A 49,049-nucleotide genomic window follows, 5' to 3' on the forward strand; every position below is an offset into this window, starting at 1 on the left:
CTTTGTGCAGGATGTGACCGTCAGCAGTGCCGCCAGCGCCCTGACGCGCTCGGTGCTCAACATCGCCACCAGCCTGGGCATGACCGTGGTCGCCGAGGGCGTGGAAACGCAGGAACAGGCCGACTGGCTGGCGCGCCACGGCTGCCCCGTGCTGCAGGGCTACCGCTTCGCCAAGCCGATGCCGGCCACCGACATCGGCCCCTGGGTGCAGCAGCACGCCGAGCGCCACGCGGCAGCGTCACTGACCCACCCCAACGACTGAAGCCCGCGGATCGTGCGGCGGGCATGAAAAAAGCTTCCCAGCGGGAAGCTTTTTTTCGGGGGCACCGTACCGCGCCCAGTGCGGACACGCCAGGGCTCAGCGGCGCTGGTCCTGCGAATCGCTGGGCTCTTGCTGCGGCCAATCGCGGATGTAGGCCTTGAGCAGCTTGTTCTCGAAGTTCTGGCTGTCCACCACGGCCTTGGCCACGTCGTACAGGCTGACCACGCCCATCAGCATGCCCTTGTCCATCACCGGCATGTAGCGCGCGTGGCGGTCCAGGATCATGCGGCGCACTTCGTCCAGTTCGGTCTCCATGGTGCAGGTCAGCGGGGCATCGTCCATGGCCGAGCGCACGCGCGTCGTGCCCAGGCTGCCGCCGTTCTTGACCGTGGCCTGGATCACCTCGCGGAAGGTCAGCATGCCGGCCACGTCGCCATGCTCCATGACCACCAGCGAGCCAATGTCTTTCTCCGCCATCACCGCCACCGCATCGGCCAGGGCATCGTCGGCCTGTGCCACATACAGGGTGCTGCCTTTGAGGCGCAGGATGTCGCTCACTTTCATGTCTTGTCTCTCCAGGAATGGCTGCCGCAGCCTGCGGCGGCGCCTGTGGCGCAATATAGCCCACATCCAGGGCGGTGCGGGCCGGATCTGCCACACGGCGGACACCCACGCTACATAAAAAGTAGCTGCCCGCGCTTGCCCACCCTCTGGAATGGACACCCAAGCGCAGCAAACACCGCCAACTGGCGCGCCAGCAGCTATGGTTTTTCAACCACGCCGCGCCCCTGCGTGCGGGGTGGGGCCTCAGGGTTTTCCGCAGGTCGCCCGGTCGCCCAATTGGCTGCCCCGTGCGCGCATCTGTGCCAGCATGTTCGGCATTTCCCTGATTGATCTGGAGACGCTTCATGCCCGGTTATGCCGATCCCGGCTTCGACACCCTCAGCCTGCACGCGGGCGCCCAGCCCGACCCCGCCACCGGCGCGCGCGCCGTGCCCATCCATCTGACGACGTCCTTCGTCTTCGAATCCAGCGACCACGCAGCCAGCCTGTTCAACCTGGAACGCCCGGGCCATGTCTACAGCCGCATCTCCAACCCCACCAATGCGGTGCTGGAGCAGCGCGTCTCGGCGCTCGAAGGCGGTGTGGGCGCGATTGCCGTGGCCAGCGGCCAGGCGGCGCTGCACCTGTCGATTGCCACGCTTATGGGCGCGGGCAGCCACATCGTGGCCAGCACGGCCCTGTACGGCGGTTCGCAAAACCTGCTGCACTACACGCTGGCGCGCTTCGGCATAGCGACCACCTTCGTCAAGCCCGGCGACATCGACGGCTGGAAAGCCGCCGTGCGCCCCAACACCAAGCTGTTCTTCGGCGAAACCGTGGGCAACCCCGGCCTCGATGTGCTGGACATTCCCACCGTCAGCGCGATTGCCCACGAAGCCGGCGTGCCGCTGCTGGTCGACTCCACCCTGACCTCGCCCTGGCTGATCAAGCCCTTCGAGCATGGCGCGGACATCGTCTACCACTCGGCCACCAAGTTCCTGTCGGGCCACGGCACGGTGATCGGCGGCATCGTGGTCGATGGCGGCTGCTTTGACTGGGAAAAGTCGGGGCGCTTCCCTGAACTGACCCAGCCCTATGACGGCTTCCACAACATGGTGTTCAGCGAGGAGTCCACCGTCGGCGCCTTCCTGCTGCGCGCGCGCCGCGAAGGCCTGCGCGACTTTGGCGCCTGCATGAGCCCGCACAGCGCCTGGCTGATCCTGCAGGGCATCGAGACGCTGCCGCTGCGCATGGAAAAGCACATGAAGAACACCGAGAAGGTGGTGCAGTTCCTGGCCAGCCACCCGCTGGTCAGCCGCGTGGGCCACCCCATGCTGGAGACCCACCCCTCCCACGCCCTGGCGCGCAAGCTGCTGCCGCGCGGCGCGGGCTCGGTGTTCAGCTTTGACATTGCCGGCAACCGCAACCAGGGCAAGACGTTCATCGAAACGCTGAAGGTCTTCAGCCACCTGGCCAATGTGGGCGACTGCCGCTCGCTGGTGATCCACCCCGCCAGCACCACGCACTTCCGCATGAGCGACGAGGCACTGGCCCAGGCCGGCATCGGCCAGGGCACGATCCGCCTGTCGATCGGCCTGGAAGATGCCGACGACCTGATCGACGACCTCAAGCGCGCGCTGAAGGCTGCGGAGAAGGCGGCCTGATGGCGCTGCAGATCCGCGCGTTCGCGCCCGCCGATACCGAGGCCACGGTCCAGTTGTGGCAGGCCTGCGGCCTGACGCGGCCCTGGAACGATCCCTACCAGGACATCGACCGCAAGCTGCAGGTGCAACCCGAGCTGTTCCTGGTGGGCACGGACGCGGACGGCGCGGTCATGGCCTCGATCATGATTGGCTACGAAGGGCACCGCGGCTGGATCAACTACCTGGCCGTGCACCCATCGCTGCAGCGCCAGGGCCATGCCCGCCGCCTAGTGCAGCTGGCCGAGCAGATGCTGACCGCGCGTGGCTGCCCCAAGCTCAACCTGCAGGTGCGCGCCGGCAACGACGCCGTCCTCGCCTTCTACGCCAGCCTGGGCTATGTGCACGACCACAGCGTGTGCCTGGGCAAGCGGCTGATTGCCGACAACTGAGCCCCCCAACATTCTCATAAAAACAGCCTCTGGCGCTTATCCATATTGCGGAGACAGCTATGTTTTTCACAGTCAACAACGCCCCCCTCTACGCCTACACCGGCGGCAAGGCCTTCGATGCCACCAAGCCCACGGCCATCCTGATCCACGGGGTGCTGTGCGACCACAGCGTCTGGGCGCTGCAAAGCCGCTACCTGGCCAACCACGGCTGGAACGTGCTGGCCATCGACCTGCCCGGCCATTGCAGGAGCGGCGGCACGCCCCCGCTGTCGGTCGAAGCCGCCGCAGACAGCATCGCGCAGCTGATGGATGCCGCGGGGCTGCAGCATGCCGCCCTGGTCGGCCACAGCTGGGGCAGCCTGATCGCCATGGAGACCGCAGCGCGCCTGCAGCAGCGCATCAGCCACCTGGTCCTGGTGGGCACGGCCTTTCCGATGAAGGTCTCGCCCGCGCTGCTGGCGTCGGCCCTGAACACGCCCGAGCAGGCCATCCAGATGGTCAACACCTTCTCGCGCGCCACGCTGGCACCGCCGAATGGCGCGGGCAGCTGGGTGTTTGGCGCCGGCATGGCCCTGGGTCGCCGCGTGCTGGCCAGCAATGCCGACACCAACCTGCTGCATGCCGGCTTCACCGCCTGCGACAACTATGCCGGCGGCGAAGCGGCCATGGCGGCCATCACCTGCCCAGTGCTGTTCGTGCTGGGCGAACAGGACCAGATGACGCCGCCCAAGGCCGCCAAGAGCCTGATCGAGGCCGCCCGAGGCGCAGGCAAAGCCGTGCAAGTGCAGATGATCCCCCACGGCCACAACCAGATGACGGAGTCCCCGGACGCGACGCTGTTTGCGGTGCACGATTTTCTGGCGTCCTGAGTCTTCGCGCCCTGCGCTGCGTGCCATGCCTTGCGGCCGGCCAGGCCGACCGTTGGCGCGGCCTGGGGTGGCCAAGTGCCTGATGGTGCCCCCGTGTGCCACGGGCAGGCCGGCGCTTGCAGGATCCGGTTTTTTAGGGTGCCAGCGTCCTGAGCGCATGCCCAGAATCTCTGCGCCGCCACGTTGCACAAACGCTGGAGGCGTTTGAAGCGCTGGCGCACCGCGGTGCCCACACAAGACCGCGTGCAGAACTCGCCCGATGGCGCTCCCCCTCGGGACCGTGGCTTGGCAGGCACCCGGTCCGGGGCAGTGTGCGGCCTTGCTTTGCCGGCTGCGCGATTTCTCAGCCACGGCGTGAGGCAATCGTGGATACGCTCTTATGCTTGCGGCCATGCGCAATGCCTTTCTGCCCTCCGGCCAGCTGGCCGCGGCCTGCGCCGCCTGGGCCCAGATTCCACCCACTGCAACCTCGCCTTGGCGCCCTCTGAATCTGGCCGACACAAAAGCCGGCTGGGCACAAGCTTTGTCGGCCCTCACGCGCTTTGCCGGCAGTGCCGACTACCAGACACCACAGGCCTTCGCCGCCCAGGCCGCACGGGAAAATTATGGGCAGTGGCAGCAGGCCGGCAAGCAGGCGCACGGGCTGTTGGTCCACGGCATCGATCTGGGCCTGAGCGGCGATGTGCTGCGCCCGGTCTATCAGCAGATCGTCGTCCTGTGGCGCGATGCGGCCGGCGTGGCCGAGCATGCCCGCGCCAGCCTGCGGCAGGCCACCGGCGAGGACCATGGCGTGGCCGCGCCCATCAGCAGCCGCAGCGCCGAATACCCCATCGGCGTGACCCTGCTGTCGCTGGCCACGCTGCTCGACGTGCAGGAAGCAGTGCCCGCCCTCGTGGAGCAGGTGCTGGCCTTCGATACCGACCAACTGCTCGACGACCTGAGCACCGGAGCCCTGGAGCTAGAGGAGGTCAGCGAAACCCTGTACCACCCGCGCCCCTATGGCGCGCTGCGGCCGTTTTTTGAGCAGGTGACCGAAGCCCTGCCCGAGCCGCTGCTGCCCTGTCTGCACACCCAGTACCTGGAGTTCTTCCAACGCTCGCCCCAGCAGCAGCAAAAAAGCCGCCCGTGGCTGGGCACGGGCCACTGGGCGCTGGAAGTCGCAGCCCTGGCCGTGCTCTACGGCTGGGAGGACCGCGCGCTGCGCAGCAGCCCCCACTATCCGGCCGATCTGGTCGACTACGCCCGCGGGCGCCTGGCCCAGGGCGACTCAGGCGACGCCTGACAGAAAACCGGCGATGCGGTGGACGATGCGCGCGGGCTGCTCGCGGTGCGGCACATGGCCACCGCCGGCGATGATTTCCATTTCGCCAGGGCCTTGTGTCCAGGCACAGAGGTTCTCGGGATGCACCAGGGAACCGAATTCATCGCACTCGCCATGGATCGCCAGCACCGGGCAGCGCACCTGCTGGCAGGCCGTGTCCAGGCGGTAGTCGGCGAAGGCCGCGCTCAGCCAAGTCTCCACCCAGGCCGCCAGCACCCAGGCGGCCTTGTCGCCGTGGTGGCGCGCCAGGCGCTCCAGCTGGCCGGGCTGGGCAAAGTGGTCGCGGGCGGCACGGATGCCCGCCAGGGTCCGGTCTTCGACAAAGCTCTGCGCCGATTCGGTGATCAAGGCCCGGCACTGCGCGGCATACGCCGCTGCCACCTGCACGGCCATGCCGCCGCCCACGCTGTGGCCCAAGATGACGAAGTCGTCCAGCCCCAGCGCCTGGTGCACCGGCGTGAAACTGGCGGCCACCTCGGCTTGCACAAAACCGGGGGCCAGCCGGCCCGGGTGCGCATCGGACTGGCCAAAGCCCAGCCGGTCGTAGGCGATCACGGCGCGCCCGGTGGCGGCCGCCAACTGCGCCGGGAACGCGCGCCACAGGGCGACGCAACCCAGCGAGTCATGCAACAGCACAACCGGCGCCTTGTCCGCCATCACCGGCGGTTGCCAGCGCTGGACATGCAACTGGCCCTCGGGCGTCGGCACACGGAAGATCTGGGGCGTGATCACGGAAGACAGCATGGTGGCGCGGTACACAGTCAGTCAGGAAGGCGCCACCGGCCCTGCACCGGAGGCCCGGTGGATGCTAGGCCATCCCCCAGCCCCGGGCTGTCTGGCCGGCGACGGGGGCCGCCCTGCGCCAGCAGGCCACAAGCAGGTGGTGAAATCGGCCTCAAGTTGCCGCCCCGCCGGCCGAAAACACAGGCAGACGGCTTCGCACCAAGTCTAGGTGGTCGCCGACAGCCCCGGTTGCGCATGCACCGGGGCTTCGTTTTGTCTGCGGTCAGGCGGTGAAAAAAACTCCTGAAAACGCAGCAATCAGCGCATACCCCATCTGTGCTGCACCCCGATTTCATCACTATTCAGTGGACCGCTGCAGGGCTGGTGGCGCCGGCCTGGGCCACGGGGTCCTTGCAGGGACCGTGGCTGCCGGGTAGCGCATCGCGCAGCAGGCGGTGCTCCCAGCCGGCGGAGCGCCACAGCGCATCCGTGCCCTCGGTGTGGCGGATCAGCATGTGCTGCAGCAAGGGGGCCAGCAAGGTCTGGTCGGGGTCGGCCAGCAGCACGTAGCGCGGCTCGCCCTCTTCCAGGTAGGCGGTGCCGGATTCCGGCATGGCCCCCACCCAGCGGATGCTGGTCAGGGCGGACAGCGCCGGCTCCAGTTGCAGGCGGTCGACACGCAGCCGCTTGGCCAGGGCCATGGCGGGCAGGCCGCGCTGGTCCTGGCTGCGCAGCGGCTCCAGCACGGCGATGGCCTCCAGCGCCAGCTCCAGCTCCCAGCCGGGCTCGTGCAGGCTGCGGCTGCTGCCGGCCAGCAGGCTGGGCAGGTAGGCGGCCACCACGGCCCCCAGCAGAAAGATCACCCAGCAGGTGTAGATCCAGATCAGCAGGATGGGCAAGGTGGCGAAGGTGCCGTAGATCACCGAGTAGGTGGGCACGGTCGACAGGTACAGGCCCAGGACTTTCTTGGCCAGGGCCATGCCCGCGGCCACGAACAGCCCGCCGGCCCAGGCGTGGCGCCACTGCACCGGCGTGTTCGGCACAAAGTGGTAGAGCGCCGCCATGGCGGCGGACAGCAGCATGAACTCCAGCGAATTGAAGCCCAGTTGCACGCTTTCCGGCAGCACCGCCACCAGCCCGCGCGAGGCCGACAGCACGTACGAGGTGGTGGCAATGCTCAGGCCCATCAGCAACGGGCCGAAGGTGATCACGCCCCAGTAGATCAGCAGGCGCTGGCCCAGCGGCCGCATGCGCTGCACGCGCCAGATGTGGTTCAGCGTCTTGTCCATGGTCAGGATCAGGCTGACCACCGTGAGCAGCAAGAAGGCCAGGCCCACCACGCCCAGTTGGCTGGCCTTGCTGGAGAACTGCACCAGGTAGTTCATCACCTGCACGGCGATCTCGGCGGGAATCAGGCTGTCGACCAGCCAGCGCTGCAAGGTCTCCTGCAGGCGCCCGAAGCTGGGAAAGGCCGTGAACACCGACAGCAGCACCGTGAAGAAGGGCACCAGGGCCAGCAAGGTGGTGAAGGTGAGGCTGCTGGCCGTCAGACCCAGCTGGTCCTGGCTGAAGCGCGTTTTGAGGGTGCGCAGGGTGTTGCGCCACGGGAAAGACTGCAGGGTTTTGAACAATTGGCGCGTGCGCTGACGTGCTCGGTGTAAGGTGGTGACCATGCCCCGTATGATGCCACCCCGATGAATTCCGCAACCAACCCCCTTCCCGGCAGCGATGTGGCTGCCACCCGCTGGCTGGCCGTGGGCAGCCTGCTGGGCCTGATCGTGTTGAGCGTGGCCTGGGAGCTGTGGCTGGCGCCGCTGCGCCCCGGTGGCTCGTGGCTGGTGCTCAAGGCCCTGCCGCTGTGCATCCCGCTGGCGGGCCTGCTCAAGCGCCGCATGTACACCTACCGCTGGGTCAGCCTGGTGGTGTGGCTGTATTTCACCGAGGGCGTGGTCCGCGCCTGGAGCGACACGGCACCCGGCCGCTGGCTGGCTCTGGTGGAAATCGCCCTGTGCCTGCTGCTGTTCGTGGCCTGCGCCCTGCACGTGCGCCTGCGCCAGAAAGCCGCCAAGGCGGCCCTGGCCTAATCCGGCAGCATCCCGGCCTGGTGCGACAGGGTGTGCACCTGCGCCACCAAGGCCTCGCACAGCAATTGCGCCGCCGGAGACAGTGCCCGGCGCGGGCGCTGGATCAGCAAGGTGCGGCGCACCACCTGCGGCGTGTCCAGCACGCGAAAGCCCAGGGCCCCGCGCGCCGGGTGCTGCGCCGTCAGGGCCGGAATCAGGCTAACGCCCAACCCCTGGCGCACGGCGTCGAACAGCAGGGCCGGGTTGGACACGCGCAGCGGCGTGTGCAGCACATTCGCCGGCATGCCCGGGGCCGTGGCCAGCAACTGGCTGATGGCGGTGTCCGTGGTCAAGCCCACGAACGGCAGCTGCGCCAGGTCGGCCGCGTGCAATTGCGCGGCCTGCAACAAGGGCTCATCGGCCTGGGCCACCAACCCCATCTGGTCGCTGACCAGCGGCTGCGTCAGCAGCTCGCCCCCGGCCGGGTGGGCCGCGCCCACGCCAAAGTCGACCTGCCCGCTGTGCACACGCAGCGCTATGCCTTCGGCGCTGTCCTCGATCAGATCGACCTCGATGCCCGGGTGCTCGGCCCGCAGCCGGGGCAATGCCGGCATCAGCAGCACCGCCAGAACCGAGGGCGCGGCCGCAATCCGCACCTTGCCCCGGCGCAGGGCAGCCAGGTCGCTGAGGTGCTGCACGCCCTGCTCCAGCGTGTCGAAGGCGTGGCGCACATCCTGCAGGAAGGCCTGGCCCGCGCTGGTCAGGCCCACGGTGCGCGTGGTGCGGTCAAACAGGCGCATGCCCAGCGCCTCTTCGAGCTGGCGGATCGACTCGGACAACGCCGACTGGGTGATGCACAGCTCGCGCGCCGCCGGGGCAAACGCGCCCTGGCGCGCCACTTCATCAAAGGCGCGCAGCTGGCGCAGGCTGAAATTATTCGGAAAAACTGGCATAAACCTGAAATTTATTCCAATTGTTCCGCAGTCGGCAATCCCCTAGGCTTATGCTTTTCGTGCGCCCCTGCCGGCACCCGCCTGACGGGCTTAGGATGGGGCCTGTTTCCTTTGTGACTTCTTTCGTGCGCCCTCTGCGGGCCACCTGCTTGCCATGACTTCCACTGCTTTGCTCGATACCCTGCGCCACACCGTGGGGGCCGCCCATGTGCTGACCGAGGGGGACCTCAGCGCCTATGAACAGGACTGGCGCAAGCGTGTGCACGGCAAGTCCCTGGCCGTGGTGCGCCCGGGCACCACCCAGGAGGTGGCCGCCGTGGTCAAGGCCTGTGCGGCCGCCGGGGTCAGCATCGTGCCCCAGGGCGGCAACACCGGCCTGTCCGTGGGTTCCACCCCCGACCACTCGGGCCAGCAGGTGGTGCTGAGCCTGCAGCGCATGCAGGCCGTGCGCCAGCTGGATGCCGACAACCTGACCGTGACCGTCGAGGCGGGCGTGATCCTGCAGACCCTGCAGGAAACGGCAGACAAGGCGGGCTTTCTGTTCCCCCTGTCGCTGGCGGCCGAGGGCAGCTGCACCATCGGCGGCAACCTGGGCACGAACGCCGGCGGCACCCAGGTGCTGCGCTACGGCAATGCGCGCGAGCTGTGCCTGGGCCTGGAGGTCGTCACCCCCCAGGGCGAGATCTGGGATGGCCTGACCGGCCTGCGCAAGGACAACACCGGCTACGACCTGCGCGACCTGTTCATAGGCAGCGAAGGCACCCTGGGCATCATCACTGCGGCTACCATGAAACTGTTCCCCCAGCCCGCCGCGCAGCTCACGGCCTTTGCCGCCGTGCCCAGCATGGAAGCCGCCGTGCGCCTGCTGGGCCTGGCGCACCAGCACCTGGCCGCCGGGCTGACCGGTTTCGAGGTCATGGGCCGCTTCGCGCTGTCCCTGGTGGTCAAGCACATGCCGCAACTGCGCGTGCCATTTGCCGACATGGCCGAGGCGCCCTACTGCGTGCTGCTGGAAAACTCGGACAGCGAATCCGAAGCCCACGCCCGCGCCCGCTTCGAGCACCTGCTGGAGCTGGCCTTCGAAGAAGGCTGCGTGCTGGACGCCGTGGTGGCCGAGAGCATGGCCCAGGCCCACGACCTGTGGCACATCCGTGAAAGCATTCCGCTGGCCCAGGCCGAGGAAGGCCTGAACATCAAGCACGACATCTCCATCCAGGCGTCGCGCATCCCGGCCTTTGTGGAGCATGCCGATGCCGTGCTGCAGCGCGAGATTCCTGGCGTGCGCCTGGTCAACTTCGGCCACCTGGGCGACGGCAACCTGCACTACAACGTGCAGGTGCCCGAGGGCGAGGACGGCAAGACCTTCCTGCGCGACAAGGAAGACCTGGTCAACACCCTGGTCTACGACGCCGTGGCGCAGTTCGGCGGCTCGTTCTCGGCCGAGCACGGCGTGGGCGCGCTCAAGGCCGACAAGCTGGCGCACTACAAATCGCCCGTGGCGCTGGGCATGATGCGCGCCATCAAGCAGGCCCTGGATCCGCAAGGCCTGATGAACCCCGGCTGCGTGCTGCAGGTGCTGGACCGCGCTTAAGCGGTCGGATTACCTGCGGTGACCTGCGGGGCGCCCAGTAGACCAGACGGTACACGCACGGCCACCCAGCCCGGGGCGGTCTTGCAGACGCTGCAATCCCCAGCCCAGCGGGCCCGGTTTTGCCGATCTGCGAGGCCGGTGGCCCTGTCCAGCACAGGCCGCGCCACCGCGGTGCACCACGCCACGGTCACCGTGGCGTGGTTGCATGGGCCGGCGCCACCGCACCGCGCAGGGTTCAGCCCTTGGGCGCCGCGGCGTGGTTGCCCATCAAGGTCTGCACATCCTGCGGCCAGGGCACGCTGACGCCCTGGGGATCAAGGAATTCGCGGGTGGCACCTTCGTGCAGCATCCACACGCGCACCGCGTTCTGGGCCGCATCGACGACGATGGCGGCCGCCTCGGACCCGCCCTCATGCGGGCGGTTGCCGGTGATGAACCAGCGGCCCCGGTCTTCGGTCAGCGGGCCCACGGTGCGCATGTTGGCCAGCAGCGTGGGGTAGTCCTTGCCCAGCAGTTGCTTGAGGCGTTCGGCCAGCACGCCCTGCTCCAGAAAACTCACATTGCTGTCGCTGGGGTAGGTGCCCACGTAGCTGCGCAGCTCCGCCAGCGGCGATGCGGCGGCCTGCGTGGCCCCGTCGCCATGGGGGGCGTCGGCCTTGGCCACGCTGGCGGCCACCGTGGCGGCATCGGCCCCCAGGCCGTGCACCGCCTCTGTCCCGGGGCCCGCCGCAGGTGCGGGGGCTGGCGCCGGCCCGTCCAGCTTGGGCGAGGGGGCGGAAGGTTCACAGGCGGCCAGGGTGGTGGCCATGGCCAGCACCGCCAGGGTGTGCCACGGATTGAACATGCGCTTCATCAGTGTCCTCCAGGTCTGTGCGCCGAACAGCCCTCAAAAAAGAGAGCAGCCTGCGCTAGATAGATATTGGCTCACGGTCTTTTTAACCGATGCTTGTGACGATTGTCCCTGCACACTGGTGGAACGTCTGTCCGTCAAGACCGCATTTGCCCTGATGGCTGCAGCCACCCAGGCAGCGATGGCACAATGGCCCGTTGGCCGCCCGGTGCTGGTGCAAGCAAGCTTGTTGCGCACAGGGCGGTTTTGTTTTTGATTTGCAGATGCAGCCCATGACCACCACCACAGACCGCCCTGTCCGTTCGCAGTACGAAGACTTCATGCGCCATGTGTATGAACATGGCGTCAGCAAGGGGGACCGCACCGGCACGGGCACGCGCAGCGTGTTCGGCCACCAGATGCGCTTTGACCTGAGCGAAGGCTTCCCCCTGGTCACAACCAAGAAGGTGCACCTCAAGTCCATCATCCTGGAGCTGCTGTGGTTCCTGCGCGGCGACAGCAATGTGCAGTGGCTGCAGGAGCGTGGCTGCACCATCTGGGACGAATGGGCGCGTGCAGACGGCTCCTTGGGCCCGGTCTACGGCGTGCAGTGGCGCAGCTGGCCCAAGGCCGACGGCAGCCACATCGACCAGATCGCCGAAGTGGTCAAGCAGCTCACCACCAACCCCGACAGCCGCCGCATCATCGTCAGCGCCTGGAACGTGGCCGAGCTGGACCAGATGGCCCTGATGCCCTGCCACGCCTTCTTCCAGTTCTACGTGGCCGAAGGCAAGCTCAGCTGCCAGCTCTACCAGCGCAGCGCCGACATCTTCCTGGGCGTGCCCTTCAACATCGCCAGCTATGCACTGCTGACCCACATGCTGGCCCAGCAGTGCAACCTGGAGGTGGGCGACTTCATCTGGACCGGTGGCGACTGCCACATCTACAACAACCACTTCGAGCAGGTTGAGACCCAGCTGGCCCGCAAGCCCCACGCCTACCCCACGCTCAAAATCCTGCGCAAGCCCGATTCCATCTTCGACTACCAGTACGAGGACTTCGTGGTCGAAGGCTACGAACACCACCCCGCCATCAAGGCGCCCGTGGCGGTGTGACGCCCCTGTATTAAAACCAGAGCAGTCAGCGCGCGTATTTCAAGCACTTGCGATGCCAAAGCATCCAAAGTCTATGAATAACGCGCGCAGGCAGCTCACTTTTTTGCACAGCTCTCTGGAAGACCCCCGTCCATGGCCATCCACCTGATCTATGCCCGCGCCGCCAACGGCGTGATCGGCCTGAACAACCGCATGCCCTGGCACCTGCCCGAGGACCTGGCCCACTTCAAGCAGTTGACCAGCGGCCACCCCGTGGTCATGGGCCGCAAGACCTGGGATTCGCTGCCCGAGCGCTTTCGCCCCCTGCCCGGGCGCACCAACATCGTCGTCACCCGCAACAGCGACTGGCAGGCCGCGGGCGTTTTGCGCGCAAGCAGCCTGGAAGAAGCCCTGCACGCCGGCGCGCAACAGGGCGACACCGTCTGGGTCATGGGGGGCGCACAAATCTACGCCCAAGCCCTACCCCTGGCCGATGTGATCGAGGTCACCATCATTCACCAGGACTTCGACGGCGATGCCCATGCCCCCGTGCTGGGCGCCGAGTGGCAGGAAGCCACGCGCGAAGACCATGTCAGCGCCCAGGGCCTGCCCTTCAGTTTTGTGCGCTACACCCGCCAGCGTTGACAGCGAGTGCAGCCCACGCGACAAAGATGAGCCGACTCAGGGTGAAGACGGGTTGACGATTTTGCTGCATTGCAACAATATGGAACGCCCGTTCAATTGCCAACGGGCGTTTTTTTCGTTGAAAGCCTTGCCGCCATGAGCCTGATCCAGCCCCTGCCCCCCGGCCCGCTCGACATCGTGGGAGACATCCACGGTGAGCTGTCTGCGTTGCAGGACCTGTTGCACCACCTGGGCTACGACGACAGCGGCCGCCACCCCCAGGCCCGCACCCTGGTGTTTGTCGGCGACTTCGTGGACCGCGGGCCGGACAGCCCGGGCGTGGTCGACCTGGTGCAACGCCTGGTCGAAAGCGGCAACGCCTGCGCCATCGCCGGCAACCACGAGATCAACCTGCTGCGCCACGACCCCAAGGACGGCGCCGGCTGGTACTTCGAGGAACGCCTGGCCAGCGACACCACCAAATACAGCCAGTTCGCGCGCGCCACCAACACCTTGCAGCGCGCCCGCATCGAGACCTTTCTCAACAGCCTGCCCCTGGCGCTGGAGCGCGCCGACCTGCGCGTCATCCACGCCGCCTGGCATGCACCCGATGTGGACAAGGCCCGCGCCATGCCTCTGGGCACGGCCCGCGCCGAGTACGACCACTGGGAGGCCCAGGCCGCCGCCGTGGCCCAGCAGCGCAGCATTGCCGAACGCATGGCCGCGGAGAAAAGCATCTGGCCCTACAGCCTGGAAGACGGCGAGCACTGCCCGCCTTTCCTGCAGGCCCACTGCGACAACGAGCTCAACAAGGCCTTGTTCAACCCGCTCAAGGTGCTGACCTGCGGGCTGGAGCGCCAGACGCCCGAGCCGTTCTTCGCTGGCAACAAATGGCGCTTTGTGGAGCGCATGGCCTGGTGGAACAGCTATGCCGAAGACACGCCCGTCGTTGTCGGCCACTACTGGCGCTCCACCCTGCCGGCCCAGACCACGCACGAGGGGCTGTTCCGCGGCGCGGCGCCGTTTGCCTGGCTGGGCCGGCGCGGCAACGTGTTCTGCGTGGACTATTCCGTCGGTGCCCGGGCCCAGGCCCGCACCTTTGGCCGCCCGCACGCCCACATGAAGCTGGCCGCCTTGCGCTGGCCCGAGCGCAGCCTGGTGTTCGACGACGGCAGCACCCACGCCACCACCGGCTTCATGCGCCCGGCCCTGGCCGTGGCCGCCTGACGGCCGGCTGGCCCAGGCCGGCCGCCGCCCACGCAACTTCCGCGGCACCAGCGCCTCGGCGCAGCCACACCGCCATCAGGTTCGACGGGCAGTGCGTCGCAAAGCGGGCGTGGCCGCTACCTCAGCCCTGGCCGGCCATCATCGGCAAGACCGTGCGCACGATGCGGATCAGCGCCGGGCCCAGCACCACCATCACAATCGCCGGGAAGATGCAGGTCACCAAGGGCAAAAGCATCTTGGTGGGCACCTTGGCGGCCAGTTCCTCGGCGCGCATCTGCCGCTTGTGCCGCAGGTCGTCCGAGAACACGCGCAGCGATTCCCCGATGCTGGTGCCAAAGCGGTCGGCCTGCGTCAGCATGGTGGCAAAGGTGTAGATCTCGTCCACCCCGGTGCGCGCGGCCAAGTTGCGCAAGGATTTCTCCCGGGTGCTGCCGGCACGCATCTCCAGGTTGGTCCAGTGCAGCTCCTGCGCCAGGGCTTCGCTTTGCAGGCGAATTTCCTCCGTCACCTTGCCCAGTGCGGCATCCAGCCCCATGCCTGCTTCCACACAGACCAGCATCAGGTCGGCCGCATCGGGAAAGCTCTCGAAGATCTCGCGCTTGCGGCGGGCCGCCATCCAGCGCAGGCACAGGTTCGGCAGGTAGCAGGCCGCAAACGCGGCCAGCAAGGTGTAGAGCATCAGCTGGGTGCTGTCCGTCACGCCCGCCGTCACCATGGACGCGTACACCGCCAGGGCCACGCCTACGGGCAGCAGCGTCTTGGCGCCAAAGTACAGCAGGGGCGCGCTCTCATGGCGGATGCCGGCGTTCAGAAAGCGCAGCCGCAAGGGCGTGGCGTCCATGCCGGCCGTGGGCGAGGACAAGTGGGCAAACGGCCCCACCAGCTTGACCACGGTTTCCGTCCAGCCACGGTCCTCGGTCGCGGGCGCCAGCGCCTGCAGGCGCTGCTCCGTGACGGAGGGCGTCACCCACAGGAACAAGGCCCCCGCAGCCAGCATGACGGCGGTGAAAGTGAGCAGGGCAACGATGAACATGGCAGCCTCCTTGCGTTCAGGGCCGTTTCAGACCCGGATGCGAACAATCCGGTACAGCATCAGCACGCCAATCACCATCAAGAACGCGAGCCATTGCAGGATGGACGTGCCCATCGGGTCGGTCCACAGCGCGGACATGAACTCGGGATTGAGCAGATTGAGCAAGGCCGCCACGGCGAACGGCATAAGCCCCAGGATCCACGCCGACAGCCGCCCTTCGGCCGACAACACGCGGACCTTGGCGTGCAGCTTCAGGCGCTCGCGGATCAGGCGGCTCAGGTTGGTGAGCATCTCGGTCAGGTTGCCGCCCGATTCCCGCTGGATCAGCACGGCCACGATAAAGTAGCGCAGATCGGTGACCGGCACGCGCTCGCCCAGGTTGAGCAGGGCCTGCTGCAGCGAGGTGCCGTAGTTGATCTCGTCGTGCACCATGCGGAACTCGCCGGCAATCGGCTCGGCCAGTTCCTCGCCGGCCATCTGCAGCCCTGCGGAGAATGCATGGCCGGCGCGCAGCGCGCGCGAGATCAGATCCAGGGCTTCGGGCAGCTGGCGCTCCATCAACCCCAGGCGCTGGCGCCGCCGGTACTGCAGGTACAGCCAGGGCAAGGCCCCCAGCACCACGCCCACGATGGCGGCCAAGCCCATGGACTGGCGCAGCAAGGTGGCCCCAAAGACGCCCAGCATGAACAAGCTGGCGCAGCTGAGCAGCACGCCGGAGACGGTCCACTCCAGCCCGGCTTGCACGATGAAACGGTCCAGCTGGTGCGCACGCGGCATGCTCTGCAGCGCGCGCTGCACCGTGGGCATGCCGCTCAGCACCCGCTCCTTGACCAGCTTGGTGGACGTGCTGCGGTCGTCGGCGGCCGACAGCGCCCGCAGGCGGCGCTCCAGCTGCTTGGCCTCGGGGCTCTTGTACTGCTTCCACACCAGGTGCAGCGCCTCAAGCAGCAGCAGCACGGACACAAACACCAGACCGACGATGACCAGGATCGAATGGGAACCGAAAAAGGACAGCATGGCAGCTCCTTCTGGGCGCGCTCACTGGTAGTGGCGCTCCGGTGCAAAAACGTTGTCCGGCAGCGCGATCCCGAAGCCTTTGAGCCGGTCGGCAAACTTGGGCCGCACACCGGTGGCATGGAAATACCCCTGCACCTCGCCCCCTGGGCCGACACCGGTCTGGGTGTAGGCAAAAATCTCCTGCATGGTGACCACCTCGCCCTCCATGCCGGTGATCTCCTGGATGCTGGTGATCTTGCGCTTGCCATCCGTCAGCCGCAGCACCTGCACGATCACCGTGATGGCCGCGGCAATCTGCTGGCGCGCTGCCTGGTGCGGCAGGTTCAGGCCCGCCATGCCGACCATGTTCTCCAACCGCGCCAGCGAATCGCGCGGGCTGTTGGCGTGGATGGTGGTCAGCGAGCCCTCGTGCCCGGTGTTCATGGCCTGCAGCATGTCCACCGCCTCGGCACCGCGCACCTCGCCGATGATGATGCGGTCCGGCCGCATGCGCAGGGCGTTGCGCACCAGGGCGCGCTGCGTGATCTCGCCACGGCCTTCGATGTTGGGCGGACGGGTCTCCAGGCGCACCACATGCGGCTGCTGCAGTTGCAGCTCGGCGGCGTCCTCGATGGTGACCACCCGCTCCGCCGCCGGAATGTAGCCCGAGAGGATATTGAGCAGCGTCGTTTTGCCGGCCCCGGTGCCGCCCGAGATGATCATGTTCACCTTGGCCTTGGCCAAGGCTTCCAGCACCATGGCCATGCCGGGCGTCAGACTCTTGAGATCCTGGATCAGGTTGTCCATGCGCAGCGGTGTCCGTGCGAACCGCCGGATGGACATCATCGGGCCATCCAGCGCCACCGGCGGAATGACAGCATTCACCCGCGACCCATCGGGCAGGCGCGCATCGACCATCGGGCTGGATTCATCGATGCGCCGGCCGATGCGCGACACGATCTTGTCGATGATGCGCAACAGGTGCTTTTCATCGGTGAAGACCACGGGGGTCAGTTCCAGCCGGCCCTGGCGCTCCACATAGATCTGGTCGTAGCGATTGACCAGGATGTCCGACACCGCGGGATCGGCCATCAGCTGCTCCAGCGGGCCGAAGCCCAGCATCTCGTGCTGGATGTCGCGGATCAGCTGCTTGCGCTCCTGTTCGTTGACCGCCGTGGTGTCCTCGGCCAGCAGGCGCTCGGTCATGCTGGCGATCTCTTGCTGCAGGCTCTGTTTGGACAGCGTGTCGATGGCCGCCAAGTCAAAGCGCTCCAGCAATTTGGCATGGATGCGGCTGCGCAGCGCCAGGTAAGCGGCAGAGTGCCCATGGAACGCGGCCAGCGGCACCGCGGGTGAGGCGGCGTCGGCCACCGGCATGTCGGCGCTGTCGCCAGTTTCCGGCACGGGCTGCAGCCCCGGCTTGGAGGTCCGTGTCGCCGGAGTGGCCAGAAAGTCTCGGAGTGACATGGCGATCTCCTTGTGTGCAAGTCAAAGGTTCAGGCCCGGCGAAACAGCCGGTTCAAAAAGCCGCCGTTGTCAGCATGGACCTGGGGCGACAGGGCCTCGGCCCAGGCCGCCAGGTCGCGCACCACGGGGCTGTTGCGGTGGGTCTCGGCCAAGGGGGTGCCAGCGTTGATCGCGGCCTGGACTTCCTGCGGCGCATCGGGGATGGCGTGCCACTGCAAGCTCGCGCCCAGTGTTTTGCGCACTTCCGGCAGGCCGATGTCGTGGCGCTTGTCCACCCGGTTCAGCACGGGATGCAGGCGGGCTTCCGGGTAACCCAGGTCCTTGAACATGCGCAGCAGCTTTTGGGCATTGCGCACGGCGGGCACGTTGGGCAGCACCACCGGCACGATGAACTGCGCCCGGTCCAGCACACGCAGTGACAGCGGATCGAGCACACGCCCCATGTCCAGCAGCACAAATTCATAGTGCGACGCCGCCTGCTGCACGATGGCGTCGACATGCTCCGGCTCCACGTCCATGGCATGCATCGCATCCTCGGGGGCCGCCAGCACATGCAGGTTTGCACTGACCTTGACCGCACTGGCCGACAGGAAAGAGGCGTCGAGGCGGTGGATGTCATGGGCCACGTCGGCCACGGTGGAGCTGGGCTTGCCGTCGTGCAGGTAGGACAGCGCATCGCCAAACTGCAGATTCAGGTCGATCAGCAGCACCGAATGCTGGCGCGCCAGCGCCCAGCCCAGGTTGGTGGCCAGGAAGGTGGCCCCCGCCCCACCCTTGCACGGCAAAAACGCCAGGGTCTGGCCCTGAAAACGGTGGGGCAGGCTGTCCTGCATTTTCGCGGCGATGCGTTGCACGGCATCGACCAGCGCCTGCAGCGGGGCGGGCGAGGCCAGAACCTCACGCACCCCGGCCCGCATCGACTGCAGCAAGAATTCAGGCGTTTGCTGCGCGCACAGCAGCACCACTGCCATGCGCGGGTAGCGTGTCGTGACCTGCTCCACGGGCGCGAGATCGTCGGGATCGCAGCACATGCCATCGACCACCATCAGGTCGGGTTGCTCCTGCTCGGCCACCGTCGGCATGCGCGTCTTGCCGCCCTCGAACATCTGCACTTGGTGCAGCCGCTCCTGCAGTGCATGGGCCATCGCCTGCAGGTGCTGGGGGCTGGGGGAGATGATGGCGATTTTCATGCTGAGGCTCCCTCGTTCAGGGCACCAAACAAACAGCGGCACTGTTCGGGTCCGTGCCCATGGCTTCACGCGGCAAATAGGTGGCGAAGCTGGGCATTGAAATGGCATTCGGCAGACTGAAACCCACGGGCGTGATCCACTGGTAGTTCAGGTCGCGAATACGGATGTTGACGGCCCCACAGGTGGCTGGCGTGCAGGTGTTGTCCAGGTTGCCGGCCGCGTTGTACCAGTCCACCACCACGTTCGCGGCGGTCAGCTGCGGTAGGAACTGCTGCATGCGGTCCAGCACCTTGGCTGTGTCCTGGGGGCACACCACGGCCACGCGGGCGCCCCAGCGCGTGGCTTCGTTGGCCGCGTTCCAGGTCCAGAGCATGCGGGCGAAGTCCAGGATGCCGAAGAAAAACGTCAGAAAAACCATAAGCACCAGGGCGAACTCGATGATCGTGGCGCCCTGTTGCTGGCGATGGGCGGTGTATTTCATAGCGGCGCCCTCATCGTGGCACTGATGTCCGAGAAATTCACCGTGCCGAAGGTCACGCCGAACACACTGGACACCAGCGGGGTGAACTTGTAGCAAGGCGGGGCCGACGTGGCACACCCCGCAATGCGGATGGTGACCGTGTTGATGACGGGCGAGGCTCCGGCATGCTGCCATGTAGGCTTGGGCACCTGGCTGACCGACAGGCCGATGGCCAACGGATCGCCGGTCCCTGCCACATTGCCAAACACCACCAGATTCTTGGCCTTGGTGATCAGCCCCTGCGGATCGCTGGTGGCGATCATCGGGTCCTGGACCGAGAGATAGCGCGCCGCATCGCGCACGGCCTTGGTCAGCGTGTTGTACTGATAGAGGGCACGCCCGAATTCGGTGGTGATGAAGGTCAGCACCAGCAGCACAGGCAGGGTCAGCGCGAACTCGATTAGCGCCACGCCGTGCTGGTGGGAAGTGCGGGGGGATGGCATGGCTGGACTCCTCGGCTCATTGCACCAGCACGGGCACCAGGGGCCCGGACTCCCCGCCGGGAAGGCCGTTGGTCGTGCACTTGCTCTCGGCGGTGGAGGCATTCGCGATGTACTCCAGGTACACCGTGGTCTTGTTGCTGTCGATGGGGTGCAACATCAGCACGCAGGCCCAGCCATCGATCTTGCCCCCGACCACAAACGGCGCCAGCACCAGCCGGCGGTTGCCGCCCCAACTGGCCAGCGCGTTCGGCCCGGCGGCATGGGTGGCCATCTCTGCGTCCTTGTAACCGCTCTTGATGTTCAGGCCGGTGATCGTGTCGCCCGCGTTCACGCTGTCGGCCAGATCACCGTAGGAGCGGTGGTCTGCGCGCTTGGCCAGGAAATCCGTGATCGCATTGGATTTGCCGGGCCAGTTGGTCGCGGTGTAGGAGTACCCGGTCAGGTCCGGCGCCGCCGTCGTGACCGAGGGGTTGCCGCCGCCTTGCTTGTACAGGCCAAACCGGGTGTTCCAGGCCACGCTGGCCGAGAACTTGGCGCCGGGGGTATTGACCTCGGCCCCGATCCGAAGGTTGCAGTGGCCACTGCCCTGCAACTCGTTCTTTAACTCGTCGGCATTCGCGCTTTCATCCAAGTTGGCCCAGCCGAAGTGGCCCGGTGTGACGTCGTTGCCGGAACTGTTCTCGTCGTAGACGGTGGGGATCCACTCGCCTTTGGTGAAGCCATAGTCGGGCTTGACCGTGTTTTTGGGGTTGATTTGCACCGGTATCGCACAGCCCGTCTGTGCCGGTGCGCGGGTGGCGACTGCCACGGCGGCCACGGTCTGGCTGTTGCCATAGGCGCTGTTGCCGCTGAAAGCACCCATGGCCTGCAGCAGCCAGGGCACGATACCGGTCTGTGCATGCCGGCACTTGGCGTATTTGGCCGTCGCATACGGAAAGCTGCTGCTGTAGCTGCCATTGAGGGCGTCGCTAAAAGTGATGTCCGAGGCGGCAATCCCAGCGCTGCCGCTTTGAAATTGCACGCGGTTGAGATTGCCTGCGGCCAGGCCGGCGCTGACAGCGCGGGACAGTGCATCGCTGGCGGTGTCCAGTTCCTGGGCGGCCGCCAAGGAGCAACTGTCCACAGCCGTTTGCAGCTCGGTCTTGGTGACGAACAATCGACCGAAGTCGAGTGCGATCCCCATGAAACCGAGCAGGAACAGCAGGGACAGGGCCACGGTGATGATGATGGCACCCTGCTGGCGACGCCATGCACCGTGCCGGCTTCTGCCGCTGGCACGTCGCGCCAAGGAGGGGGCAAGAATGCGGGGGGTCATGGTCGTTGCATCCAAAAATTGGGGGGAACCGGAAGGCAGGCCTGTGCCATGCCTTCCGGTGGCCTAAGTGCAGGCACCGTCGGTCAGACACTCCGAAACGCGAGTGATGAAATTGGTCAGCGTTCCTCCGGAGAGCCCGCGCAAGATCAACGCCAAGGTGATCGACGTCATGGCGATGATGAGCGCGTACTCGATGACCTGGGCGCCTTCCTCATCCTGTGCAAAGCGGCGCAGGCGCATGTTCCAACGGGTAGGTATGAACATCGCACTCTCCTGGATCAGATCGCGGACGCTGGTCAGCAGGTAGTGCCGGAGGTCAGCCCCAGACAGGTGCCAACGCGTGTGATGAAGGTGCTGAAGGACCCACCGTTGGCGGTAAGTCCTCGCAGTGCCAACGCAAGTGCGATCGACACCAGGGCGATGATCAACGCGTATTCAATGACCTGGGCCCCCTCTTCGTCGTCGACGAAGGACTGCAGGGAATGGCCAAATTGCTGTGCGAGCTTGTTCATGGTGACACCTCAAAAGTGAGAGATAGATCGAAAACATGTACATGGATTGCGATGGATCCTTGGGATCCTCTGAACTGGCGTGCAAGGCCACTGTGCGATCTGTGCTCCTTTCGATTCCAATCGGTAGTGCTCGGTCCATGCGTGGGTAAGGCTGCGTCCGGGCTAAGGCGCACTGCCCCCTTCGCCGCCATCCGATCCGCTGCTCAAGGAGCCACCGATGTTGATGACATTGACGGCCCGCGGTGGGGACTTGTAGCTTTGCTCGTACCGGTCCATGGCGTGCTGGGTGCTGCGGCCATCCATGCCGATGGCAGCATCCGGGCCTACGCCTTGCGTCTTGCCGGCATCGGGGTTGATGGTCATCTGCAGCCGCGCATCCCGCACGGCCTGGCCAAAGCGTGCGTCGTAGTGGGGGGTGGTACTGCCACAAGCGGTCAGCATGGCAGCTGTGGTCAGCGGCAGCAGGAGGGTGCGTGCGTTCATGGCGTGCCTCCGGTTCATTGGGCGGTGTTCTGTGGATCGGGGCTGCCGATTGACGGCGACTCCGCGCTGGGCAGGGGGGGGAGTGCCGTCGGTGCCGCTGCAGCACCGGGCGAGGTCCCGGGGACCGGTGTGGAGACCGCCGAGGCCGGCGTCGCGCTTTCAAGCGCCCCGTTCAGGTACACCTCGGCACGCGAGGGCACGGCATGGTTGTCGGTCGGCACACGGGGCGACTCCACCAGCGCCTGCACCAGGCGCGGGGTGATGACAAACATCAACTCGGTCTGGTCGGTCTGGAATTCCGTGCTGCGTGCCAGCGCCCCCAGGATGGGAATTTCACCCAAACCCGGGAAGCGTTTGACCGCCTCGGTGATGTTGTTCTTGATCAGGCCGGCGATCACCAGACTTTGCCCGTCGTTGAGCTGCACCGTGGTGTCGGCTCGCCGCACCGACAGCGAAGGAATCACCGAGGTGACGCCGTTGATCGAGGTGAAGGGCGAACCGGTCTGCGACAAGTCCGATACCTCGGACACCAGCTTGAGGTTGACGCGCGCATTACCCAGCACCGTGGGGGTGAACTTGACCCCGATGCCGAACTCTTTTTCCTCTAATGTCATCACCGGCACGCCGTTCGTATTGCTCTGTGCCACCGGGATAAAGATCTTGCCGCCCGACAGAAAGCTGGCCTGCTGGCCGCTGATGGCCATGATGTTGGGCTCTGCCAGGATACGCACCAGACCATCGTCCTTCTGGCCGTCGATGGTCAACCCGGCCCGGTTGCCGTTGCCACCGATGCGCAAGGCGTTCAAGACACCGCCGCCGCCGCTCAGAAAGTTGGAAATGATGGAGTAGGTGTTGTTGCCGTTGATGGTCTGCCGGCCAAAGCTGGCCCCCAGCTTGTCGAGCAGGGTCTTGCTGACTTCGGCAATCTTCACTTCCAGCATCACCTGGTGCGGCGAGGTGGTGCGCAGCAGATTCACGATCTTCTTGCTGTCGCTGTAGGCCCCGGCCAGCGTGATCACATCGTCCAGGCGCAACGGATTGCTGATCTCGCCGCTGAGCACCAGGGCGTTGTCGGCCCCCTGGACACGAATGCCACGCTCTTCAGGCATCAGCTCGGTCAGCTTGGCCTGCAAGGGTCCGGGGTCGATCGTGACCACCACATCCTTGATGAAGCAGGTGCCCTGGGCGTTCTGCAGGATCACATTCATGGCGCCGGATTTGCGCCCCCGGAAGAACAGATCCCGTGGACTCAGCAGTTGCACCTCGATGTCCCCGATGCCGTTCTGCACCTGCGCCGGCATCTGCGCCCCCGCGGGGGCGGCCGCACCGGCAGGCGCCGACGCCGGCGTATGGCCGCTCACCAGGATGCGGGTCATCGGGGAACTCAGCGGAATCACCACGGATTTACCCAGGGTGACGGTCGCTGGTTCTTCCATGCGAATGGCCGTGCAATGCCTGGCCGGCATGGGCGTGCGTGCCACGGCCGGCGTTGCCTGCGGTGCACTGGCAGGTTGGGCATGGGCGGTCAATGCCGTGGCGGCACCCGCGAGCAGCATGCTGGCTGCGGTAGTTAGATGGTGGTTTTGCACAGCCGACCTCTCTGGGTTGTTGGTGGTCTGAAATCAGAAGCAATTGAGGTTGCGATTGCCGTCCTGGATCACCTCGACGCAGGTGGCGGCAGCGGGCACCGCAGCAGGCTTACTGCGCCGCACGGCCGGCTTGGCAGGGGCGACGGCCGGTATGGGAGCACTCACCGGGGCGGGCTCGGCGCTGCCGAACAGCTGCTGCTTGGTGATGCCTGCCGTGCTGATCGGCTCCTTGTCGATCTGGTTGCGCAGCACCAGCGAAAGGCTGCCCACGCTGCGTGCCAGATCCAGCTTTTCCGCATCCCCAGGGCTGAGTTCCAGCGTCACGGCACTGACCACCTTGGGCTTGGTTTCGTCGCGGTCGGCCTCCTGCGCCACGGCCAGCACCAGCACGTTCTCCAGCACGGTCTTGCTGATCTGCCGCAGCTCCTCGGTCTTGCCGCGTTCCTGCTGGGCATTGACCACCACATCCACATAGTTGCCCGGCAAGGCAAAGCCGGCGACGCCCACCACGTCATTGACCCGCACCGTCATGGCCCGCTTGCCCGGTGCGATGACAGCGGCCAGCCCGCCCTTGGTCCCCACCGGCGCCAGCTTGCCTTCGAGGACCGCCTCCCCACGCAGCACCCCGACCTTGACCACCCGGTCCTGCAGTTGCTGCAGATCGTGGAATGCACCTTCGGGAATCGATCCCCGGGGCCAGTCCACCGTGTTCAGCATGGTGGGCATGATCTTGCTGCCCAGAGGGATGTCGGCAGCCGCCACGACCACCTTGTCGGCATCAATGCTGCCGCGCCGGGCCACCCAGTTCGCCGCATAGACCGCAGCAGCCAGGCTGGCGAGTGCCGCCAGGATGAAAAGACCCAGTGCCTTGAGGTTTTTCATGGAAGTCTCCTGCGATGGCGTAGTGTTGGCCTGTGTGGATGCCTAGACCCAGGTGAATTGCCGGGCCACCAGGAATGCGAAGGTGCCCAGGGCGATGCTGACGCCATACGGCAATCGACCGACCGAGGGCGCCGTGCTGGCCCGGGCATCGGGACGGATGCCGGCGGCCACACTGCCGACCACCGCCTCCACGGCCTGCACCGTGTTGCGCAGCAACTGGCCGATCACGCCATGCCACAGGGCGTAGGCCAGCGCGGCCAGACCGCCGGCGATGAAGACAAAGATCACGGCCTGCCAGGTGGCTTCAGGACCCAAGAAGGCCCCGACCATGGCCATCAGCTTGACGTCACCGGCGCCCATGGCGCGCAGCAGGTACAGCGGCAGCATGAGCACCAGACCCAGCGCCAGCCCGCCCAGCGCCCCGCCCAGACCGCCACCATGGTGGACCGGCGAGGCCAGGCCATACAGCAAGGCCACGGTGGTGCCGCCAAACGTCAGGACATTGGGAATGCGCTGGGTGCGCAGGTCACAGAGGGTGGCTGCGAGCAACAGCAGCAGCAAAATCAGCGACCGGGGTTCGGTGAACAGCATGACCACCAGTTCGGTGGCAGCGCGGAGTTCGGAAAGCTCCATGACCCATCTCCAGGTGTGTCCTTGAACCTCGGCCACCGCCTGCATCGCCGCCCCCATTCGGCGTCTCGGTTGCGCTGCAGGCCTGTGTGCTGAGCCCGCCGGATTCAAGCGCCTATAAATAGAAAAAATCTATAAACATTTAAATTCGGTTTGCTTAATCCTATTTCCATTGATTTTTTTGATCAATATCCGTTGTGTCAGCAAAATCCTGTGCTTTGTGATGCCGGCCCATTACTTGGCTGTAGGCGGAATGACCGAAGCACCGCTGGAAATCTTTAATCCAAGCCACTTCAATGCTCACAAATTTGGATAGTGATCACCAACTTCAAATTGATTCAAAGCAAACTTTTTCTTGCTGACCCACAGGCCTGGGACACGCAGGCAGTCGGGCTTCTGGCCCAGAAATGGACCGTTGCGGACATCACAACGCCCACGGTTGCGCGCGAGAGAGGCGCCAACAAAATCAAAATTAAACAACGATGACAACCAAAGCCGACAGATAGTGATTTTTATTGTTTCGACTTCGGTTTTTACAGCAGCCGTGCGATCAGCGGCCTGCGCCAAGGCTTCTGGACGGCTGATACGATAGGAAACACGCCACCTAGACTGTGTGACGGTGTCAGGCCCCTGGCCCACCCCGTCCAGAACTTCCACCTTTTGCGTGCCAAAGGGTTCCCAGAAAAATGAAACTTGCCACCTGGAACATCAACTCCCTGAACGTGCGTCTGCCCCAGTTGCTCGACTGGCTGCAGGCCAACCCCGTGGATGCGATCGGTCTACAGGAGCTCAAGCTCACGGACGACAAGTTCCCCTTCATGGAACTGGAGGCTGCCGGCTACCAGGCCGTCTGCCACGGCCAGAAGACCTACAACGGCGTCGCCATCCTGAGTCGCCACCCCATGCAGGATGTGGTGCGCAACATCCCCGGCCTGGACGATGAACAGGCCCGCGTGATCGCCGCCACGCTGCAGACCCCGCAAGGCCCTGTGCGCCTGATCAACTGCTACTTCGTCAACGGCCAGGCCCCGGATTCCGACAAGTTCGCCTACAAGCTGCGCTGGCTGGCCGCACTGGAAGCCTTTGTGCAGGCCGAGATGGCGCAGCACCCACAGCTGGTCCTGGTGGGCGACTTCAACGTCGCGCCCGAAGACCGCGACTCCTACGACCCCGAAGGCCTGCGCGGCACCATCCACCACACGCCCGAGGAACGCGCGCATTTCCAGCGCCTGCTGGACCTGGGCCTGACCGATGCCTTCCGCATGTTCGAACAACCTGAAAAGAGCTTTTCATGGTGGGACTACCGCATGCTGGGCTTCCAGAAGAACCGGGGCCTGCGCATTGACCACATCCTGGTCAGTCCGGCCCTCAAGGCCCTCACCACCGCCTGCGTGGTGGACCGCAGCCCCCGCAAGAACAAGCAACCCAGCGACCACGCCCCCGTGGTCGTCACCCTGGGCTAGCCCCTCCCCCCAAGCCGCTGACCACCAGCGGCTTTTTTTGCGCGGCGATGGTGCCGCACTGTGTCCCCTCCCAGCCCCTGTTCCACCGTGTCCCGCCCTCTTCCGCTCCACAACGCCGCCCTGCAGCAGCCCGGCTTCCTGCCCTTTCTGACCGCCCGCATGCTGGGGGTGTTTGCCCAGCAGATGCAGGCCGTCGTCGTGGCCTGGCAGGTGTATGACATCACGCGCGAGCCCATCTCCCTGGCCTACGTCGGGCTGGCCCAGTTCCTGCCCATGCTGCTGCTGCTGATCCCGGCCGGCGATCTGGCCGACCGCATCAGCCGCAAGCGCATGCTGGGCGCCAGCTGGGCTGTGGCAAGCGTCTGCGCCATGCTGCTGTTGTGGCTCAGCACTCTGGGTGCGCACGGGGTGGGCGGCATCTACGCCGTACTGGTGCTGTTTGGCTGCAGCCGCGCTTTCACCGGCCCCGCCATGCAAAGCCTGCTGCCGCAGATCGTGCCGCGCGAGCACCTGGCCCAGGCCCTGGCCACCAACAGCATGCTGATGCGCACCGCCGCCATTGCCGCCCCCGTGCTGGGCGGCGTGCTGTACGGCCTGGGCGGCGGCGTGCTGACCTATGCCGTCTGCGCACTGGCCCTGGCCGCCGGGGTGCTGCTGCTGTGGCGGGTGCCTGTGCGCTACGCCGCGCCGCGCCAGGCGCTGGAGGGCTCGATGTGGCAACGCGCCACGGATGGTTTCCACTTCATCCGCAGCCGCCCCATCGTGCTGGGCACCATCTCTCTGGACCTGTTCGCCGTGCTGCTGGGTGGGGTGATCGCCCTGCTGCCCGTCTACGCCAAGGAGGTGCTGCACACCGGCCCCGAAGGCCTGGGCCTGCTGCGCTCGTCCATGGCCGGCGGCGAGATCCTGATGGGTCTGTGGCTCAGCAACCGCCCCATCCAGCGCCATGTGGGCAAGGTGATGTTTGCCGCCGTGGCCGTGTTCGGGCTGGCAAACCTGGCGTTTGCGCTGTCGCACTGGTTTTGGCTGTCCATGGCCATGCTGGCCGTGGCCGGGGCGGCCGACATGGTCAGCGTCTACATCCGCTCGGCCCTGGTGCAGTTCTCGACGCCGGACACCATGCGCGGGCGTGTGAACGCGGTCAACATGCTGTTCATCAGCTCCAGCAACGAGCTGGGGGAATTCCGCGCAGGCTCCATGGCGGCCGCGCTGGGCGCCGTACCGGCGGCGATTGTGGGCAGCCTGTGCACCCTGGGCGTGGTGGCGGCGTGGATGCAGCGCTTCCCCAGCCTGCGCCAGGTGGACCGGCTGGAAGATGCCGCCCCGCCGCCCAGCCCGCCCGTCGCCGCCGTGACCACCACCCCAACTGCCCAGCCCTGACCATGCCCCCTGTCTACCGTTGGCTGGCCTGGAGCGCCTGCAGCCTGGGCCTGCTGGCCTGCAGTGATTTCCAAGAACGCCTGGGCGGCTATCCCACCACCGACACGGTGCTGCACCTGGACAGCGCCAGCTCCAACCAGATCGCCGATGCCCTGAACCAGCTGTCGCGCATTGCCGTGCTCGGCGACGACTGGGAGTTTCTGGACCCGCAGGACCCCTGCACCATGCAGGTCATCGACCAGCGCGCCAGCCACAACCTGGTGCTCAACCTGCGCGGCGCGCGCTTTGCCTTGCACCGCGATGCGGGCAGCGGCGACTACTACGCCACGCTGCAGCACGGCGACACCCTGGTGCGCGGGCCGGACCAGCAGCCGCTGCGCCTGTTCGAGACCAGCAGCTACCAGCACGTTTTCTTTGCCGAAGGCTATCTGCAGGCGCTGGCGCAGAAATGCGCGCTCAGCCTGGCGGCCGCGGCACCGGCCGATGCGGCACAAAAACCATAGCTACCAGCGCAATCCAGAAGCGCGCTACAGCGGTTTTTAAGGCTGTTCAACCCGCAGTGGCGGCCACGCCTTGCGGGCGGCGCACCTGCAGCCCGCCCTCCAGCGCCAGCAGCAGCACGCCGGCACCGATCAGGGCGTACATGGGCTCCTGGCCGGGCTGGATGCGCTCGCCCATCAGCAGGGCGGCCACCACCAGCAGCAGCGGCTCCACATACGACAGCAGGCCGAACAGGCCCAGCGGCAGCAGGCGGCTGGCCGCCATGTACAAGGCCAGCGCCACGGCGCTGAGCACGCCCAGCAGCGGCACCAGCAGGTGCAGCGCCGGCTCGCCCTGGATGGCGCTCCAGCCGCTGATGCCCTGCGGCAGCACGCGCAGCGCCAGCCACAGGCACACGGGGGTCAGCAGCAGCACGTCCAGCCAGTGCCCGGCCAGGGTGTTGGTGTGCAGCTTGCGGCGCAGCACGAAATAGCCCGGATAGCCCAGCACCACCACCCAGGTCGGCCAGGCCAGGCCGCCGACGCGCAGCAGCTCCCAGGCCATGCCGCAGGCGGCCAGCACCGTGGCGGCCAGTTGCAGGCGGCTCAGCCGCTCGCCAAACACCAGGCGCCCGGCCAGCACCATGGCCAGCGGCAGCAGGAAGTAGCCCAGCGACACCGACAGCGCGTGGCCGTGCAGCGGGGCCCACATGAACAGCCACAGCTGCACGCCCGCCAGCGCCGACGACAGCAGCAGCAACAGACCCAGCGTCCACTGCGCGCGCACGCGCTGCGCAATCGCCAGCACCCCGCCCAGCTGGCCGCTGTACAGCAGCCACGCGGTGGTGAACGGCAGGGCCATCAGCAGGCGCCAGCCAAAGATCTGCTCGCCATCCAGCGGCTGCAGCGCAGGCACCAGGTAGTAAATGCCGCCAAAAATGCACGAGGCCACGATCGAAGCCAACACACCCTGCACCATCTGCGCCCCTGCCCTTGTTCTGAAAATGTTCCGGCGCCCGGCCCCTGTGGCATGCACCAAACTGGTGATTCTCGGCCAAATCACCGCGCCCCGCCCTCGTATTCGCCCAAACCCGCACACGCCAGGCACGCCGCCACTACACTGGCCCGCTTTGCGCTTTCGACCGCCCCGCATGACCGAACCGACCCTGCCCCGCCCCTGCTACACCCACCCGCTGGAGATCCTCTGGCAGGACGAGGACATGGTCGTGGTCTACAAGCCCGCCGGCTGGCTGGTGCACCGCACGGCGCTGGCGCGCCATGAAACGCGCTTTGTGCTGCAAAGCCTGCGCGACCAGATCGGCCAGCATGTCTGGCCCGTGCACCGCCTGGACCAGGGCACCTGCGGCGTGCTGGTGTTTGCGCTGAACCAGGAAGCCTGCCGCCGGCTGGCCGCCGCCTTCATGGACCACACGGCGCGCAAGCACTACCTGGCGCTGGCGCGCGGCTGGTGCCCCGAGCTGGTCGAGGTGGACTACGCCCTCAAGCCCGACGATGCCCCGGAAGACGCCCCTGCGCAGGCCGCACAGACCACCTTGCGCGGCCTGGCCACGCTGGACTGGCCCGAGGCCTACGACCCGCGCCACCCCAGCACGCGCATCTCCCTGGTCGAAGCCCTGCCCAAGACGGGCCGGCGCCACCAGATCCGCCGCCACCTGAAGCACGAATCCCACCCCATCATCGGCGACGCCACGCACGGCAAGGGCGCGCTGAACCGCTGGTGGGCCGCCCGCATCGGCCTGCAGCGCCTGTGGCTGCACGCGCATGCGCTGGAGCTGCCCCACCCGCGCACCGGTGCGCCCCTGCGCTTTTGTGCCGACTGGCGCCAGCTGGGCCATGTGCCCGAGGTGCAGCAATGGCAGCAGCTGCTGGCCCTGCCCGGCTGGCAGGCCACGGCCCACGGCCTGCCGGACAGCTGCGGCCTGGTGCTGCCCCTGCGCGCCGATTAAACAAGAGCAGTCTGCGCACAAAAACAAAGGACTTCAGATGGATAACCATCTGAAGTCCTTGTTTGGCGTGCGCTAGCAGCTACTGTTTTAGCAAAGCCGCAGCACAACCCTGCCCTGCACGTTCCGCACCGGGCAAGGGTGCCACCGACGGCCGACCGGGGGCGCGCAGCGGTCAAGCAAGGCACGCCCGCCCGGCCCCAGGCCTTGCACGCAGGGCCGCGTGGCCGGCGCCAGCCGGTGTGCCGTGCTCACTTCTTGGGCTTGATCCACTTGCCGTCTTCGTCAAACTCCAGCAGCGGCGCGGGCACCAGCGGGTAGCTGGCGTCCGGGTCGGCCTTGAGCTCGGTCGACAGCAGGTCCAGCAGGCGCGTGTTGTCCATCTTGAAACCGCAGGCCTGGGCATGGCCGCCGCCGCCAAAGCTTTCGGCCAGCGGGATGCAGTTGAAGTCCGAGCGCGAACGCAGGCCCACCTTCACGCCCTTGGGGCCGGCGTGCCACATCAGCGCGAAGCTGCCGCTTTGCTTGGCCAGCAGGTCGCCCACCTGGCTGTGGAAGACACCGGGGCTGTTGACCATCAGGCCCTGGAAGCCGTTGAACACCAGCACTTGCGCGCCCGAGGCGATCTCGGCGCACAGGCTCTGGAACTTCTCGTCCATGGCACCACCGCGCGCCATGAAGGCCGCTTCCATCTCGGGCGTGAAGGCGGCAATCTCGGCCCAGCGGGCAAAGCTGCGCTCTTCCATGTCCAGCGCCGCCAGGAAGGGCGCGCTCTCGGCGAATTCCCACTTCCAGATGTCGCGGTCCTCGATGTAGCGGATCAGGCCGGGCACGGGCTTGTCGGGGTGGAAGAACTCCCAGGCCAGGCGCGCGCCGGACTTGTTCATGTCGAAGTGCACCACCCCACAGCGGCACTGGTAGCCGGTCAGTTTCTCGGCCGCGCTCTTGTGGTGGTCCAGCACCACCAGCTTGCTGACCTTGGCCTCGATCTGCGCCATCAGCGCAGGCTCGAACGCGAAGTCCACCACGTACACGGCGCGCCCGTCCAGGTCGCCCAGGTCCTCGGCGGTCTGGATCTCACCATGGTCCAGACCGCGGAATTCGGCCTGGTCCCCGTAGTACAGCCAGGCCGCCAGGGCCGCGCCATAGCCGTCCGGGCAGCGGCGGCCGTGGTAGAGGATCAGGGGGCGCACGTCATCTTGCAGCGAAGGACGCACCAGCAGTTGCAGGGGGAGGATGGTATTTTTCATGTGGGCCCGATTGTCGCCGCAGCGCGCGACCGGCGCACAGCCCGGCCCCAGATCCACTGCCACCGTGCACTGGCCTCGGCTGGTGTGACCCCGGCCGGCAGCCCGGCGCCGCGGCCCAGGACATACCCTGAGCGGTATTGACAGACCGCGATCAATGCAATTTTGGAATGATTCAATTTCGCCAATTCATGCCTGAAATCGCCACACGTTGCGCACAAAATCCTTTGACATCAAGCACTTAAACATTCCACGGCGTCAACAAAGCACCGACAAACCATGGTTGATTACATTCCAGGCCCGCAGACAGCCTGCGGGCGACCCCACATAATGCTTGCATCACTGTTTCAGTGACTGGCTTTGAGCCCCAACGCCAGCCACCAAGTCTGATGAACAACGTCAACGACATCGCCCCCTATCTGGGACAACTGCTCAGCTTCCGCCACGACCTGCACGCGAACCCTGAGCTGCGCTACGAAGAGCACCGCACGGCCGACAAGGTTGCGGCCTTCCTCCAGGCGCTGGGCCTGCCCGTGCACCGCGGCCTGGGCCAGACTGGCGTGGTCGCCAGCATCTACGGCCACGGCCGCTCCAAGGACAACCCCGGCCGCACCATCGGCATCCGCGCCGACATGGACGCCCTGCCCGTGACCGAAGCCACGGGCGCCGCCCACGCCAGCTGCGTGCCCGGCAAGATGCACGCCTGCGGCCACGACGGCCACACCACCATGCTGCTGGGTGCCGCCACCCTGATGGCCAAGAACCCGGCCTTCGATGGCACCGTGCACCTGATCTTCCAGCCCGCCGAAGAAGGTGGCGCCGGTGCCAAGGCGATGATGGACGACGGTCTGTTCCAGCAATTTCCCTGCGATGCCGTGTTCGCCCTGCACAACTGGCCCTCGCTGCCCCAGGGCCAGATGGCCGTGCGCGTCGGCCCCATCATGGCCTCGACCATGCGCTTTGAAATCCGCGTGCGCGGCAAGGGTGGCCACGCGGCCATGCCCCACAAGACGCTGGACCCCATCCCTGTCGCCTGCGCCATCGTCAGCCAGCTGCAGACCCTGGTGTCGCGCGGCGTCGACCCGCTGGACAGCGCCGTGCTGACCATTGGCAAGATCGAGTCGGGCACCGTGGAGAACATCATCCCGGACGAGGCCGCCATCTACGGCACCGTGCGCACGCTGAGCCAGGCCACCCAGGACTACATGACCGAGGGCCTGCAGCGCATCGCCCACCATGTGGCCGCGGCCCACCTGTGCGAGGCCACCTACATCCACAAGCCCGGCTACCCCAACACCACCAACACCGCCAACGAGGCCCGCTTCATGGCCGAGGTGATGCAGGAGATGGTCGGCGCCGACAACACCTTCCCCGACATCGCCCCCGCGATGACGGCCGAGGACTTCGGCTTCATGCTGGAGCAAGTGCCCGGCGCCTATGGCTGGATCGGCAACGGCCCGAACGGCCAGCCCGGCGTCGGCCTGCACAACCCGGGCTACGACTTCAACGACGACAACATCGAGCTGGGCGCCCGCTTCTGGGACCAGCTGGCACGCCGCTGGTTCGCGCAGCCGCGCTGAGCGCCCCCCACCCACCGCGCCCTGGCGCGGTTTTTTATGGGGAAAGCCCACGATGCCCACGAGCCACGACCTCCCCCTCACCCGCCGCCAGCTGCTGCTGGCCGGCGCCAGCCTGGCGGCCCTGCCAGCCGGCACCGCCATCGCCGCACCGTGGCCCACCCAGCCCCTGCGGCTGATCGTGCCCTACCCGGCCGGCGGGGTGAACGATGTGGTGGCGCGCCTGTTCGGCGAGCGCCTGGCCAGGACCCTGGGCCAGCCCGTGGTGGTGGACAACAAGCCCGGGGCCGGCGCCACCATCGGCATGGCCGAGCTGGCCAAGGCCCACGACCAGCACACGCTGGCGTTTGGCGCCATCAGCCCGCTGACGCTCAACCCCTACCTGATGAAGGTGGCCTACGACCCGCTGACCGACATTCTGCCGGTGGCCAGCGTGATGTACGCGCCGGTGTACGTGATGGCCACCCGCGCCCTGCAGGCCCAGCGCTTCGAGGACGTGCTGCGCCAGGCCAAAACCACCCAGGGCGTCAGCGTGGCCACCTCGGGCTACGGCACGCTGGGCCACATCATGGTGGAGCAATTGATCCGCGCCACGGGTGGCCGCTTCGTGCACGTGCCCTACAAGGGCGGCAGCCAGCTCATCACCGACGCGGCCGGGGCACAGTTCGACCTGCTGCTGGCCAACCCCTTCGGCCCCATCAATGCCCTGATCGCCCAGGGCAAGCTGCGCGTGCTGGCCACCACAGGGCCGCAGCGGGCCGCCAGTTTTCCGCAGCTGCCCACGCTGGGCGAACTGGGCTGGGACAAGGCCAACCTCACCTCGCTGTTCGGCTTCTACGCCCCCAAGGGCACCGAGGCGGCGGTGGTGGCACACCTGAATGCCGCCATCAACCAGCTGCTGCGCAGCCAGGACATGCGCCAGCGCCTGCTGCAGTTGGACAACGTGCCCCTGCCGCTGTCGGCCGAGGCCTTCGGCACCCTGATCCGCAAGGACTATGCGCTCAACGGCGTGGTGATCGAGCAGGCCGGCATCCAGGCGCAGTGATCACCAGGTGCGCAAGGCCTGTGGCCCGCTCAGGTCGGGCGCCTGCAGCCATTCCAACGCCGGCAGCGGGCGGCTGAACAGGTAGCCCTGGCACAGGATGCCGGGCTCCCAGGCCTGCAGCAGTTGGGCCTGGGCCTTGTGCTCCACGCCCTCGGCCACCACGCGCAGCGCGCGCCCCTTGGCCACCATCAGCAGCGCCTCCACCAGCACGGCGCCATGCGACTGCGGCGTCAGGTCGTGGATGAAGGTCTGGTCCAGCTTGATCTCCTGGATCGGCAGCCGCATCAGGTAGGCCAGGGACGAATACCCGGTACCGAAGTCGTCCAGGGCGAAATGCACCCCCAGGGCGCGCAGGCTCACCATCTTCTGGATGGCCTGCTCCACCTCCTGCAGCAGCAGGCTTTCGGTCACCTCCAGAGTCAGCCGGCTGGCATCCACCCCCGTGCGCTGGATCAGCTCCTGCAGCTTGCGCACAAACCCGGCCTGCTGGAACTGGACCGCACTGACATTCACCGAGACGCGGTAGCCGCCTTGCTGCACCCGCGGGTCGTTCAGCAGCCGGCAGGTCTGCTCCAGCACCCAATCGCCCATCGGCACCACCAGCCCGGTGTCCTCGGCCACCGGAATGAACTCCGCGGGGTCGACCATGCCGTTGACCGGGTGCTGCCAGCGCACCAGCGCCTCCACGCTGACCACCCGCCCCATCATGTCGACCTGGGGCTGCACGAACAGCTGCAACTGGCCCTCTTGCAGCGCCACGTGCAGGCCTTTCTCCAGTTCAATGCGCCGTTGGGCGGTGGCGGCCAGGGCCTCGGAATAGGCATGCACCTGCCCCCCGCCCTGGTGGCGGGCCTGTGACAAGGCCACGCTGGCCCGGCGCAGCACATGGTCCCCGGCGTCGGCCTGGAGCCCCGGCTCCACAAACGGGAAGACGCTGAACCCGGCGCTGCACGACAGCTGCACGGTTTCCGGCACCTCCTGCAGGCAGACGATGGTGCCCAAGCCCTGCTGCAGCTCTTCCGCCACGGCATAGCTGTGCATGCGCGCGCCCTGGCGCGTCTTGCCCACGCGCTCCAGAATCACCGCAAACTGGCTGGCCGAGGTGCGCGCCAGCCGTGCACTGGGCGGCAGCAGCGACTGCAGCCGCGCCACGAAGGCCTGCAGCAGCGCATCCGACCACTGGCTGCCGCGCGCGTCGATGAACTTCTGGAAGCGGTCGATCTCGAGCAGCAGCAGCGCATGGCACTCCTGCGCTGTACCGTCGCTGCGACTGGCCGGTTGCTGCTGCAGCAGCATGTCCAGCCGCTGCAGCAGGGCCTTGCGATTGGGCAGTTGCGTGACCGCATCCACATGCTGCAGGTGGCGGATGCGGCGCTCGGCCTCCAGCAGTTCGGAGATGTCCTGGCGGATTTCCAGCAGGTGGCTCAGATCCCCATCCGGGTCGGTCACCGGGGCGATGCGCACGCTTTCCGTGACCTGCACGCCATCCTGGCGACGGCTGTTCACCACGCCCTGCCAGACCTGGCCGCGCTGCACGGCGTCCTGCACCTGCATGCGCTCCTGCGGACCCAGGCCCGCCTGGGCCAGCGAGGTCTGACCAACGATGGCGCTGCGCTGCAGGCCGGAATGCTCTTCAAACGCCTGGTTGGCGTAAACCAGCCGGTCTTGCAGGTCAACGATCAGCACGCTGTCCTGGCTTTGCTCCACCGCCTGGAACAGCACGCCCAACTGCTGCTTGTGGCGTCCCAGCTCGTCCAGCGAATGCCGCAACTGCAGCATCTGCGCCGAATAGCTGTGCAGCATGCGAAAGGTGACCCACAGCAGGAACAGCATCACATAGCCAGCGATGAGCACCTGCTCCCAGTGCGCGCGCCCCTGGTAGGCCAGACCGCCGCCCAGCAGCACCACAACCACGGCCACCAGGGCGGCTTCGGCAATCCCCATGGACCAACCGGCAAACACCACCAGCACGGCCAGCACCAGCACGGTGCTGGTGCCAAAGAAAGCGCCTTGCCAGGCCAGAAGGCAGACCACGCTGAGCGCAGCCAGCAGCAGCCACTGGGCCGCCAGCCGCCAGCGCAGGCGCCAACCGATCAGCAGGGCCACCCAGGCGATGGGGCCGGCCGCCAGGCACAGCCACCAGCCGTTGCCCCCGGGGCCCGAGAGGGCCGCCACGCCCCAGCCCAGTATCCAGAACCACAGCGCCACCACCACCACGGCAAAGCGCGCATTCGCTTCGGGCGGCGGAGCAAGGCGCGGGAAGGTGCGGGACAGCATGGGGCGTGGGCAGACGGCGGCTGGGGACAATCCCCCCGAGCATCCACAGGCCAGCGCCCCCGGCGCGTAGGCGAAGGGCTTGCCTTAACGCGGCTTGCGGCCCTTTTTGCGCGACTGCGCCAGCGCATCCTTCTTGGCCTGGCGCTCGGCATCGGCCACGGCGGCCACGGCGGCCCATTGCTCGAACTCGGCCGGCGTTTCCAGGGTGATACGGCCCAGCACATGGGTGCGATAGTCGGTGATCACGATCTCGGCGGCCTTTTGCAGGTTCACCCGGCCGCCGCTCATCACGCAGCCACGCTTGCGGCCGATGGCTTCCAGCAGCTCGTCGTCGTGCAGGGCCTGGATTTTTTCCACCCCCAGCCCCAGCTTGAAGCGGTCTTCCAGGTTCTGCGGATAGTGCTTTTGCAGGTACAGCAACAGCTCCAGCGCCACCAGCTCCTCGTCGTAGGCGTTGCGCCCCACCGAACCCGAGGCCGCCAGGTTGAAGCCGCTTTGCGCGATGGAGATGCGCGGCCACAGCATGCCGGGCGTGTCCCACAGGTAGAAGTCGTGGTCCAGCACGATGCGCTGCTCGTCCTTGGTCACACCGGCCTCGTCGGCGGCCTTGGCCTGCTTCTTGCCAGTCATGGTGTTGATCAGGGTGGACTTGCCCACGTTGGGCACGCCGCAGATCAGCACGCGCATGGGCTTGGCCATGCCGCCACGGTTGGGCGCCAGCTGGCGGCAGGTCTCCACCAGGCGGCGCGCGGGCGCCACTTCCTCGGCATCCATGGCGATGGCGCGGGTTTCGGGCTGGGCGTTGTACCAGTCCAGCCAAGCCTGGGTCTGCACGGGATCGGCCACGTCCTGCTTGTTCAGCAGCTTCATGCGCGGCTTGTGGCCCGTGAGTTCTTGCAGCAGGGGATTGAAGCTGGAGCCGGGGATGCGCGCATCCAGCACCTCGATCACCACGTCGATGTCTTTGACGCGCTCCTCGATGAGCTTGCGGGTGAGGTGCATGTGACCGGGGAACCACTGGATCATCTGCATGGCAAGGGCTTTCTCTGTTCTAGTTGTGGGGGGACTTGGGGCCGCAAGGATAATCGCAAGCTGTCATCCCGTCATCGCCACTTTGCCATGCCCTCCCAACGCCCCGCCCCTTCCCGCAGCCCCTTGAACAACGACATGCTGGTGCGTGGTGTGATCCTGGCGCTGATCGGCCTGATCCTCATCATCGCCCCGCACTTTATGGGCAGCAGCCCGACGCGCGACCTGTTCACGCACGCCCAGATTCCGGCCTGGTTCTCGCTGGTGCTGGGCCTGGCCTTCATGGGCCAGTACGCCAAGCAGCGCCTCAAGGACAAGCGCGACTGAGGCCCGGGCCGGCAAAGGCCCCAGCCCGGCGCTCACTGTGCATCAAAAAGCAGCCTAGCGCTTGCTGCGCATGCTCTTTACGCTATCAAAGCTGCATCCTGTGACTGCAGCTTGAACACCGCCACCTGCTGCTCCAGGTAACCGGCCTGGTCGTGCAGGTCGGCCGCAGCCTGGTTGCTGGCCTGCACCAGGCGGGCGTTCTCCTGGGTCATGCCGTCCAGCGCCACCATGGCCTGGTGCAGCTGGGCAATGCCGGCGCTCTGCTCCTGCGCCTTGTGGGTGATGCCGCCCACCAGGCTGCTGACATGCTGCACATCCTGCACGATGCGCTGCATGCGCTGGCCGGCGTCCTGGGCCAGGCCGGCGCCGTTTTCCATCTGTTCCAGCGAGTGGGTGATCAAGGCCTTGATGCGGCGCGCCGCATCGGCGCTGCGCAGCGCCAGGGCGCGCACCTCCTCGGCCACCACGGCAAAGCCGCGCCCCTGCTCGCCGGCGCGCGCCGCCTCGACCGAGGCATTCAGCGCCAGGATGTTGGTCTGGAAGGCGATGCTGTCGATGACCCCGGTGATGGCGGCGATCTCGGCGCTTTGCGCGCGCAACTGGTCCATGTTCTGCACCACCTGCTGCACCACCGCCCCGCCGTCGCTGGCCGATTGCGCGGCCGAGGCGGACAGCTGGTGCGCCTGGCCGGCATCGGCCACGGCGTCATTGAGTTGCTGGCTGATCTGTTCGATGCCGGTGACCGCCAGCTGCAACTGCGCATCGGTGTGCTGGGTGCGCTGCGCCAGCTTGGCATTGCCCTGGGCCAGATTGCTGGCGGTTTGCGAGACATGGCCCACGCCGTGGCGCACCTGGGCGACCACGCCGTGCAGGTGCGCGCCCATGCGGTCGAAGGCCCGCAGCAGGCTGCCCATCTCGTCGCGGCGGCTGTCGGCCACCTGCTCGGTCAGGTCGCCGTGGGCGATCGCTTCGGCCAGGGCCACGGCCTGCGCCAGCGGCTGGGTGATGGAGCGGGTGATAGCCACCGAAATCAGCACCCCCACCACCAGCAGCACCGCATAGACCGACAGGGCCCACAGCTGGGCCTGCTGGCGCACCGCGGCGGCGGCGTCCTGCGCCGTCTGGCGCAGCTGCTGCAGGTGGTCCAGCCACTGATCTTGCGTGGCCAGGTAGGCCTGGGCCGCGGGCTGCAGGGATTCCTGCACCAGCTTCTCGGCCTCCCAGGCCATGCCCAGGTCGCGGGCGCGGAAGGTCTCGGCATAGCTCTGGGCCAGCTGCTGGCCTTGCGCCTGCACCTGCTGGCCTAGCACGCCCTGCAGCTCCATCACCTGGGTCAGGGCCTCGGCCTGCGCCAAGTAGTCGCGCGCCTTGGCGGCGAAGCTGGCGATCACGGCCTCTTCGGACGAGAGCACGCTGGCCAGCGCGGTTTCCACGCCCTTTTGTGTCAGCGCCTGCCATTGCTGGGCCTGGGCCAGCTGGGCATCGTGCACCTGCAGGCTGGCGGCGGCGTCGCGCTCGACCTGCTGCAGGTAGGCGATCAAGCCGCCGGCCACCAACACACCGCACAGCAGCAGGCCGCCGAACACCACGGCGATCTTCACCGCCACCGGCCAGTGGCGCAGGACCCCGCGGTCCGACGGTGCACGGGGATGGGCAGGTGCCGGCTGCTTCGGGTTGACGGTGCTGGGGGCAGACACCATTTCCCGCACAGGTGTGGCATGGGAAGGGACAGAGCGAACAACAAGCGACATGGCGGCCAACATCTCCAAGGGTTGGCCGCAATCTAGTGCTACAAAATGTCAACACTGTGACAGTGCAATGACACCACGCCCGGCGCTCGGTCATCTGCAGTCACCAAAAACAAGAGCTGCCGGCGCTGATGTACACAAGGTTTCAAAGATGTTGCATCTTCAAGACCACTGAACACCAGCGCGGACAGCTCATGTTTTTGAGGTGGGCGATGGTGCCCACCCTGGGCTTCAGCCCAGCGCCGCGGGGTCCATGTAGCGCTGGCGCCATTCCTCGAAGGTGCCGGTGTCGGCCGCCTCAATGGCCTGCTGCGCCTGCACCGAAGTTTGTGCGAACTGCGCAAACTGTGCCTGCTGGGCTTCGCTCCAGGGCAGGCCCAGCAGGTGCTCGCGGGCCCACAGCGACTGGGTCAGGCCGAACTGCTCGAAGCTGTTGCCATGCAGACGGCGCATGTCGTCCAGCACCCGTGCGGACGGCGTGGTCTGCGGCTGGGCCACGCGCTGCCGGGCCTGGGCCAGGGCATCGCTGTAGGCCGTGGTGGCGTGGGTGGCGTCCAGCGCCGCCGCCATGGGCGCGCACTCCTGCAGCACCTGGGCGGCCCAGTCGACCAGGGCCACGCGGTCCTGCCCGCGCAGCAGCTGCAGCCCGGGCTCGCGCCCGCGCTCGGCCGCCAGGTGCTGGTTGTGCTTGAGCTGGACGATCTCCTCGGGCGAATCGGGCGGGCTGTCGGTCAGCAGGCAGTGCAACAAAAACACATCCAGCATGCGCATGGTGGAGGTGTTGATGCCCAGGGGATCGAACGGGTCCAGGTCCATCAGGCGCACTTCCACATACTCCACGCCGCGTTCGCGCAGCGCATGCAGGGGGCGCTCGCCGCTGCGCGTGGTGCGCTTGGGGCGGATGGTGCCGTAGAACTCGTTCTCGATCTGCAGCAGGCTGGTGCCCAGCTGGTTGTAATCGCCGCCGGGGTTGCGGATGCCCAGCTGTTCGTAGGCCGGATAGGGCTGGGTCAGCGCCTGGTGCAGCGAGTTGGCATAGCCTTCCAGGCCGTTGTAGCTGACGTTGATGGAGGCCTGTGCGTCGCTCTGGTAGCCCAGGCGCCCCATGCGCAGCGACGTGGCATGCGGCAGGTACAGGGCCTTGCAGCCCTCGCCCAGCGGCTGCAGGCGGTGCTCGCGCCCCTCGACGAAGCAAGGGCTGAGCGCCGGCGAAGCGCCAAACAGGTACAGCAGCACAAAGGCATGGCGGCGGAAATTGCGGATCAGCGCGAAATAGTCTTCGCTGCTAACGCCGGGCAGCGACCAGTTGTAGTGGATGCCCGAAATGGTCTGCATGCGGCGGCCATAGCGGTGGCCCAGGCCCATGCGGTACACGCTCTTGGAGCGCCCCGAGTGCGAGGAGCCGTAGCGGCCCAGCGGAATGGTCTCGTCGGTGGGCAGGTGGCAGGGCATGCTGGAGGCCCAGATCATCTCCTCACCCACGGCGGCCATGCTGCGCAGCGTGTACTGGTGGATGTGCTGCAGCTCCTGCAGGCATTCATCCACCCCCAGGCGGGCGCCGGTGATCAGCTCCAGCTGCGACTCGCTGTAATCGGTGGTGATGTGCGGGTGGGTCAGGGCCGAGCCCAGCGCCGCCGGATGCGGCGTCAGGGCCAGGTGACCGGATGGCAACACGCGCAAGCCCTCTTTTTCAATACCGCGGCGTATGCCTGCCAGACGTTCGGCTGCGGGAAGGGGGAGCGACTTGGGTGTTGGATTCATTCTTGTCTGCGATTAGGGTGCAGGAAACGGAGCCACCTTAGCATGCGGCCCCCGTGCACAGTGATGATAGAGACAAGGCTGGCGCTCCGATGCTCCCCAGGGCCATAACCACGCGGCGGCTGTGCCGCCCGGGGCGCGTGATTGCACGCTGACTTTCTAACCGCTAGGGGCGCCCGCTCAGGGCGTGGCCGCGCGCGCGGCGAGGGCCTTGCCGACCTCCAGCGTGCCCTGGGCCGAGCCACTTTGCGGCACCTGTTCGTTGTGGCGGTCGCAGACCTGCGCCAGCTGTTCGGCCAGCAGCTCGGGGGCCTGCGCGCCCAGGCCGACGTGGATGCCTTCGGTCAGGGTGATGTGGGCGGCCTCAAAGCTGCCGGCCCCGGCACACAGGATGGTGCGGGTGGGGGCCGACGCGTGCGCCAGCACCAGCATGGCCGGCACCACCGCCTCGGGCTGGAGGGCGGCCAGCACCTCGGCCGACATCAGGCCTTCGGTCATGCGGGTGGCGGCCGTCGGCGCCAGCGCATTGACGTGGATGCCGTACTTGGCCCCTTCGATGGCCAGGGTCTGCATCAAGCCCACCTGGGCCATCTTGGCCGCGCCATAGTTGCTCTGGCCGAAATTGCCATACAGGCCGGACGACGAGGTCGTCATCACGATGCGGCCATAGTTCTGCGCCTGCATGTGCGGCCACACGGCCTTGCAGCAATGGGCCGCACCCATCAGGTGCACCTCCACCACCAGGCGGAAATCGTCCATGTCCATCTTGGCAAAGCTCTTGTCGCGCAGGATGCCGGCGTTGTTGACCAGGATGTCCACACGCCCCCAGGCATCGACCGCCTGCTGCACCATGGCCTGCACAGCCACCCAGTCGGTCACCGAAGCACCGTTGGCCATGGCCTCGCCGCCCAGGGCCTTGATTTCATCGACCACGGCCTGCGCCGCCGACACGGAACCGCCGGAGCCATCCACAGCCCCGCCCAGGTCATTGACCAGCACCTTGGCACCACGGCGCGCCAGCGCCAGTGCGTGCTCACGCCCCAAACCACCGCCCGCGCCCGTGACGATGGCAACCTGACCTTCAAACGACAAAGATTGCATGTGCTGTCTCTCCTGTTGTAATGGCTTGCATCTGCTGCGTCCGACTGTACGCACACCGGCCACGGGCGGCATTCACGCAGGTGACTGGCAGCCTGCGCCAGCTTATCCACGGCAGGACCGCACAAGCATGTGGACAAACTTGGGATGCCGGCCAACAAGTCGATTAAGTGCTTGTTTTGCAATAGTTTTCATTAATTGCTCATTTTTTAATCACATGCTTAGAAACTCCGGAAATTTGCCCCCAAATACCCTGAACAATCCTGTTGATAAGTTTTCGAATTCCCTTTCAAAACCAATTCAAACCTTTGATTCACAACAACATTCAGTGCATTGAACAAAAAATAGACAGCTTGCACAAGCTGGATCCGATCCAGCTCTGCCGCGGTGGAACGCCCCGCAATCCGCACCAGTTGCCCCCAATTTGACTGAACAACCATGTGGATAAGTACCCCCAAAGCCCACAGCCCTCGCACAAGTACTTGATCTGCAAGGACAAGCAGTTCGTTGCCTATTTTTTACGCAAACCCCAACGAGTGTCACAACCGACTTAACCAGCGACAATTTCGGGTTGATCCCCGACAGGCCTGGACCTTTTCCGACATGAATGCACCCCTGACCCCCGAACTTTTTACCGCCAAGCTGGAGCCCAGCGGGCAGCAGTGCGATGCCTGGGCCGACCAGACCCTGCTGGACTCCATCGAAATGGGGGGGCTGAACTGGCCCAGCTCCTGCCGCAACGGAACCTGCCGCACCTGCCTGGGCACCCTCACCGCAGGGTCCGTGCATTACAAGATCGACTGGCCCGGCCTGACCGCCGAGGAAAAGGCCGAGGGTTGCGTGCTGCCCTGCGTGGCCTACCCGGACGGCGATGTCACCTTGCAAGACCCCGAAAACTGAGGCCTTGCACCCACCCAATCCTGGCAGGCAGGCCACAAAGCACTAAAATGCCTGCTTTCAACAGGACCGAGCACCATCCGGCGCTTGGCTTTGCAGCGACGGAACCCGTACGCACATGTTCTTTGGAAGCATGCAGGCCCCTGCATGCAGGGCGGGAGCCCCGATCAAAGGCAGTGCTGCCGGCAACCCGACAGGTCATCCAAGGAACCCACTCCATGAACACCCCCCTCAACCCCGTGCAAATTTCGCCGGTGGAAGACATCGTTGCCGACATGCGCGCCGGGCGCATGGTCATTCTGGTGGATGAAGAAGACCGCGAGAACGAGGGGGATCTGGTCCTGGCATCCGACCACGTCACGCCCGAAGCCATCAACTTCATGGCCAAGTACGGCCGGGGCCTGATCTGCCTGACCCTGACCCGTGAGCGCTGCGAATTCCTGAAGCTGCCGCCCATGGCCGCCCGCAATGGCACCGTTTACAGCACGGCCTTCACGGTGTCGATCGAGGCCGCCGAGGGCGTGACCACCGGCATCTCGGCCGCCGACCGCGCCCGCACCGTGCAGGCGGCCGTGGCCAAGCAGGCCCAGCCCAGCGACCTGGTGCAACCCGGTCACATCTTCCCGCTGCAGGCCGTCGATGGCGGCGTGCTGATCCGCGCCGGCCACACCGAAGCCGGTTGCGACCTGGCCGCAATGGCCGGCTGCAGCCCCTCGTCCGTGATCTGCGAGATCATGAAGGACGATGGCACCATGGCCCGCCTGCCCGACCTGCAGCTGTTCGCCGCCGAACACGGCCTGAAGATCGGCACCATTGCCGACCTGATCCAGTACCGCAGCCGCACCGAATCGCTGCTGCAGCAGGTGGGATCGCGCCAGCTGCAGACCCACTGGGGCACATTCACCGCCCACGTCTTCCAGGACAAACCCAGCCAGTCCGTGCACATCGCCCTGGTCAAGGGCCAATGGAGCGAAGCCGACGAAGTCGCCGTGCGCGTGCACGAGCCGCTGTCGGTGCTGGATGCGCTGGAAGTCCAGCGCTCCATGCACTCCTGGAGCCTGGACACCAGCCTGGACTACATCCACCACCGTGGCCAGGGCGTGGTCGTGCTGCTGAACTGCGGCGAAAGCGCAGACCAGTTGCTGGCCCAGTTCGAGGGCAAGGCCCGCGCGTCCCAGGCGCCCGAGCGCGGTCGCATGGACCTGCGCACCTACGGCATCGGAGCACAGATCCTGCGCGAGATGGGCGTGCACAAGATGCAACTGCTGGGCCAGCCCCGCCGCATGCCCAGCATGGCCGGCTATGGCCTGGAAATCACTGGCTACATCACCAAGGAATAAGACAACATGCTGCATGCAGACAAAGGCACGGCCGCACAACTGAATGGCCAAGGACTGCGCATCGGCATCGTCCAGGCGCGCTGGAACGAAGGCATCACCCAGGCCCTGGCCGAAGCCTGCCACCAGGAACTGCTGGCCCTGGGCGTGCAGACCGATGCCATCACCCACGTCGTCGTGCCCGGCGCCCTCGAAGTGCCTGCCGCCCTACAGGCCATGGCCGAGCGTGGCGGCTACGATGCACTGGTGGCCCTGGGTTGCATCATCCGTGGCGAGACCTACCACTTCGAACTGGTCGCCAATGAATCGGGTGCTGGCGTGACCCGCGTGAGCCTGGATTACCAGCTGCCGATCGCGAACGCCATCATCACCACCGAAAACCTGGAGCAGGCCATCGCCCGCCAGACCGAAAAGGGCCTGGACGCGGCACGTGTGGCCGTGGAAATGGCCAGCCTGCTTCGCACACTGAAATGACCATGAGCGACGAACACGCCCCCACCTCGACCGGCAAGAGCCGCCCCCCCCGCCAAAAGCGCACCGGACTGACCAGCACCGGTGTGCGCAAGGCCGCCTCCAAGTCGGCGCGCAGCCGCTCGCGCGAATTTGCGCTGCAGGGCCTGTACCAGCACCTCGTCGGCCGCAACGAGGCCACCGCGATTGACATGTTCACGCGCGACCTGGCCGGCTTTCACAAGTCCGACGCCCTGCACTACGACGCGCTGCTGCACGGCTGCATCAAGCTGGAAGCCGACCTGAACGCGCTGATCGCCCCCAAGCTGGACCGCCAGCTGGGCGAGCTGTCGCCCATCGAGCAGGCCTGCATGTGGATTGGCGCCTATGAGCTGATGTACTGCCAGGACGTGCCCTGGCGCGTCGTGCTCAACGAAGTGATCGAGCTGGCCAAGGAATTTGGTGGCACCGACGGCCACAAGTACGTCAACGGCGTGCTCAACGCGCTGGCGCCAGAGCTGCGCGCCGCCGAAGTCCAGGCCGACAAGGCCGGCAAGAGCGCCTGACACGCGCCCCAGGCAGCGCGCCACCGGCCGCTGCCTTTTTCGATTCCCGTTTGTTCTTTCTGTCAGCGCCCCGCGCGCTGTGCCAGTCCATGAAGTTTTCCAAGCGCGCCGAAAAAATCTCCCCGTTCTACGTCATGGAAGTGGCCAAGGCCGCCCAACAGCTGGCCCAGGAAGTGGCCCACGGCCCCGAGCCGATGATCTTCCTGAACATCGGCGAGCCCGACTACACTGCCCCGGCCCAGGTCCAGGCGGCCGCGCAAGAAAGCATCGCCAGCGGCCGCACGCAGTACACCAACGCCCTGGGCCTGGAGCCACTGCGCCAGGCCATCAGCGACTGGTACCGCAGCCGCTTCGGCATCCAGGTGCCGGCCCAGCGCATCGTGGTCACGGCGGGCGCCTCGGCGGCGCTGCAACTGGCCTGTCTGGCGCTGATCAATCCGGGCGATGAAATCCTCATGCCCGACCCCAGCTACCCCTGTAACCGCCACTTCGTGAGCGCTGCAGAGGGCGTAGCCCAGCTGATCCCCACCGGCGCGGCCGAACGTTACCAACTGAGCGCCGAGCACGTGGCCACCCACTGGGGTGCCCAAACCCGCGGCGTGCTGCTGGCCTCGCCGTCCAACCCCACGGGCACCTCAATCGATCCGGCCGAGCTGCGCCGCATCCACGAGGTGGTGCAGTCCAAGGGCGGCATCACCATCGTCGACGAGATCTACCTGGGCCTGTCCTACGACGAGGCCTTCGGCCACAGCGCCCTGGCCATCAGCGACGACATCATCAGCATCAACAGCTTCAGCAAGTACTTCAACATGACCGGCTGGCGCCTGGGCTGGATGGTCGTGCCCGAGGCCATGGTGCCCGTGGTCGAGCGCTTGGCGCAGAACCTGTTCATCTGCGCCTCCACCGTGGCCCAGCACGCCGCCCTGGCCTGCTTCAGCCCCGACAGCATCGCCGAGTTCGAACGCCGTCGCGCCGAGTTCAAGGCCCGCCGCGACTACTTCCTGCCCGCGCTGCGCGAGCTGGGCTTTGGCATCGACGTCATGCCCGACGGCGCCTTCTACGCGTGGGCCGACTGCACGCCGCTGTGCGCCAAGCTGGGCGTCCAAGACAGCTGGGAATTTGCCTATGCGCTGATGGAGCGCGCCCACCTGGCGATCACACCCGGGCGCGACTTCGGCACCGCGGACACCGCCCGCTACGTGCGCTTTTCCACGGCCAACTCCATGGAACAGCTGCAGGAAGCCGTGCGCCGCATGCAACGGCTGTTCGCGTAAAGTCCGGCCACAGGGGGAACTTTCATGGCATTCACCTTTCCCATCCGGGTGTACTGGGAAGACACCGACGCCGGCGGCATCGTCTTCTACGCCAACTACCTCAAGTTCTTTGAGCGCGCACGCACCGAATGGTTGCGCAACCTGGGCGTGGAGCAGCAAAAGCTGCGCGACGAAGCCGGCGGCATGTTCGTCGTCACACAGGCAGAGTTGAACTACCTGCGGCCTGCGCGCCTGGACGATCTGTTGGAGGTCACGGCCGTGCTGCAGTCGGCGGGCCGGGCCTCCATCACCATCGCCCAGCAGGCTTTTTTGCGGCCCGTGTCATCCGATGGCACGCCGCAACTGTTATGTGAAGGCAGCATTCGCATCGGCTGGGTGGATTCCGCCAGCATGCGCCCTGCCCGTATTCCGAACTCCATCGTGGAAAAACTCTCATGAACGCAGCCCAAGACATGTCCATCCTCAGCCTCATCATCCAGGCCAGCTGGGTGGTGCAATTGGTCATGTTGATCTTGGTCGTGGCCTCGGTGGCCAGCTGGGCCACCATCTTCCGCAAGGCCCAGGCGCTCAAGCAGGTGCGCCAGCTCAATGACTCCTTCGAGCAGGACTTCTGGTCGGGCCAGAGCCTGAACGACCTGTACAACAGCGCCACCCAGAACGCCAAGCACGGCGGCCCGATGGAACGCATCTTCGCCAGCGGCATGCGCGAGTACAAGAAGCTGCGCGAGCGCCGCATCAACGACAGCGGCACGCTGATGGACGGCACGCGCCGCGCCATGCGCGCCAGCCTCCAGCGCGAGATGGACGAGGTCGAATCCGGTCTGGCCTTCCTGGGCACCGTCGGCTCCGTCTCGCCCTACGTCGGCCTGTTCGGCACCGTCTGGGGCGTGATGCACGCCTTCACCGGCTTTGCCAGCATGGAACAGATCACCCTGGCCACCGTGGCCCCCGGCATCGCCGAGGCGCTGGTCGCCACCGCCATGGGCCTGTTTGCCGCGATTCCCGCCGTGACCGCCTACAACCGCTACGCCCACAACATCGACCGCATCGCGAATGTGCACGAGACCTTCATCGAAGAGTTCTCCAACATCCTGCAGCGCAATGTGAGCGGCCCCACCGCCAGCTCCACCGCGTCCGGTTACTGAGCGCAGGAGCCACCCCATGCCCGCAGTCAGCTCCCGCGGCAAAGGCCGCCGCACCGTGGTGGAAATCAACATGGTGCCCTTCATCGACGTGATGCTGGTGCTGCTCATCATCTTCATGGTGACGGCCCCCATGCTCACGCCCGGCAACATCGACGTCCCCACGGCGGGCAAGTCCTCCAAGCCGGCCGCCAAGAACATCGCCTACGTCCTGCTGGAAAAGGACGGCCGCGTGATCTTCAAGACCAAGAACACCGAGCAGCAGATCGCGCTGCCGGAGCTGCAGGGCATCGCCACCTCCTGGAAAAACAGCGACCCCGAACACACCGCCATCCAGATCCTGGCCGACAAGACCCTGCCCTATGAGTCGGTGGTCCAGGCCATGGCCCAGTTGCAGGCGGCCGAGGTGCGTGTGGCACTGGGCGTCAAATCTTCCTCCAACTAAGCACACGGCTTTCCCCGACCCGCGCGCCCCATTCCTCCATGTCCCCTCGCCTCGCCCAAGACCCCTTTGCCCCACCTCGCCCGAGCAAGCGCTTGCGCAGCTGGGTCTTGGCACTGCTGGCCCATGCCACGCCCCTGGTGGCCCTGGTCTGGAACATCACCCCGCCGGTCGCCGTCGAGCAGGCCGCGGTCGAGGCCGAGCTGTGGTCGGACACTTTCGTGCAGGCCGCGCCACGTGCGGCCGCGGTCGTGCCCCCACCTGCGCCGGCGCCCACACCCGCCCCAGCGCCGGAACC

At 66.5% G+C, this 49,049-nt stretch carries 52 protein-coding genes and 1 pseudogene (1 of these 53 only partly in view); 27 read left to right on the forward strand and 26 right to left on the reverse strand.

The features are described from left to right. A protein-coding gene (locus tag FYM52_RS07815) for an EAL domain-containing protein (protein ID WP_154163681.1) crosses the window boundary here: on the forward strand, window positions 1–262 show its final stretch. 1,952 nt of this gene lie to the left of the window's left edge; 262 of the gene's 2,214 nt are visible here — the last part of the coding sequence; its start codon lies off the left edge, out of view; its stop codon occupies window positions 260–262. Between the two features lie 96 nt (window positions 263–358). Here the strand turns inward: FYM52_RS07815 and FYM52_RS07820 are convergent, their stop codons facing one another. Continuing rightward, window positions 359–826 carry a CBS domain-containing protein gene (locus tag FYM52_RS07820; protein ID WP_154163682.1) on the reverse strand — a complete coding sequence of 156 codons (468 nt, stop codon included), beginning with the start codon at window positions 824–826 and terminating at the stop codon, window positions 359–361. A 344-nt stretch (window positions 827–1,170) separates the two neighbouring features. Between FYM52_RS07820 and FYM52_RS07825 the strand changes: the two genes are divergently transcribed. The 4 genes from FYM52_RS07825 to FYM52_RS07840 all read left to right on the forward strand — a co-directional run bounded on the left by FYM52_RS07825 (window position 1,171) and on the right by FYM52_RS07840 (window position 5,048). Next, complete coding sequence (locus FYM52_RS07825) at window positions 1,171–2,469, forward strand: O-acetylhomoserine aminocarboxypropyltransferase (RefSeq protein ID WP_154163683.1); 1,299 nt, start codon at window positions 1,171–1,173, stop codon at window positions 2,467–2,469. Window positions 2,470–2,474: 5 nt separating this feature from the next. Further along, a complete protein-coding gene (locus FYM52_RS07830; RefSeq protein ID WP_154163718.1) occupies window positions 2,475–2,897 on the forward strand; it encodes a GNAT family acetyltransferase in 423 nt (140 codons plus the stop codon). 59 nt (window positions 2,898–2,956) lie between these two features. Then, window positions 2,957–3,766 carry an alpha/beta fold hydrolase gene (locus FYM52_RS07835; RefSeq protein WP_154163684.1) on the forward strand — a complete coding sequence of 270 codons (810 nt, stop codon included), beginning with the start codon at window positions 2,957–2,959 and terminating at the stop codon, window positions 3,764–3,766. A gap of 391 nt (window positions 3,767–4,157) precedes the next feature. After that, window positions 4,158–5,048, forward strand: a complete 891-nt coding sequence (locus FYM52_RS07840; RefSeq protein WP_154163719.1) for a PoNe immunity protein domain-containing protein — start codon at window positions 4,158–4,160, stop codon at window positions 5,046–5,048. Here the strand turns inward: FYM52_RS07840 and FYM52_RS07845 are convergent. Together FYM52_RS07845 and FYM52_RS07850 are read right to left on the reverse strand one after the other, a co-directional pair. Then, window positions 5,034–5,831, reverse strand: coding sequence for an alpha/beta fold hydrolase (locus FYM52_RS07845; RefSeq protein ID WP_154163685.1), 798 nt, complete (start codon window positions 5,829–5,831; stop codon window positions 5,034–5,036). The genes FYM52_RS07840 and FYM52_RS07845 overlap by 15 nt on opposite strands. 341 nt (window positions 5,832–6,172) lie before the next feature. Continuing rightward, window positions 6,173–7,483 (reverse strand): YhjD/YihY/BrkB family envelope integrity protein, encoded by a 1,311-nt coding sequence (locus FYM52_RS07850; RefSeq protein WP_154163686.1) that lies wholly within the window; start codon window positions 7,481–7,483, stop codon window positions 6,173–6,175. Between the two features lie 21 nt (window positions 7,484–7,504). Here FYM52_RS07850 and FYM52_RS07855 point away from each other — a divergent pair, with 21 nt between their 5' ends. Further along, the gene (locus tag FYM52_RS07855) at window positions 7,505–7,894 is read left to right on the forward strand and encodes a DUF2069 domain-containing protein (protein ID WP_043382367.1); all 390 of its coding nucleotides are present in this window, start codon (window positions 7,505–7,507) and stop codon (window positions 7,892–7,894) included. Here FYM52_RS07855 and FYM52_RS07860 read toward each other — a convergent pair. Further along, window positions 7,891–8,826, reverse strand: coding sequence for a LysR family transcriptional regulator (locus FYM52_RS07860; RefSeq protein WP_154163687.1), 936 nt, complete (start codon window positions 8,824–8,826; stop codon window positions 7,891–7,893). The two genes, FYM52_RS07855 and FYM52_RS07860, sit on opposite strands and share 4 nt — an antisense overlap. Window positions 8,827–8,980: 154 nt before the next feature. On the opposite strand from FYM52_RS07860, the gene FYM52_RS07865 reads away from it, so the two are divergent. Beyond that, window positions 8,981–10,417: an FAD-binding oxidoreductase gene (locus tag FYM52_RS07865; RefSeq protein ID WP_042412274.1), complete on the forward strand. Its 1,437-nt coding sequence runs from the start codon at window positions 8,981–8,983 to the stop codon at window positions 10,415–10,417. Window positions 10,418–10,652: 235 nt separating this feature from the next. Here the strand turns inward: FYM52_RS07865 and FYM52_RS07870 are convergent, their stop codons facing one another. Further along, entirely contained in the window at window positions 10,653–11,270 is a 618-nt protein-coding gene (locus tag FYM52_RS07870; RefSeq protein WP_154163688.1) for a hypothetical protein, read from the reverse strand. Between FYM52_RS07870 and FYM52_RS07875 the strand changes: the two genes are divergently transcribed. From FYM52_RS07875 to FYM52_RS07890, 4 genes are all read left to right on the forward strand, one after another. Further along, a complete protein-coding gene (locus FYM52_RS07875) occupies window positions 11,260–11,523 on the forward strand; it encodes a hypothetical protein (RefSeq protein ID WP_154163689.1) in 264 nt (87 codons plus the stop codon). The genes FYM52_RS07870 and FYM52_RS07875 overlap by 11 nt on opposite strands. A 16-nt stretch (window positions 11,524–11,539) precedes the next feature. Then, entirely contained in the window at window positions 11,540–12,361 is an 822-nt protein-coding gene (locus tag FYM52_RS07880) for a thymidylate synthase (RefSeq protein WP_154163690.1), read from the forward strand. Between the two features lie 132 nt (window positions 12,362–12,493). Further along, window positions 12,494–12,985, forward strand: a complete 492-nt coding sequence (locus FYM52_RS07885) for a dihydrofolate reductase (protein ID WP_154163691.1) — start codon at window positions 12,494–12,496, stop codon at window positions 12,983–12,985. Between the two features lie 135 nt (window positions 12,986–13,120). Further along, the gene (locus FYM52_RS07890; protein ID WP_154163692.1) at window positions 13,121–14,191 is read left to right on the forward strand and encodes a metallophosphoesterase; all 1,071 of its coding nucleotides are present in this window, start codon (window positions 13,121–13,123) and stop codon (window positions 14,189–14,191) included. 121 nt (window positions 14,192–14,312) lie between these two features. On the opposite strand, the gene FYM52_RS07895 is transcribed toward FYM52_RS07890, so the two are convergent. The 14 genes from FYM52_RS07895 to FYM52_RS07960 form a co-directional block, all read right to left on the reverse strand. Beyond that, window positions 14,313–15,224: a type II secretion system F family protein gene (locus tag FYM52_RS07895; protein ID WP_154163693.1), complete on the reverse strand. Its 912-nt coding sequence runs from the start codon at window positions 15,222–15,224 to the stop codon at window positions 14,313–14,315. Between the two features lie 27 nt (window positions 15,225–15,251). Further along, window positions 15,252–16,241 carry a type II secretion system F family protein gene (locus tag FYM52_RS07900; protein ID WP_154163694.1) on the reverse strand — a complete coding sequence of 330 codons (990 nt, stop codon included), beginning with the start codon at window positions 16,239–16,241 and terminating at the stop codon, window positions 15,252–15,254. A 21-nt stretch (window positions 16,242–16,262) separates the two neighbouring features. Continuing rightward, complete coding sequence (locus FYM52_RS07905) at window positions 16,263–17,687, reverse strand: CpaF family protein (RefSeq protein ID WP_154163695.1); 1,425 nt, start codon at window positions 17,685–17,687, stop codon at window positions 16,263–16,265. A 29-nt stretch (window positions 17,688–17,716) separates the two neighbouring features. Continuing rightward, complete coding sequence (locus FYM52_RS07910; protein WP_154163696.1) at window positions 17,717–18,877, reverse strand: AAA family ATPase; 1,161 nt, start codon at window positions 18,875–18,877, stop codon at window positions 17,717–17,719. A gap of 16 nt (window positions 18,878–18,893) precedes the next feature. Continuing rightward, window positions 18,894–19,358 carry a TadE/TadG family type IV pilus assembly protein gene (locus tag FYM52_RS07915; protein WP_154163697.1) on the reverse strand — a complete coding sequence of 155 codons (465 nt, stop codon included), beginning with the start codon at window positions 19,356–19,358 and terminating at the stop codon, window positions 18,894–18,896. Continuing rightward, window positions 19,355–19,840 (reverse strand): TadE/TadG family type IV pilus assembly protein, encoded by a 486-nt coding sequence (locus FYM52_RS07920; RefSeq protein WP_154163698.1) that lies wholly within the window; start codon window positions 19,838–19,840, stop codon window positions 19,355–19,357. Before FYM52_RS07920 ends, FYM52_RS07915 begins: the two co-directional genes overlap by 4 nt. Before the next feature lie 16 nt (window positions 19,841–19,856). Continuing rightward, window positions 19,857–21,155, reverse strand: a complete 1,299-nt coding sequence (locus tag FYM52_RS07925) for a TadE/TadG family type IV pilus assembly protein (protein ID WP_154163699.1) — start codon at window positions 21,153–21,155, stop codon at window positions 19,857–19,859. 63 nt (window positions 21,156–21,218) lie between these two features. After that, window positions 21,219–21,419 (reverse strand): Flp family type IVb pilin, encoded by a 201-nt coding sequence (locus tag FYM52_RS07930; protein ID WP_043382416.1) that lies wholly within the window; start codon window positions 21,417–21,419, stop codon window positions 21,219–21,221. Between the two features lie 32 nt (window positions 21,420–21,451). Then, the gene (locus FYM52_RS07935; RefSeq protein ID WP_043382419.1) at window positions 21,452–21,667 is read right to left on the reverse strand and encodes a Flp family type IVb pilin; all 216 of its coding nucleotides are present in this window, start codon (window positions 21,665–21,667) and stop codon (window positions 21,452–21,454) included. Between the two features lie 162 nt (window positions 21,668–21,829). Next, a complete protein-coding gene (locus FYM52_RS07940) occupies window positions 21,830–22,150 on the reverse strand; it encodes a hypothetical protein (protein WP_154163700.1) in 321 nt (106 codons plus the stop codon). Between the two features lie 14 nt (window positions 22,151–22,164). Beyond that, window positions 22,165–23,706: a type II and III secretion system protein family protein gene (locus FYM52_RS07945; protein ID WP_154163701.1), complete on the reverse strand. Its 1,542-nt coding sequence runs from the start codon at window positions 23,704–23,706 to the stop codon at window positions 22,165–22,167. Between the two features lie 66 nt (window positions 23,707–23,772). Next, a complete protein-coding gene (gene cpaB / locus FYM52_RS07950; protein WP_154163702.1) occupies window positions 23,773–24,621 on the reverse strand; it encodes a Flp pilus assembly protein CpaB in 849 nt (282 codons plus the stop codon). 42 nt (window positions 24,622–24,663) lie between these two features. After that, complete coding sequence (locus FYM52_RS07955; RefSeq protein ID WP_154163703.1) at window positions 24,664–25,254, reverse strand: prepilin peptidase; 591 nt, start codon at window positions 25,252–25,254, stop codon at window positions 24,664–24,666. 297 nt (window positions 25,255–25,551) lie between these two features. Then, window positions 25,552–25,908, reverse strand: a complete 357-nt coding sequence (locus tag FYM52_RS07960; RefSeq protein ID WP_154163704.1) for a hypothetical protein — start codon at window positions 25,906–25,908, stop codon at window positions 25,552–25,554. A 29-nt stretch (window positions 25,909–25,937) separates the two neighbouring features. Between FYM52_RS07960 and xth the strand changes: the two genes are divergently transcribed. The 3 genes from xth to FYM52_RS07975 are packed head-to-tail and all read left to right on the forward strand — an operon-like array spanning window position 25,938 to window position 28,597. Then, a complete protein-coding gene (xth, locus tag FYM52_RS07965) occupies window positions 25,938–26,714 on the forward strand; it encodes an exodeoxyribonuclease III (RefSeq protein WP_154163705.1) in 777 nt (258 codons plus the stop codon). A gap of 60 nt (window positions 26,715–26,774) precedes the next feature. Continuing rightward, complete coding sequence (locus FYM52_RS07970) at window positions 26,775–28,094, forward strand: MFS transporter (protein ID WP_370513813.1); 1,320 nt, start codon at window positions 26,775–26,777, stop codon at window positions 28,092–28,094. Window positions 28,095–28,096: 2 nt separating this feature from the next. Further along, entirely contained in the window at window positions 28,097–28,597 is a 501-nt protein-coding gene (locus tag FYM52_RS07975) for a hypothetical protein (RefSeq protein WP_154163706.1), read from the forward strand. A gap of 46 nt (window positions 28,598–28,643) precedes the next feature. On the opposite strand, the gene rarD is transcribed toward FYM52_RS07975, so the two are convergent. Further along, a complete protein-coding gene (gene rarD / locus FYM52_RS07980) occupies window positions 28,644–29,552 on the reverse strand; it encodes an EamA family transporter RarD (RefSeq protein ID WP_154163707.1) in 909 nt (302 codons plus the stop codon). Window positions 29,553–29,724: 172 nt separating this feature from the next. On the opposite strand from rarD, the gene FYM52_RS07985 reads away from it, so the two are divergent. Further along, complete coding sequence (locus FYM52_RS07985) at window positions 29,725–30,540, forward strand: pseudouridine synthase (protein WP_154163708.1); 816 nt, start codon at window positions 29,725–29,727, stop codon at window positions 30,538–30,540. A gap of 248 nt (window positions 30,541–30,788) precedes the next feature. Here FYM52_RS07985 and FYM52_RS07990 read toward each other — a convergent pair whose 3' ends face one another. Next, entirely contained in the window at window positions 30,789–31,787 is a 999-nt protein-coding gene (locus FYM52_RS07990) for a DHH family phosphoesterase (protein ID WP_154163709.1), read from the reverse strand. Window positions 31,788–32,173: 386 nt separating this feature from the next. Here FYM52_RS07990 and FYM52_RS07995 point away from each other — a divergent pair, with 386 nt between their 5' ends. Together FYM52_RS07995 and FYM52_RS08000 are read left to right on the forward strand one after the other, a co-directional pair. Then, window positions 32,174–33,364 (forward strand): M20 aminoacylase family protein, encoded by a 1,191-nt coding sequence (locus FYM52_RS07995; protein ID WP_154163710.1) that lies wholly within the window; start codon window positions 32,174–32,176, stop codon window positions 33,362–33,364. 52 nt (window positions 33,365–33,416) lie between these two features. Then, the gene (locus FYM52_RS08000; protein ID WP_154163711.1) at window positions 33,417–34,406 is read left to right on the forward strand and encodes a tripartite tricarboxylate transporter substrate binding protein; all 990 of its coding nucleotides are present in this window, start codon (window positions 33,417–33,419) and stop codon (window positions 34,404–34,406) included. Here FYM52_RS08000 and FYM52_RS08005 read toward each other — a convergent pair whose 3' ends face one another. Beyond that, a complete protein-coding gene (locus tag FYM52_RS08005; protein ID WP_154163712.1) occupies window positions 34,407–36,683 on the reverse strand; it encodes a bifunctional diguanylate cyclase/phosphodiesterase in 2,277 nt (758 codons plus the stop codon). It abuts the gene before it with no gap. 84 nt (window positions 36,684–36,767) lie between these two features. Continuing rightward, the gene (gene ylqF / locus FYM52_RS08010) at window positions 36,768–37,715 is read right to left on the reverse strand and encodes a ribosome biogenesis GTPase YlqF (RefSeq protein ID WP_231499157.1); all 948 of its coding nucleotides are present in this window, start codon (window positions 37,713–37,715) and stop codon (window positions 36,768–36,770) included. A gap of 87 nt (window positions 37,716–37,802) precedes the next feature. Between ylqF and FYM52_RS08015 the strand changes: the two genes are divergently transcribed. Further along, a complete protein-coding gene (locus FYM52_RS08015; RefSeq protein WP_043382457.1) occupies window positions 37,803–38,039 on the forward strand; it encodes an SPW repeat protein in 237 nt (78 codons plus the stop codon). Window positions 38,040–38,116: 77 nt separating this feature from the next. On the opposite strand, the gene FYM52_RS08020 is transcribed toward FYM52_RS08015, so the two are convergent. The 3 genes from FYM52_RS08020 to FYM52_RS08030 form a co-directional block, all read right to left on the reverse strand. After that, the gene (locus FYM52_RS08020) at window positions 38,117–39,739 is read right to left on the reverse strand and encodes a methyl-accepting chemotaxis protein (protein ID WP_154163713.1); all 1,623 of its coding nucleotides are present in this window, start codon (window positions 39,737–39,739) and stop codon (window positions 38,117–38,119) included. A gap of 279 nt (window positions 39,740–40,018) precedes the next feature. Then, window positions 40,019–41,548: a glutamate--cysteine ligase gene (gene gshA, locus FYM52_RS08025; protein WP_154163714.1), complete on the reverse strand. Its 1,530-nt coding sequence runs from the start codon at window positions 41,546–41,548 to the stop codon at window positions 40,019–40,021. Window positions 41,549–41,725: 177 nt separating this feature from the next. Next, window positions 41,726–42,646, reverse strand: a complete 921-nt coding sequence (locus FYM52_RS08030; RefSeq protein ID WP_154163715.1) for an SDR family NAD(P)-dependent oxidoreductase — start codon at window positions 42,644–42,646, stop codon at window positions 41,726–41,728. Between the two features lie 600 nt (window positions 42,647–43,246). Between FYM52_RS08030 and FYM52_RS08035 the strand changes: the two genes are divergently transcribed. The 9 genes and pseudogenes from FYM52_RS08035 to FYM52_RS08075 form a co-directional block, all read left to right on the forward strand. Then, complete coding sequence (locus FYM52_RS08035) at window positions 43,247–43,543, forward strand: 2Fe-2S iron-sulfur cluster-binding protein (protein ID WP_043382466.1); 297 nt, start codon at window positions 43,247–43,249, stop codon at window positions 43,541–43,543. A gap of 215 nt (window positions 43,544–43,758) precedes the next feature. Next, window positions 43,759–44,880, forward strand: coding sequence for a bifunctional 3,4-dihydroxy-2-butanone-4-phosphate synthase/GTP cyclohydrolase II (gene ribBA / locus FYM52_RS08040; protein WP_043382468.1), 1,122 nt, complete (start codon window positions 43,759–43,761; stop codon window positions 44,878–44,880). A gap of 6 nt (window positions 44,881–44,886) precedes the next feature. Further along, window positions 44,887–45,351, forward strand: coding sequence for a 6,7-dimethyl-8-ribityllumazine synthase (ribH, locus tag FYM52_RS08045; RefSeq protein ID WP_042412324.1), 465 nt, complete (start codon window positions 44,887–44,889; stop codon window positions 45,349–45,351). 2 nt (window positions 45,352–45,353) lie between these two features. Then, window positions 45,354–45,893: a transcription antitermination factor NusB gene (gene nusB, locus FYM52_RS08050; protein WP_043382472.1), complete on the forward strand. Its 540-nt coding sequence runs from the start codon at window positions 45,354–45,356 to the stop codon at window positions 45,891–45,893. 89 nt (window positions 45,894–45,982) lie between these two features. Then, the gene (locus FYM52_RS08055) at window positions 45,983–47,167 is read left to right on the forward strand and encodes a pyridoxal phosphate-dependent aminotransferase (protein ID WP_154163716.1); all 1,185 of its coding nucleotides are present in this window, start codon (window positions 45,983–45,985) and stop codon (window positions 47,165–47,167) included. Window positions 47,168–47,191: 24 nt separating this feature from the next. Further along, window positions 47,192–47,605 carry a tol-pal system-associated acyl-CoA thioesterase gene (gene ybgC / locus FYM52_RS08060; protein ID WP_045266460.1) on the forward strand — a complete coding sequence of 138 codons (414 nt, stop codon included), beginning with the start codon at window positions 47,192–47,194 and terminating at the stop codon, window positions 47,603–47,605. Then, the gene (tolQ, locus tag FYM52_RS08065) at window positions 47,602–48,312 is read left to right on the forward strand and encodes a protein TolQ (RefSeq protein ID WP_042412331.1); all 711 of its coding nucleotides are present in this window, start codon (window positions 47,602–47,604) and stop codon (window positions 48,310–48,312) included. The genes ybgC and tolQ overlap by 4 nt, the downstream gene beginning before the upstream one ends. Window positions 48,313–48,328: 16 nt before the next feature. Further along, window positions 48,329–48,754, forward strand: a complete 426-nt coding sequence (locus tag FYM52_RS08070; RefSeq protein WP_045266459.1) for a biopolymer transporter ExbD — start codon at window positions 48,329–48,331, stop codon at window positions 48,752–48,754. 38 nt (window positions 48,755–48,792) lie between these two features. Beyond that, window positions 48,793–49,049: pseudogene (locus tag FYM52_RS08075) on the forward strand (protein TolA); the annotation flags it as partial.

It is taken from the genome of Comamonas sp. CAH-2 (genome assembly GCF_009668305.1).
GTDB lineage: Bacteria > Pseudomonadota > Gammaproteobacteria > Burkholderiales > Burkholderiaceae_C > Comamonas > Comamonas aquatica.

Bases quoted from the DNA above. Each gene is read 5' to 3' on its own strand.
- ribH (WP_042412324.1), top strand. From the start codon at position 44,887: ATGCTGCATGCAGACAAAGGCACGGCCGCACAACTGAATGGCCAAGGA.
- rarD (WP_154163707.1), bottom strand. From the start codon at position 29,552: ATGGTGCAGGGTGTGTTGGCTTCGATCGTGGCCTCGTGCATTTTTGGC.
- FYM52_RS07860 (WP_154163687.1), bottom strand. From the start codon at position 8,826: ATGCCAGTTTTTCCGAATAATTTCAGCCTGCGCCAGCTGCGCGCCTTT.
- FYM52_RS07875 (WP_154163689.1), top strand. From the start codon at position 11,260: ATGCGCTTCATCAGTGTCCTCCAGGTCTGTGCGCCGAACAGCCCTCAA.
- FYM52_RS07905 (WP_154163695.1), bottom strand. From the start codon at position 17,687: ATGTCACTCCGAGACTTTCTGGCCACTCCGGCGACACGGACCTCCAAG.
- FYM52_RS08000 (WP_154163711.1), top strand. From the start codon at position 33,417: ATGCCCACGAGCCACGACCTCCCCCTCACCCGCCGCCAGCTGCTGCTG.
- FYM52_RS07865 (WP_042412274.1), top strand. From the start codon at position 8,981: ATGACTTCCACTGCTTTGCTCGATACCCTGCGCCACACCGTGGGGGCC.
- ybgC (WP_045266460.1), top strand. From the start codon at position 47,192: ATGGCATTCACCTTTCCCATCCGGGTGTACTGGGAAGACACCGACGCC.
- FYM52_RS07855 (WP_043382367.1), top strand. From the start codon at position 7,505: ATGAATTCCGCAACCAACCCCCTTCCCGGCAGCGATGTGGCTGCCACC.
- FYM52_RS08020 (WP_154163713.1), bottom strand. From the start codon at position 39,739: ATGGTGTCTGCCCCCAGCACCGTCAACCCGAAGCAGCCGGCACCTGCC.
- nusB (WP_043382472.1), top strand. From the start codon at position 45,354: ATGAGCGACGAACACGCCCCCACCTCGACCGGCAAGAGCCGCCCCCCC.
- FYM52_RS07940 (WP_154163700.1), bottom strand. From the start codon at position 22,150: ATGAACGCACGCACCCTCCTGCTGCCGCTGACCACAGCTGCCATGCTG.
- FYM52_RS07845 (WP_154163685.1), bottom strand. From the start codon at position 5,831: ATGCTGTCTTCCGTGATCACGCCCCAGATCTTCCGTGTGCCGACGCCC.
- FYM52_RS07925 (WP_154163699.1), bottom strand. From the start codon at position 21,155: ATGACCCCCCGCATTCTTGCCCCCTCCTTGGCGCGACGTGCCAGCGGC.
- FYM52_RS07930 (WP_043382416.1), bottom strand. From the start codon at position 21,419: ATGTTCATACCTACCCGTTGGAACATGCGCCTGCGCCGCTTTGCACAG.
- FYM52_RS07945 (WP_154163701.1), bottom strand. From the start codon at position 23,706: ATGCTGCTCGCGGGTGCCGCCACGGCATTGACCGCCCATGCCCAACCT.
- FYM52_RS07835 (WP_154163684.1), top strand. From the start codon at position 2,957: ATGTTTTTCACAGTCAACAACGCCCCCCTCTACGCCTACACCGGCGGC.
- FYM52_RS07820 (WP_154163682.1), bottom strand. From the start codon at position 826: ATGAAAGTGAGCGACATCCTGCGCCTCAAAGGCAGCACCCTGTATGTG.
- FYM52_RS07935 (WP_043382419.1), bottom strand. From the start codon at position 21,667: ATGAACAAGCTCGCACAGCAATTTGGCCATTCCCTGCAGTCCTTCGTC.
- FYM52_RS08030 (WP_154163715.1), bottom strand. From the start codon at position 42,646: ATGCAATCTTTGTCGTTTGAAGGTCAGGTTGCCATCGTCACGGGCGCG.
- FYM52_RS07900 (WP_154163694.1), bottom strand. From the start codon at position 16,241: ATGCTGTCCTTTTTCGGTTCCCATTCGATCCTGGTCATCGTCGGTCTG.
- FYM52_RS07985 (WP_154163708.1), top strand. From the start codon at position 29,725: ATGACCGAACCGACCCTGCCCCGCCCCTGCTACACCCACCCGCTGGAG.
- FYM52_RS07890 (WP_154163692.1), top strand. From the start codon at position 13,121: ATGAGCCTGATCCAGCCCCTGCCCCCCGGCCCGCTCGACATCGTGGGA.
- FYM52_RS07880 (WP_154163690.1), top strand. From the start codon at position 11,540: ATGACCACCACCACAGACCGCCCTGTCCGTTCGCAGTACGAAGACTTC.
- FYM52_RS08015 (WP_043382457.1), top strand. From the start codon at position 37,803: ATGCCCTCCCAACGCCCCGCCCCTTCCCGCAGCCCCTTGAACAACGAC.
- FYM52_RS07895 (WP_154163693.1), bottom strand. From the start codon at position 15,224: ATGTTCATCGTTGCCCTGCTCACTTTCACCGCCGTCATGCTGGCTGCG.
- FYM52_RS08035 (WP_043382466.1), top strand. From the start codon at position 43,247: ATGAATGCACCCCTGACCCCCGAACTTTTTACCGCCAAGCTGGAGCCC.
- cpaB (WP_154163702.1), bottom strand. From the start codon at position 24,621: ATGAAAAACCTCAAGGCACTGGGTCTTTTCATCCTGGCGGCACTCGCC.
- FYM52_RS07995 (WP_154163710.1), top strand. From the start codon at position 32,174: ATGAACAACGTCAACGACATCGCCCCCTATCTGGGACAACTGCTCAGC.
- ribBA (WP_043382468.1), top strand. From the start codon at position 43,759: ATGAACACCCCCCTCAACCCCGTGCAAATTTCGCCGGTGGAAGACATC.
- xth (WP_154163705.1), top strand. From the start codon at position 25,938: ATGAAACTTGCCACCTGGAACATCAACTCCCTGAACGTGCGTCTGCCC.
- FYM52_RS07915 (WP_154163697.1), bottom strand. From the start codon at position 19,358: ATGAAATACACCGCCCATCGCCAGCAACAGGGCGCCACGATCATCGAG.
- FYM52_RS07885 (WP_154163691.1), top strand. From the start codon at position 12,494: ATGGCCATCCACCTGATCTATGCCCGCGCCGCCAACGGCGTGATCGGC.
- FYM52_RS08055 (WP_154163716.1), top strand. From the start codon at position 45,983: ATGAAGTTTTCCAAGCGCGCCGAAAAAATCTCCCCGTTCTACGTCATG.
- FYM52_RS07920 (WP_154163698.1), bottom strand. From the start codon at position 19,840: ATGCCATCCCCCCGCACTTCCCACCAGCACGGCGTGGCGCTAATCGAG.
- FYM52_RS07825 (WP_154163683.1), top strand. From the start codon at position 1,171: ATGCCCGGTTATGCCGATCCCGGCTTCGACACCCTCAGCCTGCACGCG.
- tolQ (WP_042412331.1), top strand. From the start codon at position 47,602: ATGAACGCAGCCCAAGACATGTCCATCCTCAGCCTCATCATCCAGGCC.
- FYM52_RS07870 (WP_154163688.1), bottom strand. From the start codon at position 11,270: ATGAAGCGCATGTTCAATCCGTGGCACACCCTGGCGGTGCTGGCCATG.
- gshA (WP_154163714.1), bottom strand. From the start codon at position 41,548: ATGAATCCAACACCCAAGTCGCTCCCCCTTCCCGCAGCCGAACGTCTG.
- FYM52_RS07990 (WP_154163709.1), bottom strand. From the start codon at position 31,787: ATGAAAAATACCATCCTCCCCCTGCAACTGCTGGTGCGTCCTTCGCTG.
- FYM52_RS07840 (WP_154163719.1), top strand. From the start codon at position 4,158: ATGCGCAATGCCTTTCTGCCCTCCGGCCAGCTGGCCGCGGCCTGCGCC.
- ylqF (WP_231499157.1), bottom strand. From the start codon at position 37,715: ATGCAGATGATCCAGTGGTTCCCCGGTCACATGCACCTCACCCGCAAG.
- FYM52_RS07955 (WP_154163703.1), bottom strand. From the start codon at position 25,254: ATGGAGCTTTCCGAACTCCGCGCTGCCACCGAACTGGTGGTCATGCTG.
- FYM52_RS07850 (WP_154163686.1), bottom strand. From the start codon at position 7,483: ATGGTCACCACCTTACACCGAGCACGTCAGCGCACGCGCCAATTGTTC.
- FYM52_RS08005 (WP_154163712.1), bottom strand. From the start codon at position 36,683: ATGCTGTCCCGCACCTTCCCGCGCCTTGCTCCGCCGCCCGAAGCGAAT.
- FYM52_RS07975 (WP_154163706.1), top strand. From the start codon at position 28,097: ATGCCCCCTGTCTACCGTTGGCTGGCCTGGAGCGCCTGCAGCCTGGGC.
- FYM52_RS07910 (WP_154163696.1), bottom strand. From the start codon at position 18,877: ATGAAAATCGCCATCATCTCCCCCAGCCCCCAGCACCTGCAGGCGATG.
- FYM52_RS08070 (WP_045266459.1), top strand. From the start codon at position 48,329: ATGCCCGCAGTCAGCTCCCGCGGCAAAGGCCGCCGCACCGTGGTGGAA.